Below are 57,671 nucleotides of genomic sequence, written 5' to 3' on the forward strand. Positions count from 1 at the left end.
AGTCAATCTACAAAGGGAGCCTGCCCTACCAACTCATACCGAGGATGAACCAGGATTGGGTTAGATCCCAGTTTGGTTCGCCATTGGAATCAGGCGCACCTTATAGAATCCCGGTACTAGGCATGACAGGCGGCTGGGATGTTTATCGTCTCCCCGGAGTTCCGAAAAGTACTCAAGTAGCTTTTAAGTACAACGTTGAAATGGACGTGGAGATGGTGGTGTTCGAGTTGAACGAAAAATCACACGCTTAAACCTACTGGAACAGAACGGCTATCGATATGAAGGCAGCCATGATTGATAACCTGGTTAAAAATCTCGGGCGCACTTATCCCGAGTTGGTGGAACTACAAGCCAAGGAGAAGCTGGCATGACGATAAAGAAAGCCTGTCCGGTAGTGCTACGGAGCAGTGAAACCCTGGAAATCCTGGCGTTTGAGCATCCTCTGGCAGGTCTGCAACTGGTCAAGGGTAGCGTGGAACCCGGAGAGTCGACCGAGACGGCCGCTGCCCGAGAGCTGTTCGAAGAAGCCGGGATTCAAGGCAAGGTGGTCCGAGATCTGGGGGTGTGGCGCTCGCCTATAACCGGACAGATGTGGGCATTCCATGAGTGTCATGTCGCGCAGGACCTCCCTGATACCTGGGTTCATCACACTGAGGATGACGGCGGGCGTGAGTTCAGGTTTTTCTGGCATCCATTAATGAGTGACCCCTCTGAAGCCTGGCATCAGATTTACAAAGATGCTTTGGGGTTTATAAGACGTAGTCTCGCAAAAGCACCCATGGAGAATTGACAGCCAATCGCCTCTTTACGGCACGTCCATTTATGCGGCAACAATCCGGCAATCTCGCTCACCCGCCCCCTCCCCTCAATCCCCGCGAATATAGTGCTCCAACTGCCGAATCAGATCCGCCTGCTCGACAATCGCTTCCTTCACCAGGTCGCCAATCGACAGCAAGCCAATCAGTTGCTCGCCTTCCAGCACCGGCAGGTGGCGCAGGTGGCTGTCGGTCATCACGGCCATGCAGCGTTCGATGCTGTGCTGGCTGTCGGCGGTAACCACCGGGGCGCTCATGATGGCGCGGACCGGGGTGCCTACCGATGAGCGGCCTTGCAGCACCACCTTGCGTGCGTAGTCGCGTTCGCTGATGACGCCGACCACCTGGCCGTCTTCTATCACCGGCAGTGCGCCGACATTTTTCTGCGCCATCATTTGCAGTGCTTCGAGCACCATCTGGTCCGGGCCGATGCTGTGCACCTGGCGGTTTTCCACGGCCTTCAACTTGAGCAACTGAGCAGCGGTTTTCATGGGCGTCTCCGATACCTTGAGCAACAGGGGTTCCGGCCCCGCGCCGAAAGGCGCGGAGTCAGGCATGGATCTGGATTGGCTAAGGCGTGCGGCTTAGCGCACGCCGATTTCCACCACGTCGCCGCGCAGCCGCGCCGGCCATGTGCGCAGGCGTTGCTCCGGGTATTCCAGGCAGGTGCCGTCGGCCAGGCGGAAGTGCTGCTTGTACAAAGGCGAAGCAATCACCAACTCGTCCTTGATGCAGCCCACCAGGCCACGGCCGATCACGTTGGCGCCGGACTGCGGGTCATGGTTGTCGATGGCGTAGAGGGTCTGCTGCGCGGCGTCCGGCAGGTAGATCAGCGCCACCTGGGCGCCCTCGTGCCAGACCACCACGCCGCTGTGGCTGACCAGGTCCTGGCGGCTGCACACCGCCTGCCACTGCACGCCGGGCTGCTCGGCGAATCCGCTTTCGATAGGTTGCAGGCTTGGCGACAGGTTCATCAGAGCACCTCCTCGGTGACAGGGATCAGGTTGAGTTCGGCGGCCATGATCGGCCGGCGCTGGCCGCGTTCCTGGACAAAGTGAATGTCCGGGTCGGGGCGCTGGTCGTTGACGAAGGTGCGGAAGCGCTTGAGTTTTTCCGGGTCCTTGAGGGCGTTGGCCCATTCGCATTCGTAGCGGTCCACCACCAGCTGCATCTGCGCTTCCAGCTCGGCGCCCAGCCCCAGGCTGTCGTCGATCACCACCGCCTTGAGGTAATCCAGGCCGCCCTCCAGGCTCTCGCGCCACACCGAGGTGCGTTGCAGGCGGTCGGCGGTGCGGATGTAGAACATCAGGAAGCGGTCGATGTAGCGAATCAGGGTCTGGTCGTCGAGGTCGGTGGCGAACAGTTCGGCGTGGCGCGGACGCATGCCGCCGTTGCCGCAGACGTACAGGTTCCAGCCCTTCTCGGTGGCGATCACGCCGACGTCCTTGCTCTGCGCCTCGGCGCATTCGCGGGTGCAGCCGGACACCGCGAACTTCAGCTTGTGCGGCGAACGCAGGCCCTTGTAGCGGTCCTCGATCTCCAGGGCCATGCGCACGCTGTCCTGCACGCCGTAGCGGCACCAGGTACTGCCGACGCAGGACTTCACGGTGCGGGTCGACTTGCCGTAGGCATGCCCGGTCTCGAAACCGGCGGCGATCAGCTCGGCCCAAATATCCGGCAACTGGTGCAGCTGGGCGCCGAACAGGTCGATGCGCTGGCCGCCGGTGATCTTGGTGTAGAGGTCGTATTTCTTCGCCACCTGGCCAATCACGATCAGCTTGTCGGCGGTGATTTCACCCCCGGCGATCCGTGGCACCACCGAGTAGGTGCCGTTCTTCTGCATGTTGGCCATGAAGGTGTCATTGGTGTCCTGCAGCGGCACCAGGGAGCGCTCCATGATCGGCTGGTTCCAGCATGAGGCGAGGATCGAGCCGATTGCCGGCTTGCAGATATCGCAGCCGACGTGGCCACGGCCATGCTTGGCGAGCATCTCGTCGAAACTGAGGATACCCTCGACCCGCACCAGCGCGTACAGCTCCTGGCGGGTGTAGGCAAAGTGCTCGCACAGGCTTTTGTCGACGCTGACGCCGCGTGCGATCAGTTCGTGCTCGAACACCTGCTTGAGCAGGCCGGCGCAACCGCCGCAACCGGTGCAGGCCTTGGTTTGCGCCTTGAGCTGGCCGAGCTCGGAACAGCCGCTGTCGATGGCCGAGCAGATCGCGCCCTTGGTCACGTTATGGCAGGAGCAGACCGTGGCCGACTCGGGCAAGGCGCCCGGGCCGAGGGTCGGCGCGCCGGCGCTGGACGGCAGGATCAGGCCGGCCGGTTCGGCGGGCAAGGCGATGCCGTTCTGCATGTATTGCAGCAAGGTGTCGTAGTAGCTGTTGTCGCCCACCAGCACCGCACCGAGCACCTGCTTGCCGCTGGCATCCACCACCAGGCGCCGGTAGCTGGCCGTGGCTTCGTCGATGAACTGGTAGCTGCGCGCGCCCGGGGTCAGGCCCTGGGCGTCGCCGATGGAACCGACATCGACCCCCAGCAGCTTGAGCTTGGTCGACATGTCCGCGCCCATGAAAGGCTCGCCAGGCTCGCCGCACAGTTGGGCGGCGACGCTGCGGGCCATCTGGTAACCCGGGGCCACCAGGCCGAAGATGCTGCCGTTCCAGCTGGCGCACTCGCCGATCGCGTAGATATGCGGGTCGCCGCTCAGGCACTGGTTATCCACCACCACGCCGCCGCGCGGGCCGATCTCCAGGGCGCAATCGCGGGCCAGGGCGTCCTGGGCGCGAATGCCCGCGGAGAACACGATCAGGTCGGTTTCGAGGAAGTCGTCGCCAGCGAAGTTCATCCGGTAGCGGTACTGCTCGCCGGCGCTGATCGACTGGGTGCCCTTGCCCAGATGCACGCCGACGCCCAGGGCTTCGATCCGCGCCTTCAACGCGCGACCGCCCTGCTCGTCCAGCTGCACCGGCATCAGCCGCGGCGCGAACTCCACCACATGGGCTTCCAGGCCCAGGCTCTTCAAGGCGTTGGCCGCCTCCAGGCCGAGCAGCCCGCCGCCCACCACCACGCCGCGCCGGGCATTGGCAGCCGCGGCGCGGATGCCGTCGAGGTCTTCCAGAGTGCGATAGACCAGGCGCGAGTCGCCCTCGGCGCCCTCGATCGGCGGCACGAAAGGATAGGAACCGGTAGCCAGCACCAGCTTGTCGTAGTGCACCGGGCCGGCGGCGGTGAGTACCTGGCGATTGGCGCGGTCGATGCGCAGCACCGCCACCCCCAGGTGCAGGGTCAGGCCCGGGGTCTGGTACAGCGCAGCGTCGCCCAGGGCCAGGGATTCGGCGTCGCGACCGGTGAAATACTCGGACAGGTGCACCCGGTCGTAGGCGCGCATCGGCTCTTCGCTGAAGACATGCAGGCGGTACTGCTCGAGGGCGCCGCGCGCCACCAGCTGTTCGACGCAATGATGCCCGACCATGCCGTTGCCGATCACGATCAGGGTTTTGTGTGTGTTCAAAGGGGCAACAATGGCATTCATAAATAGCACCCGACCCAAGCCAATCACGGTTTTTTAAAGCAAAAAAAAGCGCCTGAAACCTCACGGTTTCAGGCGCCTTTGCCTGTTATTTGCGGTGTGCGATCGGGCTGCTGTGCCTGATTCACCGAGTGCCCATGGCCTGTTGGCCGATCGATCCGCGTTGACCGATGGGGCGGCCCGCCCGCGACATGCGCGGTGGGGCGTTATCGGCTGTCTTGCAGCCTTTGTGCCAGGCTGCGCCGCACGCCTTGAAACGCCGCGCTGGCGGGCTTGCGCGGCCATTCTGCAAGGTTCCCGGAGAGCCTGCCCTGGGCCAGGAATCGCCTTAGCCTGGTGCAAGGCCGGGTCGGCGACGCCTTATAAAAGTGCAAACCCGACCGGTTCACCGACGTGTCAGCGGGTGGAAGCCAGGCGCTGCAAAAACGCCGCGCGCCGCTCGCGATCCAGCGCCTCCTTGGCCAGCAGCTCTGGCAACAACGCCTCGGCCCGTTGCCCGTCGAGAATGAACACCCCGTCGTCGTCGCCGATGGCGATATCCCCCGGGTTGACCCGCACCCCGGCCACCTCGATGGGCAGGTTGACCTCCCCTTGCTGGCCGATCCCCCGGGTGGTGTAGGCGCTGACGCCACGGCTGAACACCGGCAGGCGATGCTCGCGCAAGGCGGCAACATCGGTGACCGCGCCCTCCACTACCACCCCGGAAAGGCCCTTGATCAATCCAGCCAGGGTCCGCAGTTCGCCCCAGCAGGCGCACTCCTGGTCGCCCACGCACTGGATCACCAGCACATCCCCCGGCTCGCTGAGCAGCAGCGCGTCGCGCAGGATGGCGCCATCCGGGGCGAAGACCTTGACCGTGACCACATTGCCGAGCATGCGCAGGCCGTCGAACAGCGGGCGGATACCGCGCAGGTAACCCTCGTCGCCAAAGTGGCCGAGGGTCGAAGGCGCGATGCCGCGGTAATGCTCGAGCAAGGCAGCGCTGGCGGGTGGTTGGCGCGGAGCGATCATCGGCATTTCCTCGGGCGCAGCAGCGGGCAGGTGGAGCAGTATTCGGCGGGCTCGGTGGCCTCGTAATAGAAGCAGCAGGTGCGGCGAAAGCGGATGCTCTTGCCCTCCTCCAGCGGCGTCGGCGGGCGGCGGAAGTGCCGTAGCGGGTTGTAGTCCAGGCCGAACAGCGGCGGTGCGGCCTCGTGCAGCAGCCAGTCGAAGTCGGCTTCATGGCGCAGACGGATCAGCGGGTCCTCGACCTTGCTCATGCGTTTTTCGTACAGCGAATAGACCCGCACCGCGGTGTTTTCCCAGAGGATGCGCCGGGAAATGCCGCTGACCCGGTTGAAGGTCTGCCACAGCGGCGCCAGCACTCCGGCGAACAACGACTCGACAATGGACGCGCGCCAGGCGTCGCGCTCACCCGCGGCATACGCCTGGGGAGCCCGGTCCGGCAGCGGCATCGACGAAGTCCAGAGGCCGTCGTCGTGGCCGTACTCGATCACGCAATCGTCCAGGGACAGCAGCAGGCCCTGGTCGCACACCGACATGGCGTACAGGCAGGCGCCGGTGGCGAGGAAGGAAAAACGCTTGGCCAGCAGCGAGGCGGTGATCCCTCGGGTCGGCGAACCGATCACCGGCCCCAACTGGTCGAGCAGCGCGATACAGGTTTCATCGTCGAGCAAGGCTCGGGCACTGAGGGAGCGCTGCCGGTCGCGTTGCGCCATGGGTTTCAGCCGCAGCGCTCCGCTCAGCACGCTCCAGTCTTGCGGGTTGAAGGCGGCTTGCAGGCTCATTGCGGCAGTTCCCGGCCAAAGGGAATGCACAGCGGCGTGCCGAAAAACGGATCGGGGATGATCCGGCAATTGAGGTCGAACACCTGCTTGACCAGTTCCTCGGTCAGAATCTCTGCCGGCCGGCCCTGGGCGAACGCGGTGCGCTGGTGCACCGCCACCATATGGTCGGCGTAGCGGCAGGCCAGGTTGAGGTCGTGCAGGACCATGACGATGGTCTTGTTCTCCTGGCGATTGAGCTCGCGCAACAGATCCAGCACCTCGATCTGGTGCGCCAGGTCGAGAAAGGTGGTGGGCTCGTCGAGCAGCACGATCTCGGTGTCCTGGGCCAGGGTCATGGCGATCCACACCCGCTGGCGCTGGCCGCCGGACAAGGCGTCCACCGGCCGCTCCGCCAGGGCCTGCACGCCGGTCTGCAACAGGGCGCGCTCGACCATGGCTTCATCCTGGGCCGACCATTGCTGCATCCAGTTCTGGTAGGGATAACGCCCCAGGGCCACCAGCTGGCGCACGGTGATGCCTTCGGGGGCGCTGGGCATCTGCGGCAGGATCGCCAGTTCCCGCGCCACCGCCGCGGTGGATTTGCGCTGGATATCCTCGCCATTGAGGATCACCGAGCCCTGCTGCGGCTTGAGCAGCCGCGCCAGGGATTTGAGCAGGGTGCTCTTGCCGCAGCCGTTGCTGCCGATCAGCACCGACACCTGGCCCGCCGGCAGTTGCAGGTCCAGCCCGTCGATAATCACCTGGCGCTGATAGCCCAGGGTCAGTTGCTGGGTTGCCATCGAGGACATCGGGAATTCCTTAGTGCCGCTGGTTGATCAAAAGATAAAGAAAGAACGGCGTGCCCAGCACCGCGACGAAGATCCCCGCCGGCAGATCCAGGGGCAGGAACAGGGTGCGCCCGATCAGGTCGGCGAGCATCACCAGGTTGGCGCCGACCAGCGCCGCCATCACCGCCTGCCCGGCGAAACCCGGGGCCACCAGGCGCTTGGCGATATGCGGCGCAATCAGCCCGACAAAGGCAATCGCCCCGCCCCAGGCCACCGCCGCCCCGGCCAGGGCCACGCTCACCAAGAGCAGGCCGGCGCGCAGCCACTGTACCCGCACGCCGATGCCCTGGGCCAAGGCGTCGTCCAGTTGTTGCACCCGCACCTGGCGCGCCAGCCACACCAGCAACGGCAGGATCGCCAGCAGCCAGCCGCCCAGGGCCCGCGGCTCCGGCCAGCTGGCGCCGTAGACGCTGCCGGTCAGCCAGACATAGGCCGACAAGGTGGTGGTCAGCGGGCTGAACACCAGGACAAAGGTGGTCACCGCCGCCAGCAGCGCCGACACGCCGACGCCGATCAGCACCAGGCGCAGCGGCGAGGTGCCCTGCTTCCAGGCCAGCAGGTAAATGGCCAGGGCCGCCAGCCCGGCGCCGAGCATCGCCGCCAATGGCAAGAACTGCGGGCCCAGCAGCAGGGAAAAGAACGACAGGTACAGCACCGCCGCGGCACTGGCGCCGCTGGTGATGCCCAGCAGATCGGGGGACGCCAGCGGGTTGCGGATGATGCTCTGCAAAATCAGGCCGGACACCGCCAGCGCCGCGCCGACCAGGGCCGCCAGCAGCAGGCGCGGCAGGCGCAGTTGCTCGACGATGAACAGCAGGCGCTCGTCGCCGCCGTGCCACAGCAGCTCCAGCACGGTCAGCGGCGACAGCTTGAGTTTGCCCAGGGACAAGGCGCCGAGCATCACCAGCGCCGTCGCCAGCAGCGCCAGCGACAGCCGCCACAGGGTCGCCAGGTCGATGCGCCGCGAGAAACCGGCGGTGCGCAGGGTCAGGGTCTTACTCATAACGACCTCCACGGCGCGCCAGGAAAATAAAGAACGGTGCGCCGAACAACGCGGTCATCACCCCCACCGGCACCTCCTGCGGCAGGATCACCAGGCGCCCCAGGGTGTCGGCCAGCAGCAGGAGGATCGCTCCCAGCACCGCGCACCCCGGCAGCAACCAGCGGTGGTCGATGGACAGGCCCTTGCGCACCATGTGCGGCACCAGCAGGCCGATGAAACCGATGCTGCCCGCCAGCGCCACCGCACTGCCCGCCAGGCCGATGATCAGCACGCTCATCAGCCAGCGGATCAAGCCGGTGCGCTGCCCGAGGCCAATGGCAATGGCTTCGCCGGCGTTGAGCACATTGACCTGCCCGGCCAGCAGCAACGATCCCAGCAGGGTCAGCAAGACGCCCAGCAGCAGCGGCGCGGCCAGCGCCAGGTCACGCTCGGACAACGACCCGGCGAGCCAGAACAGCACGGTGTCCAGCCCCTCCTCGTTGACCACCAGCAACGCCTGGCTGAAGGCGGAAAACAACGCGGTGATCGCTGCCCCCGCCAGGACGATGCGCAGCGGATTGAGGCTGCCCTGCCCGCGATTGCCGATCAGCCACACCAGGCTGCCGGCCAGCGCGGCGCCGATAAAGGCGCACCACAACCACTGGCTCATGGACGACAAGGCAAACAGCGACGAGCAGAGGATGATCGCAAAGGTCGCCCCGGCATTCACCCCGAACAGCCCCGGCGACGCCAGCGGGTTGCGGGTCAGCGCCTGCATCAGCGCCCCCGCCACCGCCAGGCTCGCGCCCACGGCGACGGCCATCAGGGTGCGCGCCAAGCGACTGCTGAAGATCAACTGCTGGCCGGCGCTCAGGCTGTCCGGTTGCAGCAGGCCCTTGAGCAGTTGCGACGGCTCGATCCAGGTCGCCCCGGCCGCCAGGCTCAGGCCGGCGCACAGCAGCAGGACGACACACGCCAGGCCGAGTTTCAGGCCACGGCTCATGAAGACGCCACCAGGCGGGCAATGTCGTCGAGCATCAGGTTGGCGCCGAGGATTCCGCCGGAGAAACTCCAGGCGATGCCATCGACCCGCCATACCTGCTGCTGTTGTACGGCGCGCAACTGTTGCCAGAACGGGTAATGCACCAGCCGTTCATAGTTGTGTTGCACCGCCTGGCTGTCTCGCTGGAATACAAAAAACAGGTCGGCATCGACCACGGGCAAGTTCTCTTTGCTGGTGAGTTTGATATAGGTGCCGCGGGACTCGCGGGCGACCGGGTTCCAGGCGAAGCCCAGCTCAGTGAGCACCGAGCCGGCGAAACTGCTCGGCAGGTAACTGCGGATATGGTCTTCGCGCACATCCAGCACCGACACCGTAGGCGGCCAGCGCCCGGCGAAATTTGCCTGCAACTGCTCGCGCAAGCGCGCCACCCGCTGCTGCCATTGCCCCAGCAGGCTGCTGGCCTGCTGTTGCCGGTTCAGGGCCGCGCCCATCAGCGCCAGGGTGCGCTTGAACTCGAAGACTTCCTCGAGCATCAGCACCGTGCCCATGCGCTCGAGCAGCGGCGCGATGCGCTGGTGGCGAAAGCGCGAGGCGACGATCACGTCCGGCTCCAGCAGCACGATGTCCTCCAGGCTGGGCTGGGTTTCCAGGCCGACATGAGGAACATTCGCCAGCGCCGGGCGCAGGTAGCGGAAGGTCGGTTTCTCGCTCGACGACTCCACCACGCCGCAAGGCGTCACGCCCAACGCCACGGCGCTGTCGGTGGCGCCCTGGAACAGGGTGACCAGGCGCAACGGTTCGGCACGGGCGATCCGGGGCAATGCCAGCAGCCCCAGGGACAGGCGCAACAGCGTGCGCCTGCAAGGATGGAGCAGCGGATCAGGCATCGGCGGCCAGCCGCTGGAACGGGTTGACCACTTCGCCCTTGCCGAACGGCATGCTGCCCGGGCCGCCGGCGCGTTCGATCATCGGCGTCAGCAGCAGCTTCTGCGGCCAGCGCGGCGCTTCGAACAGCTGGTGCCTGATCATCGCCCGCGCCTCGTCGTCGAAGTCGATGCTCTGCAGCAGCCCGTCCAGTACCTGGCGCAAGGCGCTCCACAATGCAGTCGCCGGCAAGGCGTAGACCTGGGCCAGGGTGTCGATGATCGCCCGCACGTTGACCTGGATCGCCAGGGTCTGCAGCCAGAACAGCAGGTCCTCGGGACGCTGGTGGTACAGGGTGTTGGCGTGGCCTTTCTTGATCCGGTACTCCGGGTCGGCCATGCCGTTGCGCTCCAGCCACGGCACGAAGATGCGCAGCGAATCGTGGTCGCGCAGCAGCAGGCCCTGGGCCTGGCCGGCCTTCCACACCAGTACCGCGTTCTGCCCGTGCACCTCGCCGAGCATGCCGAGGCGGAACATCCGCAGGTTGACGTCGAAGAAGCGCTGGCACAGCTCGCTGAACAGGGTCAGCACCGAAGCCTGGGTCGCCGGCAGTTCGCGGTACTGCAGCCACTCATCGAAGAAGTGCCGGTTGCTGCCGGGCAATGGCGTGCCCAGGGCGGCCATCGGCAGCAGGCGGCAGTCCGGGTCGTCGAGCAAGGCTTGCGGGTAACCGCGGACCATCGCCGACAGGTGCCGCGGCGCCTCGTCGAACAGGGTTGCCTGCGGCGGCATGAAGGCCCACCACTTGCTCTCGTCGCACAGGTGCAGGCTCTGCTCCAGCACCGGGTCGAGGCGCCGTACCTGATGCAGCAGCGCCTCGCTGAGGCCGCCATTGATCATCTTCACCGCCGGCAGGTAACGCGAGGCGCCCAGGGAGTAGATGGCCATGGGCAGCTTCAGGTAGTCGGCGCTGGCGAAACAAGGGGTCATCGAGCGCAGCGACGAAGTAGCGAACACCGTGGCTTCGCTGAAGTCCAGGCGCTGGCAGTCGCCACGGGCAAAGGCATCGCCCAGCTGCGCCTGCAACACATGCTCGAACTGCCACGGGTGCACCGGCAAGGCTACGTGGCTGTCACCGATGCCGCGCTCGCGCAGCTCCTCGGCCAGGCTTGCCTGCAAGGCTTCGGGCAACAGGTAGCGCGCCGGGTAGACCTGCTCCAGGTCCGCCACGCCCTCGCCGCCTTGCAGCAGGTCCTTGCGCACCGCCACCCAGTTCAGCGCCACCGGCTGGGCGAACTCGGCCTGGTACTGCTGGTATTCGGCCTGCAGCAAACCCTGCTTGGCCTTGGCCAGCGGGTGGTACGGACGATCGCGCAGCGAAGCCCACTGCTCCATGGTGCGGAAAAAGGTAGCGCCGTCCTGGGCCATCAGGCCCTGGTGGTCGACCCGGTGCTCCAGGGACAAGGCGGTCTGCCAGACGCTGATATGCAGCACTTCGAGGAACAGCGTCAGGCCTTTTTCATTGTCCTGGAAACGCGGGCCCATGCCGGTGAATACCCGGCGCATGAAGTCCACCGGACCCAAGGCGGTCCAGCGCTGCTCCTGGCGGGCCAGCACCTGCGTGCCCGGGACCTTTTCCCACTGCTGGGTGATGCCCGGGCGCAGGGCGATGCTGATAAAGCGCTGCTCCTGGGCGTCGCAGCACCATTCCCAGATTCGCTGCCGGGCATCAGTGCCTTCAAGGGTTGGGACTTCAAGGGCTGGCGCTTCAAGGTGGGCCTGGCGCCATTGGCTGGCTGTCAGCAGCGGCAAGGGTTCGCGGCCAAAGAAGTCTTCGGCCAGCAGGCAATCGATCAGGTCCTGCATCACCAGTTCGGCGGCCATGGTTGTGAAGTTCATCGGATCAGTTTCCTTCTAGAGAAAGGGTGGCCAACCTGGCCTGGAGAGCACGAAAGGCAATGCCGCGTTCGTCGCCGAGGACAAAGGCCCGGACCCCGCGCTCGCGCCAGCGGCCCAGGTCGCCCTGCTGTCGGGGAATCGCGCAGTACGGCACGCCGGCATGGTCCGCCGCCTGCCAGGCATCGAGCAGGGCCTGCTGGACCTGCGGCTGGTCGATCTGCCAGGGCATGCCGAGGGATTGCGACAGGTCGGCCGCGCCTTCGAGAATCATGTCCAGGCCCGGCACCGCGGCGATCTGCGCGGCGTTGCGCACGCCGGCGGCGCTTTCGATCATCGCCACCAGCATGATCTGTTCGTTAGCCTCGGCCACGTACTGCGCCAGGCTGTGCTTGCCGAAGCTGCCGGGGCGCCCGGCGTTGAGGCTGCGCTGGCCCAGCGGGTGGTATTTGCAGGCGGCAATCGCCGCCTGCAACTGCTCGGCGGATTCGATCATCGGCAGCACGATGCCCTGGGCGCCGCCGTCGAGCAGGCGCAGCAGGGTCTTGGGATTGAGGTCGGCGACCCGCACCAGCGGCGTCAGCTCGTAGGCCTCTGCCGTGCGGATCATGTGCTCGACGGTTTCCGGATTGATCAGCACGTGCTCCATGTCGATGATCACGAAGTCGAACCCGGCCTCGGCGATCAGCTCGATGGCCGCCGGCGCCGGGATCGAGCTGATCAGCCCGTACACCGCCTGCCCGGCCGCCAGTTTGCGTTTCAGCTGGTTGCTTCTCAGCATGCTTGCGGCCTGTAGGCGTGGAGTGGATTGGGCACCGACTTGAAGCGCCGCTCGGCGTCGCCCAGCAGGCGGCGCTTGGTCAGCTCTTCCACCTCGTAGCTCGGCGCGAACACGTCGAACAGGCCGAAACGGTCGCGGTGCTGCGGATGGGCGTTCTGGTAGTCGAGAATCACCTCGGCGGTCATCTGCCAGAACTGGCCTTCGTCCAGCGGGTAGTGCTGGCGCAGGAAGATCGCCATCTCCGCCAGGCAGATGAAGAAGAAGCAGTCGCAGGAGAAATCGCGCACCGCGTTGACGTCGTCGGTGAGGATGAAGGAGTTGCGGTTGAGCTTGGCGTGGCTGGCCGGCAGCGGCACCAGCTCCGGGCACAGCTCGGGACGCGCCAGGTGCGCCGACGAGTAACGCACGCCGTCGTGGAAGTCCTTGAGGGCGATGCGCTGCGGCCAGCCCTGCTTGACGATCAGCACGATGTTCTGGCCGTGGGATTCCATGCCGATGCCTTCGGCGTAGAGCATGTGGATGATCGGCGGCACCGTCACCTGCAGCAGCTGGCGGGTCCAGGCCTGCAAGCCGTACTGGCGGATCCAGGCATCGATGAACGGCTGCTGCGGCCCCGTGCCGTAGCGGTTCTCCACATGGCTCAGGCCGTTGAACGGCACGGCCTGCTCGTCGGCCTTCAGGTACTGATGGATGCTTTCGCGCCAGATCGCCCCCAGGGTGCCGTAGGCCTGGGGCCCGCGGGACTCAGGGAGGTGCTGGTAGTCGAAGCTGACCCCGGCCACTTCGCCGAGGATCACGAAATCCAGCTGGCGCGCGGTGCTGTCGCTGGCGATCAGCTGTTGCAGCCAGTCGGTGATGATCGGCCCGTTCAGCACCGTGTGCCGGGCCAGGATGCGTGTGCTGGAGGTGTTGGTCATGCTCATGGCCAACTTGACGTAGGGCCGCTGCTTGGCCGTGGCGTTGGCCAGGGTGCGGATCGACTGCTGGGCCTTGTACTGGTCGTCCGAGGTGCCGAGGTAGATCAGCTCGCCGCTGAGCAGTTCCGGGTAGAAGGTCGAGACAATCAGGTTTTCCCACTGCCACGGGTGCACCGGCAGCAGTTGGTAGTCGTCCAGCGCCCGGCCCTGGCTGGCCAGTTGCTGTTCAACCTGTTGCCAGCGCTCGGCGCCCAGCTCCTGGCGGATAAAGGCCGGGAAATCGAGTTTTTGCGAATGGTTGAGCGAGGCGCGGTTGCGCGCCACCGCCAGCCACACCACGGCGATCGGCGTGGCGAACTCCGGGCCGTAGGCCTGGTTGTCCGCCAGGGAGAAACCGATGCGCGACTTGTAGCACGGGTGGTAGCTGTGGGCGTCCATGAAGTGCTGCTCCAGGGCGTCCACGTCCAGCTGGTGGGCCGGCTTTTCGGCCTGGTAACCCTGGCTGCGGGCTTGCAGGTCCTTGAGCTGGGTCTGCTCCAGTTCCTGGATGAAGCGCCCCAGGTGCGGGCTGTCCTGGTAGTCGCCGAGCAGCTCGGCCAGGGCCTGGTGCAGGTCCGGCACGCTGCGCTGGCCGCGGCTGTCGAGGCGCTCCAGGCTGGCGGAATCGAGGCGGATCAAATCGAAGCTGGCGCTGAGCAGGCCGTTGCAGTGGTATTCCACCCGCTCCTGGCGGCCATCGACGCCGAGCACCACGAAACGCCGCTGGCCGCCGTCCAGCGGCTGGCTGTCGAACGGCAGCACGCCTTCGTACAGCAGGGTCTGCAACAGCTGGCCGACCACCCGCTGCTGCACTTTTTCGTCGATACGCCCATCCACCCTGGCCAGCCAGGCGCCGGGGCCGGAGTGCGGGCTTGAGGTTGTCGAGATTGCAGTCGCCATGTTCATACCTTGTGCAAAGAAGGGTTAACGGTGTTCGAGCGCGCCGGGCACTGCCTCGGCGGTCTCGTCGGAAAGGGGGAAACGCCAGGCACAGGGCAGTGCCAGCAGGATCAGCAGGCCGGTGACCACGAACACTTCGCTGATGGCGCCTGACATGCCTGCCTGGGCCTGCGAACCACCGTCAACCAGACGGAATTCCAGCCACAGCGAGGCGATGACGATGGCCAGGGACGACACCAGGCGCCGCGAGATGTTGTTCATCGCCGCGCCCTGGGTGACCATCGGCTCGGGCAAGGCATTCAGCCCGGCGGTGGTCACCGGCATATAGGACAGGCCCAGGCCGGCGCCGCGCAGCATCATCAGCACGAACACCAGGCCGATCGCCGCATCGGCCCGGAGCAGGCCCAGGGCCAGGGTCGACAGGCCGGTCAGCAGCAAGCCAATGGATACCACCAGCCGCGGCCCGTGGCGATCCAGGGCGCTGCCGCCCATGCGCCCGAACAGGCTGGCGAACACCGCGGTGCACAGCAGCGCCAGGCCGGTCCAAAGGGCGCTGTAGCCGAGCACCGTCTGCACCAGCAACGGCAGCAGCACCAGGCACTCGAACATGCCCACCGATTGCACCACGGCGATGATCACGCTCAGGCGATAACCGCGCAGGGCGAAGATCCGCAGGTTGAGCAACGGCGCCTCGCGGCGCAGCTCCAGGCGGACAAAGGCCACCAGGCACAGCAGCGCCACCAGCAGCATCCCCAGGTTTATAGGGTCAACCAGCCCGGCGGCATGGTGCAGGCGGCTGATGGCGATCATCAGCAGGCCGATGCCCGAGGCGATCAGCAGGTAGCCGGCCAGGTCGAACGGCTTGCGTTCGGCCGGTTCGGCAGCCGGCAGGACCGCAAGGCCCATCAGCAGCGCGACGACACCGATCGGCACGTTCATCAAGAACAGCGAGCGCCAGCTGAACCACTCCAGCAGCAGGCTGCCGCACAGCGGGCCCACCGCCGGCGCGAGCATCACCGCCGCGCCCCACAGGCCGGTGACCCGGCCGCGCTCGTCCTTGGCGTACACCGAGAAGATGATCGCCAGGGACAGCGGGATCATCAGGCCGCTGGCGATCCCCTGCACCACCCGCGCGGTGATCACCAGGGCAATCGAATCGGCCAATGCACCGAGCAGCGAACCGCCGATGAACAGCGCCACGCCCCACAGGTACAGGCGCCGGCGGCCCAGGCGCTGGCTGAGGAAACTGGTGAGCGGCATGGTCATGCCCATGCTGGTCATGAAGGCCGCGACTATCCAGGTGGCCATCAGCGGGCCGATGGCGAAGGCTTCCATGAACGCCGGCAGCGCCGGGTTCAACGAGCTGTTGTTGAGGCTGACGGTCAGGGTGCCGAGCAGCACGTTGACCACCACCCAGCTACGCGGTGCGTTGAAGCTCACAGCGCGGCTCCTTCGAGCAATTCACCCTGGCGCAGGAAGTGCTGCGCCGGCCGTGGATGGCAGAGGAAATCGGCGTGGGAAATGTTGTAGCCATAGGCCCCGGCCATCGGCAGCACCAGCAGGTCACCGACGCTGACGCCCCTGAGCGGCTGGGCCCGGCTCAGCACATCCTTGGGCGTGCACAGCTGGCCGACCACGGTCCAGGCCTGCTCCGCGGTGTGCGCCGGCTGCGGCGTGCGCGGCAGGTGAATCAACGGGTGGTTGTGGCTCTGCGCCGCGGGCAGGCGGAATTGGTGGGTGCCGCCGCGGCACACCAGGAAGTGCTCGCCATGGCTGGTCTTGGTGTCCAGCACCTCGATCACGTAGTAACCGCAGAAGGCACTGATAAAGCGCCCCGGCTCGAAGCGCAAGATCGGTGCCTGATCGCCCTGCTCCCCTAGCCGGCGTTCCAGGTAGCGGCACAGGCGCTGCCAGTCGAATTGCTGGCCACTGAGGTAATCGACGCCGATGCCGCCGCCGACATTCAGGTGGGTCAGTTGCTCGGGGTGCGCCGCCAGGGCCCTCCACAGCGGCCAGCGTTGCAGATAGAAATCCAGCAACTGCTCATGGCGCTCCACCGACTGCTGGTGGGACATGGCGTGCACATGGAAACCCTTGAGGCGCAGATGGCTGGCCCGCTCAACTCTTTGCACGGCCTCGGCCAGTTCCGCCTCGTCGATGCCGAACGGCGTGGCGGTGCCGGCCATGGCCAGCCGGCTCGACTGGTTCTGCGGCAACTGCGGGTTGATGCGGATGAATACCGGCTGCACCCGCCCCGCTTCCACGGCCAGGCGTTGCAGGCGCTCGATCTCGTTGAGGCTTTCCAGGTGCACCGCTTCCACCTGATGGGCCAGGGCCGCGCGCAGGTCGGAATCGAGCTTGCCGGGGCCGGAAAACACATAGGGCTTGCGGGTCGGACAGGCCACCACCCGCTCGATCTCGCCGCCCGAGGAAATCTCGAAACCGCTGACCAGCGGGGCCAGCGCCGCCAGCACCGGCGCCTCGCTGTTGGCCTTGATCGCGTAATACAGCTCGACCCCGGCCGGCAACGCCGCCATCACCTGGCGCACATGGGCCTGCAAGGCATCCAGATCGTAGATAAAGGCCGCCAGCGGATCGGCACTGCCGGCCCGGGCCTGGTCGATGGCGTTCAGGACTGCCTGGGACAACTCAGCCATAACGGGCCTCCTCGCTCCACGGCGAGCTCAGGTTGACGTAGCCGGCCTGGCGGTCGGCCTTGGCGGCCAGGCGCACCTTGAGGTTGGTCTTGCAGGCGATTGGCTGGCCGGCGATCAGCGCGTCCAGCTCCGGTGCCGGGCGTACCAGCTCGTCACGGATGCGCCGCAGTTGCTGCTCGACCCGCTGCCACATCAGCGGCGCCAGGTGCGGGCGTTCCCAGCTCAGGGCCAGCACCGCTTCCGACAGGTTGTTGATCAGCAGGCAGTAAGTAATGCGGCTCCAGCCCTGCTCGCGGGAATACAGCAGCGACTGGCGTACCCGCGGGTGCAGGCCGATCTCGATCTGCGCCATGCCCAGCTCATCGGTGAGCTTGACCCCCTCGAAATCCCGCAACAGCAGCTGTTGCGGCTGGCCCTGGTCGTGGATCAGCACGCTGTTCTGCAGGTGCGGCTCCATCACCACGCCGTGGTTGAAGAACAGCGCCAGCACCGGCCGCAGCAGCAGCGCCTGGTACTGGTCGAACCAGTCCACCAGTTGTTCGTCCGCCAGCTCGCGGGCATTGAAGCCTTGCAGGAAGTCATGCACCAGCGGCCGCGAATGGATGTCGCGGGCAAACAGGGTGCCGGCCATCACGCTGCGCTCGGCGCCGGCGCGGCGGCAGAAGTTCTCCCGCAGGATCGCCCCGGTCTGTTCGCGGAACCAGTGGGCATCGGCCTCGCTGGCGTGCAGCGGCGCCCAGCTCATGGAACCCGGCTCGGCCACCGCCGACAGCCCGCCCAAGGTCTCGGCCTGGGTCCGCTGCAGGCGCTGGAACAGCTGGTCGATGATCAGTGTGCTTTCCAGCTCGTACCAGGCGTTCTTGCGCACGCAATTGGTGATGCGCACGTTCAGCGAGCCCTTGATGAAAAAGTCGTGGTCCTCGATGTACCAGGTGCGCATCGACGCCGTCGGGCTGGCGAGCGGCCCAGTCGGCCCGTGGTCGACCACCTCGCCCAGTTCCAGCAGGCGCTGCACCCGGCGGTCCTGCATGAACAGCTCGGCCTGCACCGGGTGCATGCAGATCATCGCGTGCCCCGGGCGCGCCCGGCCCTGGTCGGCGAAACCGGCCATCACCTGCTCCTCGCTGAGGCCGCTGGCGGTCACCCGCAAACCCTGGCGCGGCACCTCGAACAGGTGCAGCGCGGTCTCGGCCTGGAATTCCGGGGCGTAGGTTTCCTGGGCCAGGTGCGCCGGCCACAGCCGCGCCTTGGGCGCCGGGTGGTTGGGGTGGCCGAACCACAGGCCCTGCTCGCTGGCCAGGTAGCCACTGAGTGGCGCCGGGCCCTGGCCGTCCATGTTGTGGGCGACGATGGCGGCGGTCAGCAGCTGGCTTTGCAGGACCTGGTCCAGCAGCTCGTCGTTGCTGGCCCGGGTCATGTGTTCGCAGGCGCCGAGCAGTTGCTCGACGAACTCGGCAAAGGCCAGGCAACGCCAGGTCTCGCCCTCGCGCCGGGCGTACACGTCCGACAGGTAACGATGGCTGCCCAGGTGGTCGCGGCGATCGACCATAACGAAGAACTGCTGCTGGTTGGGCAGGTCAATGGTCAGCGGGATGCCCTTCCATTCCAGGCCGTCCAGGTAACTGCCGGGGGCAATGCCCTGCATCTGCGTCGGCCAGCTGTAACTGAGGCAATTTTCCGGCAAGGCGAACTCTTTGATCAGGCAATTGAGCAAGGCGCGTGTGGTCGCCAGTTCACTGACCATCTTCGACAAAACATGCTTTGATAAAACATCGCGATCTGAATAATTCATAGGTGCTCCACAGTAGCCCGTGCGGTCACTGGCTGCGTAATGTCGCGGCAAATGGTTAGTTGCTCTTCGGCCACACTGAAAAGCCGACAGATACCCGTCGGACGAAATCGTCCGCTTACACTTTCAAATAAAACTTTTCATCTGACAGTTTTCTGCCAGGAACTTAAAGTGTGAAAAACGACACACTTTTATCGACTTCGGTTAATCCCCGAAACAGCCCTTCAAGAACGGGTTTGCAATAAAGCGTCCGCCACCGCGCGGGTAAACCGCTGGATAACCTGCTGGCACTGTTCGTCGTCGATGACCAGCGGCGGCAACAGGCGAATCACGTTGCCCCGGCGTCCGCCGCGCTCCAGCAGCAGGCCCTGTTTGAAGCAGTGCTGCTGGATGGCCACGGCCAGGCTCGGGTCCGACGGGAAATGCCCGTGACGGTCGGCCGGCTGGCGCTCGTCGACGATCTCGATGCCCAGCATCAGGCCGCGCCCGCGCACCTGGCCCAGGGCCGGATAGTTCTGTTGCAAGGCCATCAATTGCTCCTTGAGCCACTGCCCGCGGCGCTCGGCCAGGGCCGCGATGTTCTGCTCGCGCAGCACCTGCAGGGTCGCCAGGCCCGCGGCCATGGCCATCTGGTTGCCGCGGAAGGTGCCGGCGTGGTTGCCCGGCTCCCAGGCATCGAACTCGCGCTTGATGCCCAGCACCGCCATCGGCAGGCCGCCGCCCACCGCCTTGGACATGACGATCATGTCCGGCTCGATGCCGGCGTGCTCGAAGGCGAACATCTTGCCGGTGCGGGCAAAACCGGCCTGCACTTCGTCGAGGATCAGCACGATGCCGTGCTTGCGGGTCACTTCGCGGATCGCCCGCAGCCAGCTGGCCGGCGCGCAGTTGACCCCGCCCTCGCCCTGCACGGCCTCGAGAATCACCGCCGCCGGCAAGGACACGCCGCTTTCCACGTCCTCGATGAACTGGCTGAAGTAATGGGTCAGCGCCTCGACCCCGGCTTCGCCGCCGATGCCCAGGGGGCAACGGTATTCGTGGGGGTACGGCATGAACTGCACCCCCGGCATCAGGCCGGCGATGGCGTTCTTCGGCGCGGTATTGCCGGTCAGCGCCAGGGCGCCGTGGGTCATGCCGTGGTAGGCCCCGGAGAAACTGATGACGTTGTGCCGCCCAGTGTGGGTCTTGGCCAGTTTCAGCGCCGCTTCCACCGCGTCCGCCCCCGACGGCCCGCAGAATTGCAGGCAGTAGTCGCGCCCCTGGCCCGGCAGCAGGCTGAGCAGGGTTTCGCTGAAGGCGTCCTTGACCGCGGTGGTCAGGTCCAGGGTGTGCATGGGCAGGCCCGAGGCCAGGAAGCTGTCGAGGCTGGCCATGATCGCCGGGTGGTTGTGCCCCAGGGCCAGGGTGCCGGCGCCGGCCAGGCAATCCAGGTAGGTCTTGCCTTCGACGTCGGTGACCCAGACCCCGTGTGCCTTGGCGATGGCCAGCGGCAACTTGCGCGGATAACTGCGCACATTGGATTCGAACTTGCCTTGCCGGGCCAGATAGTCGGCATTGGTTTTTTGCAGAGGACTAGTGCGCAATATGCCATCATTCAACATCTGTTCACCCTCGTTAAATTCGACATGCAAATTATTATCATTAATAAAAAGGTGCAACTGCTTATTCGAACTTATTTGGAAATTTACATAGCACTTCCAGGCATAAGTTAAATAGCGCGCACACGCCAACAACCAAGTTGATAAACCTGGGAAAAGTCATTAACGATGCCATGAGTTAGCCATGTTATTGCCATCTTCCTGACAACTTCGTTAGTTGCCATTAAATGGCCAATACCTCATTCAAGAGGCCGGCAAGTTCATCATGTAATAACGGGCATACATCCTTCCTCGACCGGGGAACCGGTCATGGCCGATCGATACGGCGGCGCGCCCTTCCCTGTGGCGCTTGTCCGCATCGCTTCTCAGAAACCTACGGTTGCCGAGAGCAACAGGGTCCGTGGCGTCGCCAGGGTCAAGCCCGGCTCGCTGTCGTCCGAGGCCCCCGCCGAACTCCAGTAACGCTTGTCCAGCACGTTCTCGACATTGGCGCGCAAGGTGATGTCCTTGTCGTCGAGCTTGAATGCGTAGCGCGCACCCAGGTCGAAGCGCTCCCAGGAATCGATTTCCTTGCTGTTGGCCTGGTCCAGGTACTGCGAGCTGGAATAGATGCCGCGAGCGGTCAGGGTCAGGCCCTGGACCTTCGGCACATCCCACTCGGCGCCCAGGTTGACGTTGTACTTCGGCGTGGCCGGCGCGCGGTTGCCGTCGAAGGTGCCGTTGGTGGTGTCCTTCAGTTCGCTGTCGATGTACATCACCCCGCCCAGCAGGCGGAAGCCCTTGAGCGGCTCGCCGAACACGCTCAACTCGACGCCGTCGTTCTGGCGCTTGCCGTTCGGGCCGAAGACCCGGGTGGTGGCGTTGGTCTCGTAGGCCGGCTGCTTGATGCGGAACACCGCGGCGGTCAGGGCGAACGCCCCGGCGTCGTACTTGGCGCCGGCCTCGACCTGGCGGCTGATGAACGGCGGGAAGATTTCGTCTTCGTTGATCGAGGTCGACGGCGCGATCTTGCCCTGGCTCAGGCCTTCCATGTAGTTGACGTACAGCGACAACTGGTCGGTGGCCTTGAACAGCAGGCCGCCCGAAGGCGAGACCTTTTCCTCGTCGTAGGCGGTGTCGCCTTTGACGCCGTCGCTCCAGTCGTCGACCTTGACCCGCTGCCAGCGCGCGCCGAGGGTCAGCAGCAGGCGGTCATCGAAGAAGCCCAGGGTGTCGGACAGCGCCACGCCGCTGAAGCGGTTCTCGGTGTAGACCTTGGGGTCCAAACGCGTCGGCCGCGACGGGGTCGGCGTCGGCCGCGGGTTGTAGAGGTTGCTGGGGGACGCGGCATAGCGCGCGCCGCCGTTTTCGAAATCCATGTAGAAGTAGCTGGCCGCCAGGTTGACCTCATGGCTTACCGGGCCGGTATGGAACCAGCTGCGCACGCCCGCCGTGGTGGTGCGCACGTTTTCGTCGCGGGTGAAGTCGCGGGGCTGGACGCTGAAGTCGCCAGCGTCGTTGGTGATCGACACCGCATGACGGAGGAAGTCGTGGTTGCTTTTGCGCGCGCCGACGCCGCCGTACAGCATGATCGAATCATTGACGTCGTATTCGGCGTTGACCGTGCCAAAGGTGTCCTTGGTCCGCGCCTTGCTCCAGGACTGCGCATAGTTGTGTCGCACATCGTCGGCGTCCGGCACCTTGGCGTTGGCGCCGATCTGCACCCGCTCCTGGGGCGCGTCGGTATCGCGCTCGGTGTGGCCGATGTCCGTCGACAGGCGCAGGCGTTCGCCACGGAAGTCCAGGCCCAGCACCGCCATCTCGCGGTCGACGCTCTGGTGATCCCACTGGGTGTCGCCGGACTGCTTGACCGCGTTCAGGCGCACGCCGAACTTGTTGTCCTCGCCGAAGCGCCGGCCGATGTCCACCGCGCCGCCGACCTGGCTGTCGGAGGCGTAGCTGCCGGTGAGTTCGGTGATCGGCTTGTCGGTGGCGCGCTTGGGCACCACGTTGATCCCGCCGCCGACGCTGCCCCGCGGCGAGATGCCGTTGATCAGCTGGGTCGGGCCCTTGAGGATGTCCACCCGGTCGGCCATTTCCATGTCGATGGTGTAGGTCGGCAGCACGCCGTACAGGCCGTTGTAGGCGACATCGCTGTTGAACAGGCTGAAGCCGCGGATGGTGAACTGCTCGTAGCGGCCGCCCGCCGGGTTGGTGGCACGCACCGAGGGGTCACTGGCGATCAGGTCGCCGAGGGTCCGCGCCTGCTGGTTCTTCACCACCTCGCTGGTGTAGGTGGTCATGCTGAACGGCGTTTCCATGAAGTCCTTCGAGCCCAGCAGGCCCTGGGAACCCCGGCGCGCCACCTGGCCGCCGGCGAAGACGTCGCTGTCGGTCGCGCCGCTGGCACCGAGAATCGAGGTCGGCGCCAGTTGCAGGCTGCCGCCTTGCGGCGCCGGGGTGAGGATATAAGCCTGCTCGCCCACCGGTTGCAGTTGCAGGCCGGAACCTTGCAGCAAACGGGCAAAGCCCTCTTCCACCCCGTACTCGCCGGACAGCCCGCTACTGTTGCGCCCGCTGACCAGCTGCGGGTCCACCGACAGGTTGACCCCCGCCAGGCCGGCGAAACGGGTCAGCGCGGCGCTCAGCGGGCCGGCCGGCACCTGATAGCTGCGCCGCGCGGCATCGTCGGCCCAGCTGGCCTGGATGAAGAACGGACTGGAACTGAGGGACAGCATGAGGCCCAAGTGCAACAACGGGCGCAGGCCGGGGGCAACCGGGCGCAAACGGTAAGGCAATACTGCGGGCATGGGAGGAAGCTCTCGTTTTTTGTTCACTTACCTGGAATGACCGGCGAGGCGAAAAAAAGGGACAGGCTTCAGCCAATATTTTTTGGCGGGGTGTTTTTCGGCTGGCTTTTCTGCGGGATCAGCGTCACCCAGTAGCGGGTGCGCGAATGCACTTGCAGCGGCAGGCTGGCGGCCAGCAGCGACAGCACGCGGTCGGTGTTGTCGAGACGGAAGCTGCCGGTGACGCGCAGGGCTTCCAGTTCCGGTTCCCAGCGCAGCAGGCCCGGACGATAGCGGCTCAGCTCGCGCAGGAAGTCCCCCAGCGGCTGGTTCTGCGCCATCAGCACACCGTCGCGCCAGCTTGGCAGTTGCGCGTCGAAGGCATCGATCTGGCCGACGCCCTCCGCGCGCAGCCGGACCCACTGGCCTTCGCGCAACACCAGTTGCGGCCCGAACAAGGGTTGCAGCTGAACCGAGCCGCTGACCACCGACACCCGGCAATCGTGCTCGTTGAGGCGCACGCAGACTTCGCTGCGGCTGACGATGATGCGCCCGTAACGCGCCTGGATGGTCAGCGGCGCGCTGCCCGCCACCTTGAGCGCCATCTCGCCGCGCACCAGGGTCACTTGCCGCGCACCCAGGTCGACGTTGACTGCGCTGGCGGTGTTCAACTGCAAGGAGCTGCCATCGGCCAGGGGCACTGTGCGGTGTTCACCGGTGCCGGTCTGCAGGTCGGCGCGCCATACGTCCAGCGATAGCTGGCGGGTCAGCAGCCAGGCGGTCGGCACCAGTGCGGCGACGCCGAGGGCGCGCTTGAGTACCGCGCGCCGCGACGGCTCGGGACGATCCAGGGTGGCCAGCGCCAGGGCCGACGGCAGCGCGGAGAAACGCTGGCGCAGCTGCTGCGCCTTCTGCCAGGCGCTTTCGTGACGGCTGTTGCTGTTGCGCCAGTGCTGCAAGCGGGCGTGATCGTCGGCGTTGGCCGCGCCGGATTCCAGCAGCGCCAGCCACTGGGCCGCGGCGCGGGCCACTTCGCGGGTTTCGCTGGACGGCGCCGAGCGCATCACAGTTCCACCAGCAGGCAGTGTTCGTAGGCCTGGGCCATGTAGCGCTTGACGGTGCGTTCCGAGACGTCGAGGCGTTCGGCGATCTCGCGGTAGCCCAGCCCTTCCAGCTGGCTCCAGAGAAATGCCCGGCGCACCAGGGGCGGCAGGCCATCGAGCAGTTCGTCGAGGGCTTGCAGGGTTTCCAGCAGCACCCAGCGCTGTTCCGGGGACGGCACGCTGTCTTCGGGCAGGCTGGCCAGCGCGTCCAGGTAGGCCTGTTCGAGTTTGCGCCGGGTATAGAAGTTGCTCAGCAGGCGCTTGCCGACGGTCACCAGGTAGGCCCGCGGCTCGCGCAGGTCGACCAGTTGCTGGGAGCTGGTGAGCACGCGCAGGAAGGTGTCCTGGCTCAGGTCCGCCGCATCCCAGGCGTTGCCCATGCGCTGGCGCAACCAACTCTCGAGCCAGCTTCGATGGTCGCGGTACAGGGCATGTAGGCTTTGCTCCGGTGGCGTCGCTGCTTCAATCATGTCAAGAGCCCTGCGCGAAGGATTATTCAAATGAGACTGATTCTAATTAATATTCATAAGGCAAACCAAGTCCTTTCGTGTGATACGCGTCTAGTTTTCATCTGACGGGGAAAATCGGCGGGCGCCCTGGGACCATGGTCCCAGGGGCATGCAGCGTTCCAGGCGCAGGGCCTGGTCGGGGGCTGGAACAGCGCCCGGCCCCTTGCGGGCCGGGCACGGGTGCGTGGGTTACACGCCCATCAACGGGTCGCTGATGCTGTGGGCACCGGTTTCCAGGCGCCCGGCCAGGCGGCGCAGCCAGCCGCCCTCGGCACGCACGGTCAGGTCGTACCAGCCGCCGCTGGCCTGGCAGGCGAACATCTGGTGGATCTCGCTGCGCCCGGGCACGTCGAAGCGCCATGGCCCCTGATGGGTGTAGGGGCAACGGTCGATGGTAATCGACACCGGCTCCTTGCCCGGGTTGCTCAGGGTCAGCTGCAGGTTGTTGCCGCGGCTGAACATCGACACCTCGGGCTGACGCTCCAGCAGGTTGCCGTGGAAGCTGCGGTGGAAACCGTTGGGCCCCAGCAGCCACAGCTTGTAGTGCCCGGCGGTCTGCCAGCTGTCCTTGAGCTGCTTGCCCGCCTCCACCGTATAACGACGGGGAATGTCCAGCAGGTGCAGGCGATCGTAGACATGGAACACCGCGCCCTGCTCCCCGCTGTTCTGCAGGCTCAGGGTCAGGCTCAACGCCTTGCGCTTGGCCTTGGCCTCGACATTCAGCCGATACGGCAAGGCTCGTGACGGCCGGGCCACGCGCTGCTGCTGCGGCAGTTGCTGGCGGCTGGCGTCCGGCAGCGGCACCTGGGCCAGTTGTTCCTGGCGCTGGCGCAGCAGGTCCGCGGCCTGGCGGGTGGTGGTGTGCAGCGGCGGGAGGACTTCACTGTTGGGATTGACGAAGTTGAAGGCCGAGGTCAGGTCGCCGCACACCGCGCGGCGCCAGGCACTGATGTTCGGCTCGCGCACGCCGAAGCGCTTCTCGAGAAATTGCAGGACCGAGGTGTGGTCGAACGCCTGGGAGTTGACCCAGCCGCCACGGCTCCACGGCGACAGCACCAGCATCGGCACCCTAGGGCCCGGGCCGTAGATACCGCCGTCCGGGCGCGGTTGCTGGGTGGTCCCCGGTGGCGCCGGGTGGGTGAACACCTCGCTGTCGAAATCCACCGTCGACTTGCCGGCGAAGCTGCCGTCCAGGCGGCGTGAAGGCGCCGAGGGCGAAGGCACATGGTCGAAGAAACCGTCGTTCTCGTCGTAGTTGACCAGCAGCACGGTCTTGCTCCAGACCTCGGGGTTGTCGGTCAGCGCCTTGAGGATTTCCTGGGTGAACCAGCCGCCCTGCACCGGGCTCGACGGCCCCGGGTGCTCGGAATAGGTGGCCGGCGCGACGATCCAGCTGACCTTGGGCAGCTTGCCCTGCTGCACATCGTTGCGAAACCCCGCGATCATGCCCTCCAGGTCGCTGCCGCTGCGGGCCGGCAAGGTGTTGCCATTGCCCTTGTACAGCGGCACCCGGGCATTCAGCGCGTCGCTGTAAGGCACGAAGGCGGTGAAGTCTTCCGGCGGCTGCGCCGGGTTGCCGGCCGCCACGCTGGCGCGGCGGTACTGGCGGAAACCGGCCAGCGGGTTGTCGCCGAAGTTGTCCGGCAGGTACTGGTAGATCTTCCAGCTGACGCCCCGCTCTTCCAGGCGCTCGGGGTAGGTTTTCCAGGTGTAGCCGACGTCCACCGCGCCCGGGCCGTCCCATTCGTTGACCACCGCGGCCACGTTGGCCCCGGTCGGACCATTGGTGCCGGTCCAGTGGAACAGGCGGTTGGGGTTGGTCCCGGCGTGCACCGAACAGTGGTAGGCATCGCACAGGGTGAAGGTGTTGGCCAGGGCGAACTGGAACGGCAGCTCCTGTTCGCGGTAGTAGCCCATGGAGGTGTTGGTCTTGAAGGTCGGCCAGGCGCTCATGCGCCCGCTGCCCCAGGCCGCGTGCTCGTCGATCCACGAATGCGGCGTGCCGTTGACCCGCTGCGCGTTGCCCCGCGAGCTGTCCAGGTGATACGGCAGCACCACGCGCCCGACGCCCTGCTGCTCCCACACCGAACGCTTGCCGGGCAGCGGGATGGTGAAGCGATCGCTGAAACCGCGGACCCCGGGCAAGGTGCCGAAGTAATGGTCGAAGGAGCGGTTTTCCTGCATCAGGATCACCACGTGCTCGACGTCGCGAATGGTGCCGGTGCGGTTGTTGGCGGGGATCGCCAGGGCCTGGCGGATGGAGTCTGGCAGTAAGGTAAAGGCCGATCCGATGGCGGCGGCCTGCATGAGCTTCCTGCGAGTGAGAGTAGGCATACGCGGTTGAATTCCTTGAAGTTACAGGGCGGGAAATAGCGACCCACGCAAAGTAGTGACCTCAAGTAACAAGCAAGTTACACGGCGGTTGCAGGCCGGGGTCAAGGCATTCATTGATCCTGATACAGCCGCATTAACCCTCTAAGCCTATGATTTTTAATTACATTTCTAAATAAAGAATATTTCGTGAACTTCATCCAGAGTTGCTCCTTGTATTCGGAAAAATCTGACGGCGTTCTGCTTTAATCCTATATGCACAATGCCACTATTTGATTTGCAAGGAGCAATCATGGACTCGACCCAGCACTACGAGGGGGAAAGGAAGCGCATCGAGAACCGCCGTGCCGCATTGGGTCTCAAATACCTTCCCGCGCCGGACGGCCAGCCCCTCAAGACCTGGGGCCTGGCGCTGTCCGGCGGCGGCATCCGCAGCGCCACCTTTTGCCTGGGAGTGCTGCAGGCGATGGCCCGGGCCAACGCGCCGGAACAGGCCAACCCACGCAAGTCGAGAACAGCGCAAGACAACCTCACCACCACCCTGCTGCCGCGTTTCGACTACCTCTCCACGGTCAGCGGCGGCGGTTATATCGGCAGTTTCTTCTCCAGCCTGTTCATCCCCAATCGCCTGCGCCGCGAGCAGGCCCAGGAGCGCGCCGAAGCCTCACACCTGTCGCCCGCCCAGCAAGCGGCCAGGACCGCCGCGATCAACGCCTATGAGGTGCTGCACTACGAGCCGCCGGGACGCATCAGCACCGCCATCGACTTTTCCAGCGAAAAAGACATCGGCAAGGGCCCCACCGCCTGGCTCCGGGAGAACGGCCGCTACCTGACCCCGACCGGTTCGGGGGACGCGCTCTACGCCCTGGCGATCACCTGGCGCAACTGGCTGTCGCTGCACTTCGTCATCGGCATGCCGATCGTCCTGCTGCTGTCGTTGCTGATGCTGTTGCAGGTGGAGTACCTGCCCAATCTGTTCCTGCTGCCCGGCGCGCTGTTCATCCTCGGCTTGCTGCCCTGCTGCCTGGCCTACTGGCTGGTGCTGCCGAAAAACAGCCTGAGCAATCCGCCGGCCCTGAGCAACCTGGCGGCCGCGGCCTGCACGGTGATGGCGCTGCTCTTCGTCGGTATCTGGGCGCTGCTGCAACAACCGGACGACAGGCCGAACGTGCGCTACCTGTTCCTCGGGTTCGCCGCCATCGCGCTGCTGGGCATCGTCTACGCCTGGCTGCTGATCTGGCACCTGAAGTACCGGACCCGCAAGGCCAACGACGAAGACGGGATCTTTACCGTGCGCAACTACCGGGTCGAGGTCACCCGGGTGCTGTCGCAGGTCATCATGGCCCTCGGCGCGCTGCTGTTCACCGCGTTCCTGGTGTCGCTGTCCGAAGCGATCTACCTGCACCTGCAGAGCCTGACCCAGGGCACCGTCGGCATCCTTGCGCTGCTGATCTGGCTGGTGCGCCGCCTGGCGCTGTTGCGCGACGAGAAGAGCCTGCCGGACTGGCTGCGCCTGCTGCCCCTGGAGGTCATGAGCCTGATCGGCGGCCTGCTGTTGCTGGCGGCGGTCTGCCTGGTGTGGATGCTGTTCGTTCTGTGGGTCACCGCCGATGGCGGTATCCGCCTGCAGGAAGACGGCTATGTGCTGCGGCTGGCCGTGCTGGCGGGTGTCGCGGCGGCCCTGACCTGGGTCAGCAGCCGCTTCGTCGGCTTCCTCAATACCTCGTCCTTGCAGTCCTACTACAGCGCCCGCCTGGTTCGCGCCTACATGGGCGCCACCAACGGCAAGCGCTTCGACGGCACGCCCGAGCAACGGCGCAAGCACATGAGCGTGGCCGAGCCGCTGAGCAACGACGACATCAGCGTCGAGCACTACTACGGCACGCCCAGCGCCGGCCCGCTGCACCTGATCAACGTGACCATGAACCTCACGGTCGACCCGGCCGAACAACTGGTGCAGCGCGATCGCAAAGGCAAGCCGCTGTGCCTGGCGCCGGGCAGCGTCAAGGGCGAAGGGAGCTTCATCCTCGACGGCAAGGTCTATCAGCGCGACGTGGACAACATCCCCGCTTCGGAAATCGCCTACCCGCTGACCATCGGCCAATGGATAGGCGTTTCCGGCGCGGCCTTCACCACCGGCCTGGGACGCGCCACCAGCCTCGGCATGTCGCTGCTGCTGGGCCTGGCCAACGTGCGCCTGGGCAACTGGTGGCCCAGCGGCTTTATCGAGGACAGGCCGGAAAAACCCAAGCAGTCCCTGGGCCTGAAGCTGTCGCACTGGCTACCGACCCAGACCTACCTGTTCTACGAATTGACCGCGCACTTCCATGGCCATCGGCGCGACTATCAGTACCTCTCCGACGGCGGCCACTTCGAGAACACCGCGGCCTACGAACTGCTGCGCGAGGCACGCCAGGTCGAGCTGATCGTGATGTGCGACTGTGGCTGCGACCCCGATTACCAGTTCGACGACCTGAGCAACCTCATCCGCCTGGCGCGCATCGACCATGGCCTGGAGATCAGGGAAGACACGCAGATCGCCGATGACGAGATGCTGGGCAAGGTGTTCGCGCGCATGGAGTACTTCAAGACCGCGCCTTCGCCGGCGGACCTGCATTGCGCGCTGCTGCTCAACGTCTACGCCTGCACCAAGCCAGACACCCTGATCAGCCGCATCCTGGTGCTCAAGCCACGGCTGATCGCCTCGGTATCGCCGGACGTGCAGAACTACGCGCTGATCAACCAGTCCTTCCCCAACCAGCCCACCGTCGACCAGTTCTTCGACGAAGCGCAGTTCGAGAGCTATCGCAAGCTCGGCTTGAGCATTGGCCAGGAAGTCTTCGGCAATGGGCTCAACGGCAATACCATCGCCCAGGCGCTGTGGCGCTACCTGCGCGAGCACCCTGAGGGAAGCGCGCACGAGGATGACCAGGCCAGGCCGCCGCGGCCGAGCCGCAACGGCCAGCGCCGCCCTTCGGCCGACCGCGATCCCCGCGCATGAGGCACGAAATGGCGACCAGCCTGCGGGCCCACGGTCAGCCAAGCCTCAACGCTGGCCGCGACGCAGGGTCTCGCTCGGCAGTTCCTTGAACAGCGCGCGGTAGCTGCTGGAAAACCGCCCGAGGTGCCAGAACGACCAGCGCATGGCCACCTCGGCCACGGTGGTTTCGTCCGGGCCGCGGCTGAGCAGTTCGCGGTGCGCGCTGTTCAGCCGGCGCAGGCGCAGCCACTGGGTCGGCGCCATGCCGGCGAAGGCCCTGAACGCGCCTTGCAACTGGCGCAGGGACACCCCGGCCACCTGCGATAGCTCCAGCAGGTTGAGGCTGTCTTCCGGGCCGTCCGCCGCCCACTCCGCGACCCGCTGCATGATCGCCCGCTCCTCGGCGCGCCGGCGCAGGCCGCCGCCGTCCAGGCGCACGCAGGCGTTGTCGAGGATAAACAGGCAGTCGTCGAGCAACTGCTGGGTCAGGGCTTCGCGACTCGGTGGGTCGAGGGTCTGTGACAGGCGCGTCAGGGTCGCGCTGAGCCAGCGGCTGAACAAGGCGTTCTGCCCGCAGTTGAGCGGCGCCAGGAACAGGCCGTCGAGGCGTTGTGCGTCGAGGCCATGGCCGCGGACGAACTCCGGGCCGAACACCACGGCGATTTCCTGGTAGTTCTCCGGGGTGATCCAGATATTGCGGCTCTCGCCATTGAGCAGGTACAGGGCGTTGTCGCTGCGATCGAAACAGAACGCCAGGGAGTCCTCGGGCGCGCTGAAATTCTGCTCGACCCGGGTGTTCATGCACTCCTCGTAGATCTGCACCCCTTGCAGGTCCAGGTAACGCACCTGCCCGGCGAAATGCCCGGGCGACATCTGCTGGTAATGCTGCACCCAACCCGGGGTGGCACGGATCTGATCGGCCACATCGAAGGTGTTGAAGGCCTGGACCTGGAGAGCTGTCGACGCTGTCATGAAGGGACCTTGCGCACTCTTTTGGTGCGCTTTGGTGCTGCTTAAAGTGGATAGATGGAACCGCAAGGCTTGCCCAAGATAGTCGCCAACGCGCCACAGGGGAAGCCTTGCCGGGCCACCCCAAGCACTGGCGCGTCACCGACAATCATTGACGAGGTCCTTATGAATGCCCCTTTCGATCAGCTGTCTGCCTGGCTGAAAGAACACAAGATTACCGAAGTGGAATGCGTGGTCAGCGACCTGACCGGCATCGCCCGCGGCAAGATAGCGCCCACCAACAAGTTCCTGCATGAGCGAGGCATGCGCCTGCCGGAAAGTGTGCTGTTGCAAACGGTAACCGGGGACTTCGTCGACGACGATATCTACTACGACCTGCTGGACCCGGCCGACATCGACATGGTCTGCCGCCCCGACGCCTCGGGCATTTACCTGGTGCCCTGGGCCATCGAGCCGACCGCCATCGTCATCCACGACACCTTCGACAAGTTCGGCAACCCTATCGAGCTGTCGCCGCGCAACGTGCTGAAGAAAGTCCTGCAGCTGTACGCCGACAAGGGCTGGCAGCCGATCGTCGCGCCGGAAATGGAGTTCTACCTGACCCAGCGCTGCGAAGACCCGGACCTGCCGCTGAAGGCGCCGCTGGGCCGCTCCGGCCGGGCCGAGAGCGGCCGCCAGTCGTTCTCCATCGACGCCGCCAACGAATTCGATCCGCTGTTCGAGGACGTCTACGACTGGTGCGAAGCCCAGGGCCTGGACCTCGACACGCTGATCCACGAAGACGGCCCGGCGCAGATGGAAATCAACTTCCGCCACGGCGACGCCCTCGACCTGGCCGACCAGATCACCGTGTTCAAGCGCACCCTGCGCGAGGCCGCGCTCAAGCACAACGTCACCGCCACCTTCATGGCCAAGCCGGTGGCCGACGAACCTGGCAGCGCCATGCACCTGCACCAGAGCGTGGTCGACAGCGCCACCGGCAAGCCGATCTTCGCCGACGCCGAGGGCCGCATGAGCGAGCTGTTCCGTCATCACATCGGCGGCCTGCAGAAATACATCCCCCAGGTGCTGCCGATGTTCGCGCCCAACGTCAATTCGTTCCGCCGCTTCCTGCCGGACACCTCGGCGCCGGTCAACGTCGAATGGGGCGAAGAGAACCGCACCGTTGGCCTGCGGGTGCCGACCTCCAGCCCGGAAGCCATGCGCGTGGAAAACCGCCTGCCCGGCGCCGATGCCAACCCCTACCTGGCCATCGCCGCCAGCCTGCTGTGCGGTTACCTGGGCATGGTCGAGGGCATCGAGCCGAGCGCCGCGGTGGAAGGCCGGGCCTACGAGCGGCGCAACCTGCGCCTGCCGATCACCATCGAAGACGCCCTGACCCGCATGGAAGAGTGCCCGACCCTCGAGCGCTACCTGGGCAGCAAGTTCGTGCGCGGCTACGTGGCGGTGAAACGCGCCGAGCACGAGAACTTCAAGCGCGTGATCAGCTCCTGGGAACGCGAGTTCCTGTTGCTCAGCGTCTGAGGCTTGCGCGCGCTGCTGCGCACACCGTTGTAGCCGCTGCGGAGCGCCAGCGAGGCTGCGCTCGATGGCGCAGCCATCGCCAGACCGTCGCACGCGGTGTACCTGATGCAACGCGGTTGCCGGGTTTGCGTCGGCTGCGCCGCCGATCGCAGCCTCGCTGGCGCTCGGCAGCGGCTACAGGGGACGGGGCTACAGGGCTTCATGAATTTGGCAAACCAATAACAACCGCAAAAAGGGGTATCGCTATGCGTCTATGGAAATCGGTGGTTCCGCTGGCCCTGTCGGTGCTGTTTGGCGCCACGGCCCAGGCTGAATCGAAAGTCAGCGTGTACAACTGGACCGACTATATCGGCGAGACCACCCTCGCCGACTTCCAGGCAAAAACCGGGACCCGGGTGATCTACGACGTCTTCGACTCCAACGAAACCCTGGAAGGCAAGCTGCTGGCCGGCCGCACCGGCTATGACGTGGTGGTGCCGTCCAACCACTTCCTGGCGCGGCAGGTCAAGGCCGGGGCCTTTCTCAAGCTGGACCGCGCGCAGTTGCCGAACTGGCAGAACCTCGACCCGAAACTGCTGGCCCTGCTGGAGCAGAACGACCCCGGCAACCAGTACTCGGTGCCTTACCTGTGGGGCACCAACGGCATCGGCTACAACGTCGACAAGGTCAAGCAGGTGCTGGGCGTCGACAGGATCGATTCCTGGGCGGTGTTCTTCGAACCGGAGAACCTGAAGAAGCTCAGCCAGTGCGGCGTGTCGATGATGGACTCGCCGGACGAAGTGTTCCCGGCGATGCTCAACTACCTGGGCCTGGACCCGCGCAGCGAAAACCCCGCGGACTACAAGAAAGCCGAAGCCAAGCTGCTGGCGATCCGTCCCTACATCACCTACTTCCACTCCTCCAAGTACGTCTCGGACCTGGCCAACGGCAATATCTGCCTGGCCTTCAGTTATTCCGGCGACGTGTTCCAGGCCGCCAATCGCGCCAAGGAAGCCAAGAACGGGGTGAAGATCGCCTATTCGATTCCCAAGGAAGGCAGCAACCTGTGGTTCGACCTGCTGGCGATCCCGGCGGACGCGAGCAACCCCAAGGAGGCCCATGCCTTCATCAACTACCTGCTGGACCCGCAGGTGATCGCCAAGGTCAGCGCCTACGTCGGCTACGCCAACCCCAACCCGGCGTCCCAGCAATTCATGGACCCTGAGCTGGTGAACAACCCCGAGGTCTACCCACCCCAGGCGGTGCTCGACAAGCTGTATATCTCCAGCACCCAGAGCCCGCAGACCATGCGCCTGATGACTCGCGCCTGGAGCAAAGTGAAGTCCAACAAATGAACCAGCACAGCCACGCGCAACACACCCGCTCCTACTACGCCGCCTCGGCCAACGCGCTGCCGGACTACCCGCCCCTGAACACTGACCTAAATGCAGAGCTGAGCGCCGATGTCTGCGTGATCGGCGGCGGTTTCACCGGGGTCAACACCGCCATCGAACTGGCGCAGCGCGGCCTGTCGGTGATCCTCCTGGAAGCCCGACGCATCGGCTGGGGTGCCAGCGGGCGCAACGGCGGGCAACTGATCCGCGGTATCGGCCACGACGTCAGCGGTTTTGCCCGCTACGTCGGCGCCGAGGGCGTGCGCTACCTGGAGCAGGCCGGCATCGACTCGGTGGCGCTGGTCGGCCAGCGCGTGCGCGAACACGGCATCGACTGCGACCTGCGCTGGGGCTTCTGCGAGCTGGCCAATACCCCGGCGCAGTTCGCGGCGTTCCAGGCCGAGCAGGAGCATCTGGCGGCGCTGGGCTACGTGCATGAAACCCGCCTGGTGGCCCCGCAGGACATGGCCCAGGTGGTGGCCTCGTCGTGCTATGCCGGGGGCCTGGTGGACATGGGGTCCGGGCACCTGCACCCGCTCAACCTGGTGCTCGGCGAGGCCGCCCTGGCCCGGTCGCTGGGGGTGCGGATCTTCGAGCAGAGCCCGGTGCTGGAACTGATCCACGGCGACAGCGTGCAGGTGCGCTGCGCCAACGGCACGGTGCGCGCCGGCAGCCTGGTGCTGGCCTGCAACGCCCACCTGGATGACCTGGAGCCACGGCTGAGCGGCAAGGTGCTGCCGGCGGGCAGCTACATCGTCGCCACCGAGCCCCTGGCGCCGGCCCTGGCCGCCGAACTGATCCCGCAGAACCTGGCGCTCTGTGACCAGAAGGTCGGCCTCGACTACTACCGGCTCTCGGCGGACCGGCGCCTGCTGTTCGGCGGCGCCTGCCACTACTCCGGGCGCGACCCGGCGGACATCGGCACCTATATGCGGCCCAAGCTGCTCAAAGTGTTCCCACAGTTGGCGCATGTGGGCATCGACTACCAATGGGGCGGCAAGATCGGCATCACCGCCAACCGCTTCCCCCAGGTCGGGCGCCTGCGCCAGTACCCCAACGTGTATTACGCCCAGGGTTACTCCGGGCACGGGGTCAACGTCACCCACTGGACCGCGCGCCTGCTGGCCGAAGCCATCCACGCCGGCCACAGCCGGGGCCTGGATATCTTCAGCGCAGTGCCGCACATGACCTTCCCCGGCGGCCCGGCCCTGCGCGCGCCGCTGCTGGCGCTGGGCATGCTGTGGCATCGGTTGCGCGAGGTGCTGGGCTAAGGCAGTAACTGCGCAAGCGAATGGACCACCGCTATCGCGAGCAAGCTTCGCTCCTACAGAAGCGAGCGCCAGACGCGGACTACCCGGCGCTCCACAAACCTGTAGGAGCCAGCGGGCGGCGATCCGGCTTGCCGGCGATGGCGTCATCGAATGCGCCGCCATCATCCCTGGCAGCTCGCTGCGATCATTGCCACACAGGCTGGCCTGAAACCTCGAGCGGTGCGAAGATGCGCGCCGCAAACCGGCTTGCTAAGGAATGGCATCATCAAAGCGCTCACTGCTCTCGTCCTGCTTGGGACACTCGCCCTCTCGGGCTGCGGCACCCTGATGGCCCGTGCCAGCAATCAGTACATCTCCTACGACTTCTACAAAGGCACCCAGCAGAATATCCAGCTGCTGACCATGCGTGACGCCCGCGGCTACGACGGCTACGCCACGATCTACTGCTGGATGAGCATCGTCTGCCCGCTGGTGGCGGTGGTGAGCCTGCCGGTGGATGCGGCGGTCGATACCGTGCTGCTGCCCTACGACGCCAAGGGCGTTTATTACTGAAGCCGCGTTTGGTCGATAGCGGCATGGGTGAATGGACCACCGCTATCGCGAGCAAGCTTCGCTCCTACAGAAGCAAGTGCCAGATACGGACTACCGGGCGCTCCACAAACCTGTAGGAGCCAGCGGGCGGCGATCCGGCTTGCCAGCGATGGCGATCTCAAATGCGCCGCTGTCATCCCTGGCAAGCATCGGCAAACCGTCACCACTCAGCCCGCCACCACAGGCTCGGCCACCACCCCACGCAACCGGCACGGCGCGCCCAGACGGTCGAGCCGCGGGCGGCCGAACAGGTAGCCCTGGCCCCACTCGCCGCCGCAGGCGGTGGCGAGGGCGCGGTCGGCTTCGCTCTCGATGCCTTCGATGATCACGCAGGGCGCCAGGGTCTTGCACAGCTGCACCAGGTGTTTCAGGGTCTGCACGCTGTTGGGTTCGCTGCGGGCGCGTTGCAGGTAACCCTGGTCGATCTTGACCATGTCGGGGCGGGTCTGGCGGATGAACTCCAGGGTGCCCAGGCCTGCGCCGAAGTCGTCCACCGCCACCCGGCAGCCCAGCTCGCGCAGGCACAGGACAAACTCGATGGCCGCCTCGGGGCTCGGCGGCGTGGCGCTTTCGGTGATTTCGATCACCAGGCGCGCAGCCACCGAAGGCGCGTCGCGCAACTGCGCGAGGGTGGCGGACCAGAACGGATCGATGATCGCGCTCTGCGCCGAGATATTGCAGCCCAGGCGCAGGTGCTCGTCCTCCAGCAGGCGCTCGATCACGCACCCCACCACGCTGCGGTCCAGCTCGCGCATCACCTGATGGCGCTCGAGCATGGCGAACGGGTAGACACCCTTGCCCGGCTGCTCGACATGGCGCAGCAAACCTTCCTGGTACAGCACCCGGTTGGCGTCGGGCAGCCACACCACCGGCTGGAAGGCCAGCGCCAGTCGCCCCTGCGCCAGTTCCCGATAAAAGTCTTTGACGCTTTGCATGACAGATCCGTAGTCGAAGCGGCGACAGCGCGCCGGGTGGGTTGGCCAGGATGCGTCGGCGCGCCCGACGAGATAATGGCTCATTGCCACTTATGATCCCCCCTGCCCGAGCGGCTCGAAAGTGTTCCCGGATACCTTTCGTTTGTCCTTGGAAACACCGCACCGCCCTTTCTCGACTGTGGCCCAGGGTTTATTGCGATCATGCGCCGGCGCCAATGACATCAATTAGCCACCAGTCCAGGAAGTACTATGCACAGAATGACCGGCACCAGTTTCCGGGTGCTTGCCGATGTCCTGACCGATGCAGGCGTCAAGGTCGAGGCCTTGCTCAAGCGCCACGGCAGCAGCCACCAGGAGGCCTGTGAAAACCCCACGGGCGTCAGGCTGGAGCTGGTCTACGCGGTGCTGCAGGACGCCGTGCACCTCTGCGGCAACCCGGACCTCGGCCTGCTGGCGTACACCAAGGCCCACCCGGCCAACCTGGAAGTGCTCGGCTATGCGCTGATGTCCGGCGCCACCCTGGACACCGCGCTGCAACGCCTGGTGGACTATCACTCGCTGGTCAGCAACGGCTTCTACCTGTGCCTGGAGCGCAGCCCCCAGGCCGTCACCCTGATCGGCTTCGACCTCGCCCTCGAACCGGGCCTGGTACCACGGGCGTTCATCGATGCCGGCGCCGCGCAGACCCTGGGCCTGGTGCACTGGCTGCTGCCCGGGCGCAAGCCGCAACCGCTGGCGGCGAGCTTCACCTACCCGCGGCCGGCGGACACCCGTGCCCTGGAGCGCCTGCTGGGGCCCAACCTGCAGTTCGACGCGCCCTACAACAGCCTGAGCTTCAGCCCGCGCGATTGCGCGACCGCCCTGCCCAGCGCCGACCCGGCCCTGGACGTGCTGCACATGGAATACGCGCGCAGCCGCCTCAAGCTGCTGCTCGACGGCTCGATGACCGCGCGGGTAAGGCGGGTACTGTCCGAGCGCCTGGCCCAGGGCGGGCCCAGCGACCTGCGGCATATCGCGCAGTTGGTGGGGGTCAGCAGCCGCAGCCTGCAACGGCGCCTGGGCAGCGAGGACATGCACTTCTCGGCCCTGCTCGACGAGGCGCGGCTGATGCTCGCCCACAGTTTCCTGCGCAACTCGGCGCGCAGCGTCAAGTACATCGGCGCCCTGCTCGGCTTTCGCGACCAGAGCAGCTTTCACAAGGCCTGCCGCCGCTGGTTCGGCATGACCCCGGGGCGTTATCGCCAGGAAGGCTGAACACAAACGACCAAACAAAAACTGTAGGAGCGAGCTTGCTCGCGATGGACGTTAACGATTGCGCGTACCGACTGGATGAACGCGGCGCTCTTGAGTCCATCGCGAGCAAGCTCGCTCCTACAGGGGGGGCAGGATTCAGCGATGGCTGGCCTGCAATGGCGGCTGCGCCTGGGGCATGGCCGAAGAGTGGTGGTTGAGGATCTTCCACTGGCCGTCGATGCGCTCGTAGAGGAAGGTGTAGCGCGCCTGGACCTGGCGGGTCGCGCCACCGGCTTCGTGCAGGGTGAAGGTGTAGACGCCGCTGTCCATGGCCGCGTCCGGACCCAGGTGGCGGATTTCCCGGTAGTTGATCTGGCCCACCGGCTTGCCCGCGAGGAAATGCTCGAAGTAATCCTGGATCTGCGCCGGGGTGGTGCGCACCTGGTTCGACACGGTCGGCTGGAGGATCGCGTCGGCGGCGTAAAGACTGGTTACGTTTTTTGCGCTGCCGCTTTGCAGGGCTGCGTTCCAGCGATCGAACAGGCCGGCGATCTCCCGGTCGCCCTGGCTCTGCGGCTGCGCGGCGACGGTGCGGTACACATAAGGCGTGGCGTCCAGGGCCTGGGCCAGGGGCGCGGTCAGGGCCAGCAACAGGGCAATGGCGGTGGTTGGCAGTTTCATCGGAAGGCTCCAGTGGGTTTCAATGCGCCCACTTTGCCCACCCGGCGCAGCCTCGCCATCGGCCAACCGGTGCCGGCGGCCTATGCCATTCGGCAGATAGGCCCACAGCCGGCAAGCGGGTCTAATGCCTGCTCGCGAGCGCACGCCCTTCACGCTGGAGCCTGTTTTTCATGCAAAGCCCGACTCACGACCCCGGCAGCGCCCTGGCCATTCGCAGCCAGTATCGCCAGTCGCAAAGCCGCGCGGCGCGCCTGCGCCTGTTGGTGGACACCGGCCAGGAACTGACCCAGTTGCCGCCCGCGGCCATGCGCCAGCGCGCCCTGCAACGGGCCTGTGCCTTTATGGCGATGGACCACGGCCTGCTGCTGGAATGGCACGCCACCCAGCCGCCCCGGGCCACCGCCCAGCATGGCAGCAGCGAACGCCTGGCTGCCCTGCACCCGTTGGCCAAGTCTGCGACCCTGCACCCCGAATGGCTGCCGCAGACCGATGCCGCCCTGCCCCAGGTGCTGCGCATTCCCCTGCCCGGCGCCGACGGCCAGGCCTTCGGCGCGCTGCTGCTGGCCAACAGCGTGGCCCTGGCCGCGCCCGACAGCGAGGACCTGGAATCCCTGCAACTGCTGGCCACCCTGTTGGCCGCGCACCTGGAAAACCAGCGCTTGCTCCAAGCCCTGCAAGCCCGGGAACGGACCATGTCGGAGCTGGTGCACCGGCTGTTCAGCGCCCAGGAAGACGAGCGCAAGCGCGTGGCCTACGACCTGCACGACGGCCTCGCGCAAACCCTGGCCGGGCTGCACCAGCGCCTGCAAGGTTTTGCCGGACGCTGTCCGACATTGCCGCAAGAACTGCACAGCGAACTGCAAACCATCCTGACCCTGGCCCAGGGTTGCGTCGGCGAGGGCCGGCAGTTGATCGGCGGCCTGCGCCCCAACGTGCTGGACGATTTTGGCCTGTACAAGGCCATCGACAAGGAAGCCGACCGCCTGCGCGACGCTGGCATCGAGGTGCACTGGCAGCAACAGTCCGGCGCGCGCCTGCCGGGTGCCAGCGAGATCGCCCTGTTCCGCATCGCCCAGGAAGGCATCAACAACATCCTCAAGCATGCCCGGGCCAGCCGCGCCGAGTTGAGCCTGCAACTGGCCGATGGCCAGGCCCGGCTGACGCTGGCAGACAACGGCGCCGGCTTTGCCCTGGACAGCCCGCTGTCCAGCTGCGGCGGCCAGCACCTGGGGCTGGCGGCGATGCAGGAGCGCGCCAGCCTGCTGGGCGGCGAGCTGTCCTGGCACAGCACCCCTGGCGATGGCACCCGCCTGCAAGCCCGGGTGCCGCTGCCCACAGTTGGAGAACACCCATGAGCCCTGCCCTGCGCCTGGTGCTGGCGGACGACCATGAAGTCACCCGCACCGGCTTTGTCGCCCTGCTCGCCGGCCACCCGGAATTCGAGGTGGTCGGCCAGGCCCGGGATGGCCAGGAAGCCCTCGAGCTGTGCGAACGCCTGCAACCGGACATCGCCATCCTCGATATCCGCATGCCGCTGCTCAACGGCCTGGGCGCGGCACGTCTGCTGCACCAGCGGCAACCGGCGATCAAGGTGGTGATCTTCACCATGGACGACAGCCCCGATCACCTGGAAGCGGCGATTGCCGCCGGCGCGGTCGGCTACCTGCTCAAGGACGCCAGCCGCAGCGAAGTGCTCGGCGCCCTGCAACGGGTGGCCCAGGGCGAGGAAGCCCTCAACAGCACAGTCAGCGCCCGGCTGCTGCGGCGCATGGCCGAACGCAACGTCGGCGGCAGCGGCCAAGCTGTCGCCCTGACCGCCCGCGAACGCCAGGTGCTGGGGCTGGTGGCCGGCGGTTTCAGCAACCGCGAGATCGGCGAAAAGCTCGGCATCACCACCGGCACCGCCAAGGCCCATGTGGAGCGGGTGATCGGCAAGCTCGGCGCGGCGGACCGCACCCAGGCCGCGGTGCGCGGCATCGCCCTGGGGCTGGTGGCGCAGCCCGCAGGAGACTGGCCATGAGGCTGCTGGCGAGCCGGCACTGGCTCGACCTGCCCCTGCGCAGCAAGGCGCTGGTGGTGATCTCCCTGCCGCTGGTGATCCTGCTGCTGTCGCTGGTGCTGATCTACATCACCGAACGCCAGACCGCCCGCGCCGAGGAAGACGTGCGCCGGGTGCTGCTGGTGCAGGGCGATATCCAGACCGTGCACACCCTGCTGGCCGAAGCGGCGGCCAGCGTGCGCGGCTACCTGCTGACCCGCCGCGAAGACTTCCTGCCCAGCTACGAGCGCGCCCAGCCGCTGATCCAGGCCGCGCTGCAACGGCTGGACAGCAACATTCGCGATGCGCGCATGCGCGATCACCTCAAGGCCATCACCCCGCTGATCGGCCACAAGCTCGACGGCCTGGTGGCCCTGCGCAACGGCCGGCCCGACGACAGCGCCAGCATCACGGCGATCCTGATCGAGAACAAACAGGTGCTGGACGTGCTGCGCGAGCAGATCAGCGCCATGCGCATCCGCGAAGACGGCTTGCTCGCCGAGCGCAGCGCCGCGGCCTCGGCGACCCGCATGCGCCTGCTGATGGCCACGCTGCTGGCGGCGCTCTGCGGCCTGTTCGGGGCGATTGTCGCGGTGCTGTTCTTGTCCAAGGGCATCGTCGCCCGGGTGCAGCAGGTGCAAGGCAACGCCCAGCGCCTGGCCCTCGGCCAACCGCTGCGCCCGCAGGCCCCGGAACAGGACGAGATCGGCCAGCTCGGCACCCGCCTGGTGGAGGCCGGGCAACTGCTGGCCGAGCGCGAGCGGGCCCTGCGCGACAACGAAGAGCGCCTGCGGCTGATCATCGACGGGGTCAAGGACTACGGGATCTTCGCCCTCGACACCCAGGGCCGGGTCACCACCTGGAACGCCGGCGCCGAGCGGATCAAGGGCTACCGCGAGCAGGAAATCCTCGGCCGGCACTTCTCGCTGTTCTACCTGCCGGAAGAATGCCCCGCGCACCCGGACATGGCCCTGCGCGAAGCCACCCGCGACGGCCATTACATGGAAGAGGCCTGGCGCTGCCGCAAGGACGGCAGCCGCTTCTGGGCCAGCGTGGTGATCACCGCGCAGTACGATGCCAGCGGCGCGCTGCGCGGCTTCTCGAAGATCACCCGCGACATCACCGACCGCCGCGCCGCGGAAATCGCCCTGCGCACCGCCCGCGAAGAAGCCGAAAGCGCCAGCCGCGCCAAGAGCGAATTCCTCTCGCGCATGAGCCACGAACTGCGCACCCCGCTCAACGCCATCCTCGGTTTCGCCCAGTTGCTGGACATGGACTCGCCCAGCGGCCAGCGGCCCCAGGTCGGGCATATCCTGCGCGCCGGCCAGCACCTGCTGACCCTGATCAACGAGGTGCTGGACATCGCCCGCATCGAGGCCGGGCACCTGCCGCTGACTGTCGAGCCGATCGCCCTGGCCTCGGCACTGCACGAAGCCCTGACCCTGGTCTCGCCAATGGCCACCGACGCTGGCATCCAGCTCGCTGCCCTGCCCGCGCTGAGCGAACACTGCGCAGTGATCGCCGACCGCCAGCGGCTGATCCAGGTGCTGCTCAACCTGCTGTCCAACGCCATCAAGTACAACCGGCCCCAGGGCCAGGTGCGAATCGCGGTCAAGGTCCTGGGCCCGCGGGTCGAGGTAGCGGTCAGCGACACCGGCGCCGGCATTCCCCTGGAGCGCCTGGACCAGTTGTTCCGGCCTTTCGAGCGCCTGGGCGCCGACCCGCGGGTGGAAGGCACCGGCCTGGGCCTGGCCCTGAGCAAGAGCCTGCTGGAAATGATGGACGGCAGCCTGCGGGTCCACAGCACGCCGGGCCAGGGTTGCTGCTTTACCTTGCAACTGCCGTTTGTCCAGGTGGCCGCGGCCGGCGCGCACCGCCCCCTGGAACAGCAGGCCCTGGAGCAGCAGGCGCTGGAGCAATCGGTGTCGGTGCTGCCGGCCCGGGTCGAGACCGTGGAATACCGTGGCCAGGTGCTGTGCATCGAAGACAACCTGTCGAGCCTGGCGCTGATCGAAACCCTGCTGCAACGCCGCCCCGGCATTCGCCTGCTGTCGAGCATGCAGGGCCAGATGGGCCTGGACCTCGCGCGCCAACATGCGCCGCAACTGATCCTGCTGGACGTCAGCCTGCCGGACCTTGCGGGCCTGGAGGTGCTGCGCCGGCTGCGGGAGTCGCCGAGCACCGCCAGCACCCCGGTGCTGATGATCACCGCCGACGCCAGCGCCCTGACCCACCGCGCCCTGCTGCAGGCCGGGGCCACGGCGATCCTGACCAAGCCCATTCATATCCCGGCGTTTCTCGCCCACCTTGAGCAACATCTACCGGAGCCCGCATGAACCACGATTTGCGCATCCTGATCATCGACGACCAGCGCCCCAACCTCGACCTGATGGAACAGCTGCTGGCCCGCGAAGGCCTGCACAACGTGCTGAGCAGTACCCAGCCGCTGCGCACCCTGGACCTGTTCAACAGCTTCGAGCCGGACCTGGTGATCCTCGACTTGCACATGCCCGAGTTCGACGGCTTCGCCGTGCTCGAACAGCTCAACCGGCGGATCCCGGCCGACGATTACCTGCCGATCCTGGTGCTGACCGCCGACGCCACCCGCGACACCCGCCTGCGGGCCCTGGCCCTGGGCGCCCGCGACTTCATCAGCAAGCCGCTGGACGCCCTGGAAACCCTGCTGCGGATCTGGAACCTGCTGGAAACCCGCGCCCTGTACAAAGCCCTGCGCCAGCAGGTGCCGGCGCAGCAGATCGAGCTGCTGCGCCGGCATCGCCAGTGAGTGGGTTGGCAGCCTTAGAGGTTGTACTCATCCAGCCTCGGCGAGTCGCCCACCTGCTCGATCGACTCGGAATCGATGTCCGGCAGGTTTTGCGGCTGGTAGCTCAGTTGGCTGCCCCACGGCTGGTCGCTGTTCAGCGGCCCCTTCAGCCGAGCGGCCACTGAGGCATGGACCCGGATTTTCTGTCCGTTTTCAGGGGTGGGAATCTCCCGCAACCGGGCTTTGCCGAACGGCGGCATCGAACCGTACTCAAGGGTTCGCTTGTGGGTCCTCGGGTTCCAGACCAGGCGCGGCACCCACTCGGCGATCAGCCAGTTGCGGGTCAGGGAATTGTGGGCCTGGGCCAGCGGATCCCGTAGCACCGAGGATGCTGGATAGAGTTCGGCGCGACAGGCTTCGGCATCGATGCTCAACCCAGCCTCCAGGCACTCGCCGATCATCCAGCGCAAGGCAATCAGCGCCAGCTGCGACTCGCCGACCGGGTAACCGCCGCCCACATCCGAATGCACGCCGGCGAACCAGACCTGTTTCAGGTTCACCCCCTTGCCTTCTGCCCAGAGGTTCTGCCGGAAAAAGCTGCGGCGTTCGTCCAGGGACACCGCATGGCGGATGATCTTCACCTCCTTGTTCCTGCGGGTGTAGGGAACGATCAGCGGGTCATACACCCAGCCCACCGAACTCACGGTGTCGAACAGCCCGAGAAAGTGAATGCTCACCTTCCGGGCAAAGCTGCCCTTGAACGCCTCCATCAAGTCGAAGTCCGGCTTTTTATCCGCGCTCATGCGCCACCAGGTGTAACTCATGGCCCGTTGGCGATTCGGTTTGGAATTATCAGCGGATCGCTGGCGAGTGGTCAGCAGTGACCAGGCAAAGTCCATCAACTGGGCCTGATGGGCCGGCAACAGGCCGATGGTATACAGCAGCGCCGCCAGCACCCGCACCGCGTAGGAGCCGCGGGAGAAACCGAAAAGGAAAATCTGGTCGCCGTCCCTGTAGTTCTCCATCAGGAAGCGATAGGCATTGAGCACGTTGCGCTTGATACCCCAGCCGAACATCAGCCCGGCGATGCGCGACGGCACCTTCTGCCATTCGAACAGGGTTTCGCTGAGCCCGAAGGTGCCCACGCCCTGGTCGTAATAGGCCAGCAGCGTTTCGCTGTCCTTGGGCAGCGAGCGAAACAGCCGGACCACGTTGGTCGGCTCGTCACTGAAACGGTTGTTGGTGCCGTCGATGCAAACAATCAGCTGGCGCGCCTTGATCCTTGTGTTGTCCACGACCTGGTTCCCTCGAGAGTCGTCAAGTGAGGTTCCCGCGCGGCCAGTCGGCCAGGCGAGGACCGGTGTCACCCTACGTCCGTGTCATGACAACTGCTGCGGTAAAGCCTGAAGGGCTATCCAAGGCATAGCAGCATTAACGGCACCCGGCCATAAAAACCCCTCCACCGGGAGGGGCTGGTCACCGACAAGCCTTGCCTGGGCCCTAGAACCTGCCGCCCAACGGATACTCGATCGCCAGCCGCAGCTGGTCGGCATCCAGTTCGGCCTGGGCCTTGTTGCCACGGTGCACGGCGTGGCGCAGGGTGACGGCGAGGTTTTTCGCCGGCCCGGACTGCACCACGTACTTGGCCTGCAGGTCGCGTTCCCAGTGCTTGCCGCCTTCGCCGTAGCCCAGCCAGGCGTAGCCGCCGCGCGGGTCCATGTGGCTGCCGTCGATGCCGCTGCCGCGCACATACAGGGCACTGAAAGTCAGGCCGGGAACCTGGTAGCCGGCCATGTTGAGGTCGTAGCGGGCCTGCCAGGAGGCTTCTTCAGGGGCGTTGAAGTCCGACAGGGCCACGGCGTTGCTGAGCAGGATCGCGCCGCGGGTGACGTAGTCGTAAGGCGTGTCGCCGTCGACCTTCTGGTAGCCCAGGCCAAAGCTGTGGGCGCCGCTCCTGTAGGTCGACATCAGGCTCCAGGTGGTGTTGTCGATGCGCCCGGACAGGGCCTTGCCGGTGTCCTGGGTGCGGTACAGGTTGAAATCGAACGTCAGGTCCTGGCCCTGGCTCAGCGGCAGGTTGTAGAGCGCGCCAAGGTACTGCTGGCGCCAGGTGTCTTCGTACAAGGCGCTGAACAGGCTGGCGTTGAGGCCCTTGATCGAGGTGTTGCGCACGCCGATCAGGTCGAAGCTGTCGCCCTGCTTGCCGTTGGAATAATTGACCACGAAACCCTGGTCGTGGCTGCTGGCGTTACGGTCGGTGCTTTCGTTGAAGTGGCCGCCGTACAGCGTGGTATTGCTCAGTTCGCGGCTGGTGAGGAACCAGCCGGTGGCGGTCTCGGGCAGCAGGCGGCTGTCGGAGGAACCGAACACCGGGGTCTTGACCCGCTGCTCGCCGTAGCGCAGTTCGGTGGAGGAAAAACGCAGCTTGGCCACCGCGCCGCCGCGGCTGAATTGGTCCTTGGGATGGCCGTCGTTGTCCACTCCCAGCAGCCGCGCCTTGCCGGCCCGGCCACCGCCGCTGTCGAGTTTCCAGCCGGAATAGACGTGGGCGTCCAGGCCGAAGCCGAGCGTGCCCTGGGTGAAACCGGAGCTGTAGTCGGCCATCAGGCCGTAGGCCCACTCCTGCGCCAGGTCGCTGCGTTCGGCGCGGGGTTTGTAGGCATTGCGCGCGCCGTTGCTCAAGGAACCGTGCTCATAGTCGCGACGGTCGTAGAGGCTGCGGTTGAACAGGCTCCACTGGCTGTCTTCGATAAAGCCCTTGGCATTGTCCTGCTCCGCGGCCAGCGCGAGCAGGCTCTGGCCTCCCAATGCCAACAGCAGGGTGTGTCGGGTCAAGGTCTTCACTGTCGAACTCCCGAAAATCGATAAATGGCGGGCGATATCAGGCAGTGCGCCGCTGTACGGGCGCACCACCGGGACCCCACTCAGAGGTATTTGAGGATCGCGATATCGCGGCGGCGCTGCTTGAGGCCTGCGAACCAGCGTGTCGGGAAGAACAGCAGCACGCCGAGGATCAGGCTCCACAGCCAGACCCCGGACAGGTTGTCGAAGCCGTAGTAAGTGCCCTGGTTGGCGCCCCAGATGGCCACGGCCACCAGGTACATGGCCTTGAGCACGTACAGGTGCAGCAGGTAGAAGAACATCGGCGCGCCGCCGTAGATCGCCAGTTGCGCAGTCGACCAGCGTTCCTGGACCTTCTCGAAGTACGCCAGGAGGATCAGCCCCAGGCCCAGGGTCGGCATCAGGAACATCAGCGATGGCGGGTATTTCTTGGCGCTCATGAAGCTCATGAAGGTGCGCAGCGCATCGCCGGTCTGGACCCAGGGCTTCTCGCCGTAGACGTTCAGGTAACGAATGAACACGAACGCCACCAGCAGGCCGACGCCGACCTTGAGCAATCGCGAAATCCGCGCCGCCGGTTGCACGTCCTTGCCGAACCACGGGCCGATGGCCCAGCCCAGCAGGATCACCCCGATCCACGGCAGCACCGGGTACGTGGTGCGGGCCCGGGTGAACTCGGTGATGTCGATGAACACCCGCTGGTGCAGGATCGACCAGGGCACGAAGAACGGCGACTCGGGGCCCACCACCACGTCATCCAGCAGGTTGTGCCCGGCGACTATGGCCACCCCCAGCACGATCAGCCAGCCGCGTTTGAAGTGCAGCAGGCCGGCCAGCACGATCATGCAGATGCCGATGCACCAGATCACCTGCAGCCACAGGGTCTTGGGCGGGAACTCGGCGTTCCAGGCAAAACACACGAAGGTCAGTTCGAGGAACACCAGGAACAGGCCGCGCTTGAGCAGGAACACCGAGGTTTCCCCGAGGCTGTGTTTCTGGCTGTAGAGCCAGGCCGACAGGCCGGTGAGGAAGATGAACACCGGCGCGCAGATCTCGCTGAGCAGGCGGGTGAAATACAGGTCCGGGGTCACGCTCAGGGCGTCGATCGGGTCGGTGACCTGGCGATGCAGGAGGAAGGTCTCGCGCACGTGGTCCACCAGCATGCACAGCATGACGAAGCCGCGCAGGGCATCGATCGCCAGCATCCGCGTATTGGCCTTGGCCACGCTGCCCGCCAGCGCAGGGGACGCAACGCCCGCCTGCCCTGCCAATCCAGTAGAAAGGGTCATATCAGTCACTCATGTTGAAGGTCGTTAAGCCTGGGCAACCCCCTGTCGCCGACACGGCACAGGGGTCGGGGCAGCGGGTCAGGATTGCTTTTTCAAGCGCGCGACTTCCGAGGCCGGCAGCGTTGCAGGCGCCCGTGGCAACGGCGGCTTGCCCTGTGGCTGGTGGAACGACAGCGTGGAACTGAAGCTCTTGAGGTCGTAGGCCTCGGCCTGGCTGTCCGGGCCCTGGCGAGTGCCCGGGGTGCGGTCCTTGTATTCGGCGGCCACCACATAGGTGCCCTGCCACGGCAGCGCGAAGCTGACCTTGCCGTCCTGGTCGCTGGTCTGGGTGAAGACCTCGCCGGAGCCGGTTTCCAGGATCACTTCCTGGGCGGCCAGCGGCTTGAGTTCATAGAACACCTGGAACTGCGCCTTGCCCGCGGCGGCCACGCCGGTGGGGACGATGTCCAGCGCCAGTTCCGGCTGGCGCGCGCGCAGGTCGCCGACCCAGCGGGTGGCGGGCGTCCAATGAGTCTTGAGGGTCTTGCCGCCTTCATGCAGGTCGAAGAGCGGATACTGCGAGTCCTGCGCCAGCAGGCTTTCATCGGCCCTGGGCTGATGAGCAACGCTGAACGACTGGCGTTGCAGGCCCAGACTCAGACCCAATGCCGGGGCCGGCAGCGGATTCGCCGCCGACCAGCCCTTGAGCTGGCGGAAGCGATCGAGGCCACCGGGGGTCACTTCCAGCATGTTCTTGTCGTACTCGCCGTAATACAGCGTCAGGGGCTGCCCCGGCGTGTGTTCGTACCAGATCTGGTGAGCCTGGGTACCGCTGGCCAGCATCAGCGCGCCCAGCCCTATCAAGGTATTTGCCGTACTCATTCGCATCGTGTTGCGCTCCTTTGTGCTCTCATTCAACGAATCGCCGCCCCCGCTCTGATGGCGTTGAACTTCCCGGGGAGACGATGCGCACCTACCACTGGCTGGCATTACAGCGCAGGCCGTTCTGTGCTTTGTTCCGATTTGCCGCGGCACAAGCCCGTTGCCTGCTGTTTTCTCAAGGCAAACAGCGATTTATGCGGTGTGCGCCAGGCTGAAGCATCCAGGGGTAAGCGGTGCGTGGATTGTCCGATCGGGGTGCACGCGAGGCCTGCATGGCCGGTGTCGCTTGCTTGCGCGCAACCCGCTGTTCACTCACCGGCCAGGCAAAATGGCCGGCCCAGACGCAAGCGCGCCCGGTGAGAGGCGCGCGCATGAGTGATTGATCAGACGGCAAAATGTTATCAGATAACATTTCATTTTGAGAGAAGAACGAGTCAGTGGCGCAATAATTTACGCAGGGGCACGCCGTCTTTGAGGACCGGCGACTTGATGACGATGTAGCTGAAGTACTTCGAGATACCGATGTTCTTGTCCAGCAGGCTTTCCACCACCTCCTGATAATGCTGGATGCTGCGGGTCATGAACCGCACCAGATAGTCGTAGCCGCCACTGATCAGATGACACTCCAGCACCTCGTCCACCAGGCGGATATTGGACTCGAACTTGGCGAAGTCCTCGCGCTTGTGGTCGCTCAGGGTGATCTCGGTGAACACCGTGACCGAGTCGGTGATCTTGGCCAGGTTCAGGTGCGCCTTGTAGCTGGAAATGTAGCCGGCCGATTCCAGGCGCTTGACCCGCTGCAGACACGGACTGGCCGACAACCCCACGGCGTCGGCGAGGCTGACATTGGTCATGCGTCCGTCTTTTTGCAGCTCAACCAAGATGTTGATATCAATACGGTCCAGTTTGACTAAACCTTCCATCGTTTACCTCTTGATTGCTGTGGGATGCAATCGACAAGCAAGATCAGCGCCGTAACGACGCCTGATGCTGGGCCACCAGGTCGGCCATGCTGTTGATGCAGTAGTCGGCGGCGCAGGGTTGCGGGTTGCGGCTGCCGGCACGGCAGATCAGGCACAGGCCCGCCGTCGCTTGCGCCGCGGCGGCCGGCGGCCGGGTCACCTGGAGAATGTCCTGGGCCCGCAGGTCGTTGTCCGCCAGCCACTGGCGATCCTGCAACGGCTGGCTGGCCAGGGAGATGAAATCGTCCTGGGCGATCCCCAGCCGCTCGCACAACAGCGCGCGATCCTCGGCATCGCGATCGCCCTGCACCAGCAGCCGATAGAACTTGCGCAGGTACAGCATCGCCCCCGGCGCATCCTCGAACAGAGACCAGCCCGCCACCGAACGGGCGAAGCTCATGCCCTCCTCCCAGGACGCCTTCAGGCCCCAGCGTTCGGCCAGCTGGCGATGGGCGAAACACAGCAGGCCGCTGAACCCCAGCTCGGCGAAACGCGGGTACAGGCCCCGCACCGTCTCGGCGAACTCGCCCAGCACCTGCTCCTTGTCCGGTTGCCCGCGGCGACTGTCGAGCAAGGGTTGCAAGGCCGCCCAGACCCCCGAGTCACGGTCCACCAGGACCGCGTCGCAGTCGATCAGCAACGCACGATAATCAGTCAGCCCCATGGCGTGTACAGCCTCCTATGATGCGTTCCATCGATCCATGCTCCAAAAATGCCCATCGGTGGCGCCCGGCAGCCCGGCGCCGACCGGGGCATCAGCTCAGTTCAAGACTCGTGCCAGCGCGGCATCGAGAATCGCCAGGGCTTCGTCGATCTGCTCGGGAGTTGTTACCAGCGGTGCCAGGAAGCGCAGGACGTTACGGTGCACCCCGCACTTGATCACCAGCAACCCACCCAGGCGCGCCTGGTCGATCAGCCGTTGCGTCAACTCGGCATCGGGGCTGCGCGCCGCATCGTTCTTGACCAGTTCCAGCGCCAGCATGAAACCGCTGCCACGCACATCGCCGATGCACGGGTACAGCCTCTGCAGGCTCAGCAACCCTTCGCGCAGGCGCAAGCCCAGCGCCACGCCACGGGCCAGCAACTGTTCCTCTTCGTAGGCATCCAGCACCGCCAGCGCCGCGGCGCAGGCCAGGGCGTTGCCGCCGTAGGTGCCACCGAGGCCGCCGGGCAGCGGCGCGTCCATGATCTGCGCCTTGCCCACCACGCCGGACAACGGCAAGCCACCGGCCAGGCTCTTGGCCACGGTGACCAGGTCCGGCTGGATATCGGCGTGCTGGAAGCCGAACCAGCTGCCGGTGCGGCCGAAGCCGGTCTGGATTTCATCGAGGATCAGCACAATGCCGTGTTGCGTCGCCAGGGCGCGCAAGGCCTGGAGGAATTCCGCCGGAGCGGCGAGGAAACCGCCGTCGCCCTGCACCGGTTCGATGATGATCGCCGCCACGCGCTCGGGTGCGACCTGGGTGGCGAACAGCTCCTGCAACGCCTGCAGGGCCATCTCGCTGCTGACCCCGCGATAGGCGTTCGGGTACGGCGTATGGAACACCTCGGGGGCGGTGCCGAAGTTCTGCTTGTACGGCTGGCTCATGCCGGTCAGCGTACTGCCGAGCAAGGTGCGGCCATGGAAACCGCCACGAAAGGCGATCACCGCCGAACGCTGGGTATGGGCGCGGGCGATCTTCACCGCGTTCTCCACGGCCTCGGCGCCAGAGGTGAAGAATGCCGCCTTGTAGGGCTCGGCGCCGCCGATCATCTGGCTCAGGCGCCGGGCCAGGTCCAGGTACGGTTTGTAGGCCACCACCTGGAAGCAGGCGTGGGAGACTTTCTGCAACTGCGCCTGCACCGCCGCCACCACCCGCGGGTGGTTGTGGCCGATGTTCAACACGCCGATCCCGCCGACGAAATCCAGATAGCGCTCGCCGTCCACGTCCCACACCTGGGAGCCCTCGGCGCGGTCGATGACCAGCGGATGGGCAGTGACCACGCCCCGCGGCACGAACTGATCGCGCTGCTGGAGCAAATGAGGTGTTTCGTCGACCTTGCTATTCATGGCGTTCCTCATACTGAGCCAGGCAACCGGGAAGCGGTTGCGATGGCTTCAGATTAAGGCTTCGGCGGAACCGACTTAGCCGAACTTGGCCCCTGAGAAATCCGGATCCACTGTTTTCACCCCGGCAAACGGCAGATTCCTTCAGCCCCGCCGAATCTGCCGGCCAGGGCCTCGAAGCGCGCGGCACAAGGCTTTCGCACGCGGCCTTTCGACAGATCCTGCTTTGCCGTTGCGGCATCATGAAACCCATCCCTCCATCGATCAGGAACCGCCCATGGCCCTCCTCTATAAAGCTGACCCCGTGCGTGGCGAACACTGGCGAGCGCTGTTCGCCGAACAGGCCCCGGACATTCAATGGCGTGCCTGGCCGGACCTCGGCAACCCCGAGGACATCCGCTACCTGGCGGCCTGGCAGGCGCCGGACGACCTGAGCCTTTTACCTAACCTCGAGGTGCTGTTCGCCCTCTCGGCCGGGGTCGATCAGCTGGACCTCGCGCGCCTGCCGCCGGACTTGCCGGTGGTGCGCCTGCTGGACCCGGGCATCACCCGGGGCATGTGCGAATACGCCAGCTTCGCCGTGCTCAGCCTGCACCGCGACATGCTGCGCTACCGGCAGCAACAGTTCGCCCGCTGCTGGCAGGCGCACCTGCTGCAACCGGCGGCGCAACGCCGGGTCGGGGTCATGGGCCTGGGCCAACAGGCGCAGCAGATCCTCGCCACCCTGCGACCGCTGGGGTTCGCCCTGTCCGGCTGGGCCCGCAGCGCCCATCGCATCGACGGCGTGCAGTGTTTCGCCGGCAACCAGCAGCTGCCGGCCTTTCTCAGCCAGTGCGACATCCTGCTGTGCGTGCTGCCCCTGACCGAACAGACCCAGGGCATCCTCGACCGCGAGCTGTTCCGCCAACTGCCCCGCGGCGCGGCGCTGATCAACATGGGCCGTGGCGGCCACCTGGTGGAGCAGGACCTGCTCGACGCCCTGGCCAGCGGCCAGCTCAGCGGCGCGGTGCTCGACGTCCTGCAACAGGAGCCGGCCCCGGCCGAACACCCGTTCTGGGATCACCCGCAGATCCTCCTGACCCCGCACATCGCCGCCATGACCCAGCCGGAAAGCGCCTTCGCCGTGCTGCTGGACAATATCCGCCGCCACCAGCGCGGCGAACCGATGCTCGGGCAGATCGACCGCAGCCAGGGTTATTGAAAGCCCCCGCGATCGTGTAGCCGCTGGCGCAGCTGTCGTAAAACCAGTGACAGCGGTGCGTCAGGGCTATCCAGCGTGCAGGTTTTGCGGGCTGGCGCCCGATCGCAGCCTTCGCCAGCGGCTACAGGGTTCGGCGTTTGGCAAAGCACGCAGGAACCCCGCAATCGCTGTAGCCGCTGGCGCAGCCTGCGATCGACGGCGCAGCCGTCGCAAGACCGCTGACCGCGGTGTATCAGGCTGATCCGGGATACGGTTTAGGCGGGCGCCAGGTCAGAGCGCCGCCCGCCCCCGCAGCTACAAGACGGGGCTCAGAGCCTCTCGGCAATCGCCACGCCCACCTCCTGGGTCGAGGCCTGGCCACCCAGGTCCGGGGTGATCGGGCCCTGGGCGATCACTTGTTCGATGGCCTCGAGAATCCCGTCGTGGGCGGCGCGATAACGCTGGTCGCCGTTGCCGAGGAAATCCAGCATCAGCGCGCCAGACCAGATCATCGCGATCGGGTTGGCGATATTGCGCCCGTAGATGTCCGGCGCCGAGCCGTGCACCGGCTCGAACAGCGACGGGAAGCGCCGCTGCGGATCGAGGTTGGCCGAGGGCGCGATGCCGATGGTGCCGGCACAGGCCGGGCCGAGGTCGGAGAGAATGTCGCCGAACAGGTTGGAGGCCACCACCACGTCGAAACGCTCCGGTTGCAGGACAAAACGCGCGCAGAGAATGTCGATGTGCTGCTTGTCCCAGCTCACCTGCGGGTACTGCTCGGCCATCAGCGCCGTGCGCTCGTCCCAGTACGGCATGCTGATGGAAATCCCGTTGGACTTGGTCGCCGCGGTCAGGCGCTTGCGCGGCCGGGTCTGGGCCAGGTCGAAGGCGTACTTGAGAATGCGGTCCACGCCACGCCGGGTGAACACCGACTCCTGCAGCACGAACTCATGCTCGGTACCCTCGAACATCTTGCCGCCCACCGAGGAATACTCGCCCTCGGTGTTCTCGCGGACCACCACGAAATCGATGTCCCCCGGCTCGCGCCCGGCCAGCGGGCACGGCACCCCGGGGAACAGCCGCACCGGGCGGATGTTCACGTACTGGTCGAAGTCGCGGCGGAACTTGAGCAGCGAACCCCACAGGGAAATATGGTCCGGCACCTTGTCCGGCCAGCCCACGGCGCCGAAGTAGATGGCGTCGAAATCCTTGAGCCGCTCGAACCAGTCCTCGGGCATCATCCGCCCGTGCTCCAGGTAGTAATCGCAGTGCGCCCAGTCCAGCACCTCGATCTGCAGGTCCAGCTGCCACTTGCGCGCCGCCTGCCGCAGCACCCGCAATCCTTCTGGCAATACTTCCTTGCCGATTCCGTCACCGGCGATGGCGGCGATCCTGAATGCCTTGCTCATGTCGCATGTCTCCTCGAAGTCGGTGCGGGCCGGTCACAGGCCGCCGATGTGGAAAGCCTTGATTTCCAGGTATTCGTCCAGGCCGTACTTGCTGCCTTCGCGGCCCAGGCCCGATTGCTTGATGCCGCCGAACGGCGCCACTTCCATGGAGATGATCCCGGTGTTGAGGCCGACCATGCCGAACTCCAGCGCTTCGCCGAAACGCCAGGAGCGGCGCAGGTCCTGGGTGAAGTAGTAGGCGCCCAGCCCGTAGGGCGTGGCGTTGGCGATGGCCAGCGCCTCGGCCTCGTCGTGGAAGCGCATCAGCGGCGCCACCGGGCCGAAGGTTTCCTCGTGGGCCAGGAGCATCTCGGGGCTGGCTTCGCCCAGCACCGTGGGCTGCACGAACTGGCTTTCGCCCTGGGGAACCCCGCCGCACAGCAGGGTCGCGCCCTTGCCCAGGGCATCGTCGATATGCCGGGCGACCTTGCTCACCGCCGCGGCATTGATCAGCGGGCCGATGCTCACGCCCGGCTCCAGGCCGTTGCCGACCTTGAGCTTGGCCACCTCTTCCACCAGGCGCTGGGCAAAACGCTGGTAGATGCCGTCCTGGACCAGGATGCGGTTGGCGCAGACGCAGGTCTGCCCGGCGTTACGGAACTTGCTCTGCATGATCCCGGCGATCGCCTGTTCCAGGTCGGCGTCGTCGAACACCACGAACGGCGCGTTACCGCCCAGCTCCAGGCTCAGGCGCTTGATGTGCTCGGCACTCTGGCGCATCAACAGGCGGCCGACCGCGGTGGAGCCGGTAAAGGAAATCTTGCGCACCGCCGGGTTGCCGGTCAGCTCTTCGCCGATGCCGGTCGGCATGCCCGTAAGCACGCTGAACACCCCCGCCGGAATCCCCACCCGCTCGGCCAGCACCGCCAGGGCCAGGGCCGACAGCGGCGTGAGGTCCGAAGGCTTGACGATGATCGGGCAGCCGGCGGCCAGGGCCGGCGCGCATTTGCGGGTGATCATCGCGTTGGGGAAGTTCCACGGGGTGATGGCCGCGCAGACCCCCACGGGCTGCTTGAGGGTCAGCAGGCGCCGGTCGCCAGCGGGCGCCGGCAGGGTGTCACCGCAGATGCGCCGCGCCTCCTCGGCGAACCATTTGACGAAACCGGCGCCGTAGCGGATTTCGCCCTGGGCTTCGGCGAAAGGCTTGCCCTGTTCGGCGGTCATGATCAGGGCCAGATCGTCGAGGTTGTCGAGCATGGCCTGGTACCAGCGCTCCAGCAGCTGTGCCCGCTCCGCCGCCGGGCGCGCGCGCCAGGCCGGCCAGGCGCGTTCGGCGGCGGCGATGGCCAGGCGAGTCTGCGCGCCCTGCAGGGCCGGCACCCGGGCCAGGCATTCGCCGCTGGCCGGGTCGAGCACCGCCAGGGTCGCGCCATCGTCGGCGGCCACCCACTGCCCGTCGATATAGGCCAGTTCCACCAAGAGGCTTGGGTCTTTCAAACGATTCTTGAGCATGGTCGAGTCCTGTTCCGAGACAGCCTCCAGTCTAAGCAGGCGCCACAGCCCAGGATGCTGAAAGCGCCGGGCCGACAGCGTCGGATGCTGAAAAACGCGGCGGCGCAGCAGGCTCTACCGAGCACATGAACAGCGCCCTGTAGCCACTGGCGCAGCCGTCGCAAAACAGATAACCACGGTGCGTCAGATCGATCCGGGATACAGGCTTGGCGGGCTAGCGCCCGATCGCAGCCTCCGGCAGCGGCTACAGGTGACCGCTCAACGTTTCAGGGAACCCAGCAGGCCTTCGAGAAAACGCTGGCCGGCATCCATCTGGCTGACCTCGATGAACTCGTCGGGCTTGTGCGCCTGCTCGATGGAGCCCGGGCCGCAGACCACCACCGGGATGTCCAGACGCTGGCTGAACAGGCCGCCTTCGGTGCCGAAGCCAACCTTGGCATAGCCGGTGCCCCGCGCGGCGAAGGCGTGGAGCAAACGCACTGCCTCGACGCTCGGATGGGTTTCCAGCCCCGGGTAGACATTGAGGGTTTCGATCTCGATGGCCGCCACCTCGGAGACCTTGCGGGCCTCGCGAACGATCAGCTCGGCGCGTTCGCGCATCTGTTCGAGGAACTGCTCGAGATCGTCCGCCGGCAGGTTGCGCACCTCGAAATCCAGGGTGCACAGGTTCGGCACTATATTCAGCGCCTTGCCGCCGCCGATCTGCCCGACGTGCACGGTGCTGTAGGGAATGTCGTAGTCGGCATCGCGCGCGCCCTGCTCGCGCAGACGCTGCTGGCTGTCGCGCAAACCGGCGATGAAATCGCAGGCCAGGTGAATCGCGTTGGCCGCCAGCGGCGCCAGGGAGGAATGCGCTTCCTGGCCACGGCAATAGGCGCGGTACGACCCCTTGCCCTTGTGCCCGAGCACGAACTGCATGCGCGTGGGTTCGCCGATCAGGCACAGGAACGGCCGCACCGGCGCCAGGTGCAGCACGTCCAGCAGGCGGCGCACGCCGACGCAACCGATTTCCTCGTCATGGGACAGCGCCAGTTGCAGCGGCCGGCTCAAGGTGCTGTCGGCGGCATCGAGCATGGCGTCTATGGCCAGGGCGATAAACCCCTTCATGTCGCAGCTGCCGCGCCCGTAGAGGCGCCCGCCTTGCTCGGTGACCTGGAACGCCGGCAGGGTCCAGGCCTGGCCGGCGACGGGCACCACGTCGGTATGCCCGGACAGCAGGATCCCCGGCAGCTCCCGCGGCCCGGTGCTGGCGAACAGGTTGGCCTTGCGCCCGCTTTCGTCCTTGACGATCAGCGACTCGATGCCCTTGCCCAGCAGCAGCTCGCGCACGTATTCGATCAGCGCCAGGTTCGACTCCGAGGACACGGTGTCGAAGGCGATCAGGCGCTTGAGGATCTCCAGTACCCGGGGTTTCATGAGGCCTTGCTCCGTTGTGCGGTTGTGCCGGCGAAGCGGCGAATCGAAAAGGGCTCGATCGGGGTGCTGGTGCTGCCAGTGGCGATCAGCTCGGCCATCACGTCGCCGACGCCCGGGCCGAGCTGGAAGCCGTGGCCGCAGAAGCCGAAGGCGTAGTACAGGCCGTCGACCTGGCCACTGGGACCCATGATCGGCAGCGAGTCGGGCAGATAACCTTCGATGCCGCTCCAGACGCGGATGATGTTGAGGTTGCCGACGCCCGGCAGCAGCCGGCGCATCTGCTGGATCTGGTTGAGGATGCTGCGCGGTTCGACCTGGGCGCGCCGTGTGAGCATGTCCGGTTTGCTGCGGTAGCCGCCGCCGATGATGATGTTGCCGCGGGGAATCTGGCGGAAGTAGATCACCTCCTCGGGGATCTTGGTGTAGACCCCGATCACCGTCGGCAAGGCGTAAGGCACCGGCTCGGTGACCGCCATCTGCGGGCCGTTGGTGTCCAGCGGCACCGGCTCGCCGAACTGCTCGGAGAGTTTCTGGCCCCAGGCGCCGGCGGTGATCAGCAGACGCTCGGCGCTGAACTGGCGGCCGTCGGTGGTGCCGACCCGGAACCCGCCGCCGACCTTCTGCACCTCGGCCACTTCGGTGCGCTCTTCGATCCGCGCGCCGGCGCGCACCGCCGCCCGGGCAAAGGCCGGGGCCGCCAGGCGCGGGTTGGCATGGC

Annotated in this window: 47 protein-coding genes (1 of these 47 cut by a window edge); 13 read left to right on the plus strand and 34 right to left on the minus strand. The window is 66.0% G+C overall.

All coding sequences use genetic code 11. The annotated features are described in order from the left end of the window. A partial coding sequence (locus DK261_RS33425; RefSeq protein WP_256597608.1) for a DUF6392 family protein occupies positions 1 to 251 on the plus strand: 251 nt, incomplete at its 5' end. Positions 252 to 367: 116 nt separating this feature from the next. Further along, on the plus strand, positions 368 to 790 hold the full coding sequence (locus DK261_RS26255) for an NUDIX domain-containing protein (protein ID WP_110176841.1): 423 nt from the start codon (positions 368 to 370) through the stop codon (positions 788 to 790). A 75-nt stretch (positions 791 to 865) separates the two neighbouring features. Here the strand turns inward: DK261_RS26255 and DK261_RS26260 are convergent, their stop codons facing one another. The 20 genes from DK261_RS26260 to DK261_RS26355 form a co-directional block, all read right to left on the minus strand. Continuing rightward, on the minus strand, positions 866 to 1,306 hold the full coding sequence (locus tag DK261_RS26260) for a CBS domain-containing protein (RefSeq protein ID WP_110176843.1): 441 nt from the start codon (positions 1,304 to 1,306) through the stop codon (positions 866 to 868). Between the two features lie 93 nt (positions 1,307 to 1,399). Continuing rightward, positions 1,400 to 1,789 (minus strand): nitrite reductase small subunit NirD, encoded by a 390-nt coding sequence (gene nirD, locus DK261_RS26265; RefSeq protein ID WP_110176845.1) that lies wholly within the window; start codon positions 1,787 to 1,789, stop codon positions 1,400 to 1,402. After that, positions 1,789 to 4,350: a nitrite reductase large subunit NirB gene (gene nirB / locus DK261_RS26270; RefSeq protein ID WP_110176846.1), complete on the minus strand. Its 2,562-nt coding sequence runs from the start codon at positions 4,348 to 4,350 to the stop codon at positions 1,789 to 1,791. The genes nirD and nirB overlap by 1 nt, the downstream gene beginning before the upstream one ends. Positions 4,351 to 4,743: 393 nt before the next feature. Further along, positions 4,744 to 5,358 carry an RraA family protein gene (locus DK261_RS26275; protein ID WP_110176848.1) on the minus strand — a complete coding sequence of 205 codons (615 nt, stop codon included), beginning with the start codon at positions 5,356 to 5,358 and terminating at the stop codon, positions 4,744 to 4,746. Next, positions 5,355 to 6,134 carry an IucA/IucC family C-terminal-domain containing protein gene (locus DK261_RS26280; protein WP_110176850.1) on the minus strand — a complete coding sequence of 260 codons (780 nt, stop codon included), beginning with the start codon at positions 6,132 to 6,134 and terminating at the stop codon, positions 5,355 to 5,357. The genes DK261_RS26275 and DK261_RS26280 overlap by 4 nt, the downstream gene beginning before the upstream one ends. After that, positions 6,131 to 6,922 (minus strand): ABC transporter ATP-binding protein, encoded by a 792-nt coding sequence (locus DK261_RS26285; protein ID WP_009043984.1) that lies wholly within the window; start codon positions 6,920 to 6,922, stop codon positions 6,131 to 6,133. Before DK261_RS26285 ends, DK261_RS26280 begins: the two co-directional genes overlap by 4 nt. A gap of 10 nt (positions 6,923 to 6,932) precedes the next feature. Next, complete coding sequence (locus DK261_RS26290) at positions 6,933 to 7,964, minus strand: iron chelate uptake ABC transporter family permease subunit (protein WP_053269117.1); 1,032 nt, start codon at positions 7,962 to 7,964, stop codon at positions 6,933 to 6,935. Next, a complete protein-coding gene (locus tag DK261_RS26295) occupies positions 7,957 to 8,946 on the minus strand; it encodes an iron ABC transporter permease (RefSeq protein ID WP_009049135.1) in 990 nt (329 codons plus the stop codon). The genes DK261_RS26290 and DK261_RS26295 overlap by 8 nt, the downstream gene beginning before the upstream one ends. Further along, positions 8,943 to 9,833, minus strand: coding sequence for an ABC transporter substrate-binding protein (locus tag DK261_RS26300; protein WP_038632592.1), 891 nt, complete (start codon positions 9,831 to 9,833; stop codon positions 8,943 to 8,945). The genes DK261_RS26295 and DK261_RS26300 overlap by 4 nt, the downstream gene beginning before the upstream one ends. Continuing rightward, on the minus strand, positions 9,826 to 11,709 hold the full coding sequence (locus DK261_RS26305; RefSeq protein WP_110176852.1) for an IucA/IucC family siderophore biosynthesis protein: 1,884 nt from the start codon (positions 11,707 to 11,709) through the stop codon (positions 9,826 to 9,828). Before DK261_RS26305 ends, DK261_RS26300 begins: the two co-directional genes overlap by 8 nt. A 4-nt stretch (positions 11,710 to 11,713) precedes the next feature. Continuing rightward, entirely contained in the window at positions 11,714 to 12,487 is a 774-nt protein-coding gene (locus tag DK261_RS26310) for an HpcH/HpaI aldolase/citrate lyase family protein (protein WP_053279261.1), read from the minus strand. Beyond that, positions 12,481 to 14,349, minus strand: coding sequence for an IucA/IucC family siderophore biosynthesis protein (locus tag DK261_RS26315; protein WP_177411732.1), 1,869 nt, complete (start codon positions 14,347 to 14,349; stop codon positions 12,481 to 12,483). The genes DK261_RS26310 and DK261_RS26315 overlap by 7 nt, the downstream gene beginning before the upstream one ends. Before the next feature lie 18 nt (positions 14,350 to 14,367). Then, positions 14,368 to 15,783 (minus strand): DHA2 family efflux MFS transporter permease subunit, encoded by a 1,416-nt coding sequence (locus tag DK261_RS26320; RefSeq protein ID WP_110176856.1) that lies wholly within the window; start codon positions 15,781 to 15,783, stop codon positions 14,368 to 14,370. Next, a complete protein-coding gene (locus tag DK261_RS26325; RefSeq protein ID WP_110176858.1) occupies positions 15,780 to 17,000 on the minus strand; it encodes a type III PLP-dependent enzyme in 1,221 nt (406 codons plus the stop codon). The genes DK261_RS26320 and DK261_RS26325 overlap by 4 nt, the downstream gene beginning before the upstream one ends. Beyond that, a complete protein-coding gene (locus tag DK261_RS26330; RefSeq protein ID WP_110176860.1) occupies positions 16,993 to 18,792 on the minus strand; it encodes an IucA/IucC family siderophore biosynthesis protein in 1,800 nt (599 codons plus the stop codon). Before DK261_RS26330 ends, DK261_RS26325 begins: the two co-directional genes overlap by 8 nt. A 221-nt stretch (positions 18,793 to 19,013) precedes the next feature. Then, entirely contained in the window at positions 19,014 to 20,390 is a 1,377-nt protein-coding gene (locus DK261_RS26335; RefSeq protein WP_101284144.1) for a diaminobutyrate--2-oxoglutarate transaminase, read from the minus strand. Between the two features lie 362 nt (positions 20,391 to 20,752). Next, positions 20,753 to 23,176, minus strand: coding sequence for a TonB-dependent receptor (locus DK261_RS26340; protein ID WP_110176862.1), 2,424 nt, complete (start codon positions 23,174 to 23,176; stop codon positions 20,753 to 20,755). Positions 23,177 to 23,244: 68 nt separating this feature from the next. Continuing rightward, complete coding sequence (locus tag DK261_RS26345; RefSeq protein WP_110176864.1) at positions 23,245 to 24,219, minus strand: FecR domain-containing protein; 975 nt, start codon at positions 24,217 to 24,219, stop codon at positions 23,245 to 23,247. Further along, positions 24,219 to 24,728, minus strand: a complete 510-nt coding sequence (locus DK261_RS26350; RefSeq protein WP_007925423.1) for a sigma-70 family RNA polymerase sigma factor — start codon at positions 24,726 to 24,728, stop codon at positions 24,219 to 24,221. Before DK261_RS26350 ends, DK261_RS26345 begins: the two co-directional genes overlap by 1 nt. 228 nt (positions 24,729 to 24,956) lie before the next feature. After that, complete coding sequence (locus DK261_RS26355; RefSeq protein WP_110176866.1) at positions 24,957 to 27,101, minus strand: phosphocholine-specific phospholipase C; 2,145 nt, start codon at positions 27,099 to 27,101, stop codon at positions 24,957 to 24,959. A gap of 289 nt (positions 27,102 to 27,390) precedes the next feature. On the opposite strand from DK261_RS26355, the gene DK261_RS26360 reads away from it, so the two are divergent. Then, a complete protein-coding gene (locus DK261_RS26360) occupies positions 27,391 to 30,099 on the plus strand; it encodes a hypothetical protein (RefSeq protein WP_110176869.1) in 2,709 nt (902 codons plus the stop codon). 45 nt (positions 30,100 to 30,144) lie between these two features. Here DK261_RS26360 and DK261_RS26365 read toward each other — a convergent pair whose 3' ends face one another. Beyond that, complete coding sequence (locus DK261_RS26365) at positions 30,145 to 31,050, minus strand: helix-turn-helix domain-containing protein (protein ID WP_009049148.1); 906 nt, start codon at positions 31,048 to 31,050, stop codon at positions 30,145 to 30,147. Positions 31,051 to 31,212: 162 nt separating this feature from the next. Here DK261_RS26365 and DK261_RS26370 point away from each other — a divergent pair, with 162 nt between their 5' ends. The 4 genes from DK261_RS26370 to DK261_RS26385 all read left to right on the plus strand — a co-directional run bounded on the left by DK261_RS26370 (position 31,213) and on the right by DK261_RS26385 (position 35,767). Continuing rightward, entirely contained in the window at positions 31,213 to 32,571 is a 1,359-nt protein-coding gene (locus DK261_RS26370) for a glutamine synthetase family protein (protein WP_009049149.1), read from the plus strand. Positions 32,572 to 32,816: 245 nt separating this feature from the next. Next, on the plus strand, positions 32,817 to 33,905 hold the full coding sequence (locus DK261_RS26375) for a polyamine ABC transporter substrate-binding protein (RefSeq protein WP_110176871.1): 1,089 nt from the start codon (positions 32,817 to 32,819) through the stop codon (positions 33,903 to 33,905). Continuing rightward, entirely contained in the window at positions 33,902 to 35,215 is a 1,314-nt protein-coding gene (locus DK261_RS26380; RefSeq protein WP_110176873.1) for an FAD-binding oxidoreductase, read from the plus strand. The genes DK261_RS26375 and DK261_RS26380 overlap by 4 nt, the downstream gene beginning before the upstream one ends. 246 nt (positions 35,216 to 35,461) lie before the next feature. Further along, on the plus strand, positions 35,462 to 35,767 hold the full coding sequence (locus DK261_RS26385; protein ID WP_028684074.1) for a YceK/YidQ family lipoprotein: 306 nt from the start codon (positions 35,462 to 35,464) through the stop codon (positions 35,765 to 35,767). A gap of 206 nt (positions 35,768 to 35,973) precedes the next feature. On the opposite strand, the gene DK261_RS26390 is transcribed toward DK261_RS26385, so the two are convergent. After that, the gene (locus DK261_RS26390) at positions 35,974 to 36,741 is read right to left on the minus strand and encodes an EAL domain-containing protein (RefSeq protein WP_016705171.1); all 768 of its coding nucleotides are present in this window, start codon (positions 36,739 to 36,741) and stop codon (positions 35,974 to 35,976) included. A gap of 249 nt (positions 36,742 to 36,990) precedes the next feature. Here DK261_RS26390 and DK261_RS26395 point away from each other — a divergent pair, with 249 nt between their 5' ends. Then, positions 36,991 to 37,995 carry an AraC family transcriptional regulator gene (locus DK261_RS26395; RefSeq protein ID WP_038632618.1) on the plus strand — a complete coding sequence of 335 codons (1,005 nt, stop codon included), beginning with the start codon at positions 36,991 to 36,993 and terminating at the stop codon, positions 37,993 to 37,995. A 135-nt stretch (positions 37,996 to 38,130) separates the two neighbouring features. Here the strand turns inward: DK261_RS26395 and DK261_RS26400 are convergent, their stop codons facing one another. Next, positions 38,131 to 38,655, minus strand: coding sequence for an SgcJ/EcaC family oxidoreductase (locus DK261_RS26400; protein ID WP_110176875.1), 525 nt, complete (start codon positions 38,653 to 38,655; stop codon positions 38,131 to 38,133). Positions 38,656 to 38,825: 170 nt separating this feature from the next. Here DK261_RS26400 and DK261_RS26405 point away from each other — a divergent pair, with 170 nt between their 5' ends. From DK261_RS26405 to DK261_RS26420, 4 genes are read left to right on the plus strand one after another with little or no spacing between them, the layout of a single operon-like run. Beyond that, entirely contained in the window at positions 38,826 to 40,010 is a 1,185-nt protein-coding gene (locus DK261_RS26405; RefSeq protein ID WP_110176877.1) for a sensor histidine kinase, read from the plus strand. Then, entirely contained in the window at positions 40,007 to 40,675 is a 669-nt protein-coding gene (locus tag DK261_RS26410; protein ID WP_110176879.1) for a response regulator transcription factor, read from the plus strand. Before DK261_RS26405 ends, DK261_RS26410 begins: the two co-directional genes overlap by 4 nt. Beyond that, a complete protein-coding gene (locus tag DK261_RS26415; protein WP_110176881.1) occupies positions 40,672 to 43,029 on the plus strand; it encodes an ATP-binding protein in 2,358 nt (785 codons plus the stop codon). Before DK261_RS26410 ends, DK261_RS26415 begins: the two co-directional genes overlap by 4 nt. After that, positions 43,026 to 43,478, plus strand: coding sequence for a response regulator (locus DK261_RS26420; RefSeq protein WP_009049159.1), 453 nt, complete (start codon positions 43,026 to 43,028; stop codon positions 43,476 to 43,478). The genes DK261_RS26415 and DK261_RS26420 overlap by 4 nt, the downstream gene beginning before the upstream one ends. Before the next feature lie 14 nt (positions 43,479 to 43,492). Here the strand turns inward: DK261_RS26420 and DK261_RS26425 are convergent, their stop codons facing one another. The 7 genes from DK261_RS26425 to gabT form a co-directional block, all read right to left on the minus strand. Next, the gene (locus DK261_RS26425) at positions 43,493 to 44,752 is read right to left on the minus strand and encodes a DUF2235 domain-containing protein (RefSeq protein WP_110176883.1); all 1,260 of its coding nucleotides are present in this window, start codon (positions 44,750 to 44,752) and stop codon (positions 43,493 to 43,495) included. Between the two features lie 205 nt (positions 44,753 to 44,957). Continuing rightward, complete coding sequence (locus DK261_RS26430) at positions 44,958 to 46,301, minus strand: OprD family porin (protein ID WP_110176885.1); 1,344 nt, start codon at positions 46,299 to 46,301, stop codon at positions 44,958 to 44,960. Between the two features lie 80 nt (positions 46,302 to 46,381). Next, positions 46,382 to 47,587, minus strand: a complete 1,206-nt coding sequence (locus tag DK261_RS26435) for a DUF1624 domain-containing protein (RefSeq protein WP_009049162.1) — start codon at positions 47,585 to 47,587, stop codon at positions 46,382 to 46,384. A gap of 78 nt (positions 47,588 to 47,665) precedes the next feature. Next, entirely contained in the window at positions 47,666 to 48,448 is a 783-nt protein-coding gene (locus DK261_RS26440) for a DUF4198 domain-containing protein (RefSeq protein ID WP_256587552.1), read from the minus strand. A 434-nt stretch (positions 48,449 to 48,882) separates the two neighbouring features. After that, entirely contained in the window at positions 48,883 to 49,371 is a 489-nt protein-coding gene (locus DK261_RS26445) for an Lrp/AsnC family transcriptional regulator (protein WP_009049164.1), read from the minus strand. Between the two features lie 43 nt (positions 49,372 to 49,414). Continuing rightward, positions 49,415 to 50,074, minus strand: a complete 660-nt coding sequence (locus tag DK261_RS26450; protein WP_009049165.1) for a hypothetical protein — start codon at positions 50,072 to 50,074, stop codon at positions 49,415 to 49,417. A gap of 96 nt (positions 50,075 to 50,170) precedes the next feature. After that, positions 50,171 to 51,460 (minus strand): 4-aminobutyrate--2-oxoglutarate transaminase, encoded by a 1,290-nt coding sequence (gene gabT, locus DK261_RS26455; RefSeq protein ID WP_016705161.1) that lies wholly within the window; start codon positions 51,458 to 51,460, stop codon positions 50,171 to 50,173. Between the two features lie 274 nt (positions 51,461 to 51,734). Here gabT and DK261_RS26460 point away from each other — a divergent pair, with 274 nt between their 5' ends. Further along, complete coding sequence (locus DK261_RS26460) at positions 51,735 to 52,658, plus strand: glyoxylate/hydroxypyruvate reductase A (RefSeq protein WP_009049167.1); 924 nt, start codon at positions 51,735 to 51,737, stop codon at positions 52,656 to 52,658. Positions 52,659 to 52,966: 308 nt separating this feature from the next. Here DK261_RS26460 and DK261_RS26465 read toward each other — a convergent pair whose 3' ends face one another. The 4 genes from DK261_RS26465 to DK261_RS26480 all read right to left on the minus strand — a co-directional run. Then, positions 52,967 to 54,046 (minus strand): tartrate dehydrogenase, encoded by a 1,080-nt coding sequence (locus tag DK261_RS26465; RefSeq protein ID WP_053269136.1) that lies wholly within the window; start codon positions 54,044 to 54,046, stop codon positions 52,967 to 52,969. A 33-nt stretch (positions 54,047 to 54,079) separates the two neighbouring features. Next, a complete protein-coding gene (locus DK261_RS26470; RefSeq protein ID WP_110176887.1) occupies positions 54,080 to 55,537 on the minus strand; it encodes an NAD-dependent succinate-semialdehyde dehydrogenase in 1,458 nt (485 codons plus the stop codon). A gap of 258 nt (positions 55,538 to 55,795) precedes the next feature. Continuing rightward, positions 55,796 to 56,953 (minus strand): acetylornithine deacetylase, encoded by a 1,158-nt coding sequence (gene argE / locus DK261_RS26475; protein ID WP_110176889.1) that lies wholly within the window; start codon positions 56,951 to 56,953, stop codon positions 55,796 to 55,798. Further along, a protein-coding gene (locus DK261_RS26480; RefSeq protein ID WP_009049171.1) for an FAD-binding oxidoreductase crosses the window boundary here: on the minus strand, positions 56,950 to 57,671 show its 3' portion. Its footprint extends 433 nt past the window's final position; 722 of the gene's 1,155 nt are visible here — the last part of the coding sequence; the start codon falls outside the window, past its right edge — the gene reads right to left on this strand; the stop codon is at positions 56,950 to 56,952. The genes argE and DK261_RS26480 overlap by 4 nt, the downstream gene beginning before the upstream one ends.

Origin of the sequence: Pseudomonas sp. RW409, assembly GCF_003184125.1 — a bacterium.
Lineage (GTDB): Bacteria > Pseudomonadota > Gammaproteobacteria > Pseudomonadales > Pseudomonadaceae > Aquipseudomonas > Aquipseudomonas chlororaphis_I.

Bases quoted from the DNA above. Each gene is read 5' to 3' on its own strand.
- DK261_RS26465 (WP_053269136.1), bottom strand. From the start codon at position 54,046: ATGAGCAAGGCATTCAGGATCGCCGCCATCGCCGGTGACGGAATCGGC.
- DK261_RS26335 (WP_101284144.1), bottom strand. From the start codon at position 20,390: ATGTTGAATGATGGCATATTGCGCACTAGTCCTCTGCAAAAAACCAAT.
- DK261_RS26280 (WP_110176850.1), bottom strand. From the start codon at position 6,134: ATGAGCCTGCAAGCCGCCTTCAACCCGCAAGACTGGAGCGTGCTGAGC.
- DK261_RS26330 (WP_110176860.1), bottom strand. From the start codon at position 18,792: ATGAATTATTCAGATCGCGATGTTTTATCAAAGCATGTTTTGTCGAAG.
- DK261_RS26370 (WP_009049149.1), top strand. From the start codon at position 31,213: ATGAATGCCCCTTTCGATCAGCTGTCTGCCTGGCTGAAAGAACACAAG.
- DK261_RS26290 (WP_053269117.1), bottom strand. From the start codon at position 7,964: ATGAGTAAGACCCTGACCCTGCGCACCGCCGGTTTCTCGCGGCGCATC.
- DK261_RS26390 (WP_016705171.1), bottom strand. From the start codon at position 36,741: ATGCAAAGCGTCAAAGACTTTTATCGGGAACTGGCGCAGGGGCGACTG.
- DK261_RS26410 (WP_110176879.1), top strand. From the start codon at position 40,007: ATGAGCCCTGCCCTGCGCCTGGTGCTGGCGGACGACCATGAAGTCACC.
- DK261_RS26395 (WP_038632618.1), top strand. From the start codon at position 36,991: ATGCACAGAATGACCGGCACCAGTTTCCGGGTGCTTGCCGATGTCCTG.
- DK261_RS26305 (WP_110176852.1), bottom strand. From the start codon at position 11,709: ATGAACTTCACAACCATGGCCGCCGAACTGGTGATGCAGGACCTGATC.
- DK261_RS26285 (WP_009043984.1), bottom strand. From the start codon at position 6,922: ATGTCCTCGATGGCAACCCAGCAACTGACCCTGGGCTATCAGCGCCAG.
- nirB (WP_110176846.1), bottom strand. From the start codon at position 4,350: ATGAATGCCATTGTTGCCCCTTTGAACACACACAAAACCCTGATCGTG.
- DK261_RS26340 (WP_110176862.1), bottom strand. From the start codon at position 23,176: ATGCCCGCAGTATTGCCTTACCGTTTGCGCCCGGTTGCCCCCGGCCTG.
- DK261_RS26295 (WP_009049135.1), bottom strand. From the start codon at position 8,946: ATGAGCCGTGGCCTGAAACTCGGCCTGGCGTGTGTCGTCCTGCTGCTG.
- DK261_RS26275 (WP_110176848.1), bottom strand. From the start codon at position 5,358: ATGATCGCTCCGCGCCAACCACCCGCCAGCGCTGCCTTGCTCGAGCAT.
- DK261_RS26315 (WP_177411732.1), bottom strand. From the start codon at position 14,349: ATGAACATGGCGACTGCAATCTCGACAACCTCAAGCCCGCACTCCGGC.
- DK261_RS26420 (WP_009049159.1), top strand. From the start codon at position 43,026: ATGAACCACGATTTGCGCATCCTGATCATCGACGACCAGCGCCCCAAC.
- DK261_RS26360 (WP_110176869.1), top strand. From the start codon at position 27,391: ATGGACTCGACCCAGCACTACGAGGGGGAAAGGAAGCGCATCGAGAAC.
- argE (WP_110176889.1), bottom strand. From the start codon at position 56,953: ATGAAACCCCGGGTACTGGAGATCCTCAAGCGCCTGATCGCCTTCGAC.
- nirD (WP_110176845.1), bottom strand. From the start codon at position 1,789: ATGAACCTGTCGCCAAGCCTGCAACCTATCGAAAGCGGATTCGCCGAG.
- DK261_RS26405 (WP_110176877.1), top strand. From the start codon at position 38,826: ATGCAAAGCCCGACTCACGACCCCGGCAGCGCCCTGGCCATTCGCAGC.
- DK261_RS26345 (WP_110176864.1), bottom strand. From the start codon at position 24,219: ATGCGCTCGGCGCCGTCCAGCGAAACCCGCGAAGTGGCCCGCGCCGCG.
- DK261_RS26460 (WP_009049167.1), top strand. From the start codon at position 51,735: ATGGCCCTCCTCTATAAAGCTGACCCCGTGCGTGGCGAACACTGGCGA.
- DK261_RS26400 (WP_110176875.1), bottom strand. From the start codon at position 38,655: ATGAAACTGCCAACCACCGCCATTGCCCTGTTGCTGGCCCTGACCGCG.
- DK261_RS26255 (WP_110176841.1), top strand. From the start codon at position 368: ATGACGATAAAGAAAGCCTGTCCGGTAGTGCTACGGAGCAGTGAAACC.
- DK261_RS26445 (WP_009049164.1), bottom strand. From the start codon at position 49,371: ATGGAAGGTTTAGTCAAACTGGACCGTATTGATATCAACATCTTGGTT.
- DK261_RS26355 (WP_110176866.1), bottom strand. From the start codon at position 27,101: ATGCCTACTCTCACTCGCAGGAAGCTCATGCAGGCCGCCGCCATCGGA.
- DK261_RS26415 (WP_110176881.1), top strand. From the start codon at position 40,672: ATGAGGCTGCTGGCGAGCCGGCACTGGCTCGACCTGCCCCTGCGCAGC.
- DK261_RS26435 (WP_009049162.1), bottom strand. From the start codon at position 47,587: ATGACCCTTTCTACTGGATTGGCAGGGCAGGCGGGCGTTGCGTCCCCT.
- gabT (WP_016705161.1), bottom strand. From the start codon at position 51,460: ATGAATAGCAAGGTCGACGAAACACCTCATTTGCTCCAGCAGCGCGAT.
- DK261_RS26310 (WP_053279261.1), bottom strand. From the start codon at position 12,487: ATGCTGAGAAGCAACCAGCTGAAACGCAAACTGGCGGCCGGGCAGGCG.
- DK261_RS26260 (WP_110176843.1), bottom strand. From the start codon at position 1,306: ATGAAAACCGCTGCTCAGTTGCTCAAGTTGAAGGCCGTGGAAAACCGC.
- DK261_RS26375 (WP_110176871.1), top strand. From the start codon at position 32,817: ATGCGTCTATGGAAATCGGTGGTTCCGCTGGCCCTGTCGGTGCTGTTT.
- DK261_RS26325 (WP_110176858.1), bottom strand. From the start codon at position 17,000: ATGGCTGAGTTGTCCCAGGCAGTCCTGAACGCCATCGACCAGGCCCGG.
- DK261_RS26300 (WP_038632592.1), bottom strand. From the start codon at position 9,833: ATGCCTGATCCGCTGCTCCATCCTTGCAGGCGCACGCTGTTGCGCCTG.
- DK261_RS26365 (WP_009049148.1), bottom strand. From the start codon at position 31,050: ATGACAGCGTCGACAGCTCTCCAGGTCCAGGCCTTCAACACCTTCGAT.
- DK261_RS26450 (WP_009049165.1), bottom strand. From the start codon at position 50,074: ATGGGGCTGACTGATTATCGTGCGTTGCTGATCGACTGCGACGCGGTC.
- DK261_RS26350 (WP_007925423.1), bottom strand. From the start codon at position 24,728: ATGATTGAAGCAGCGACGCCACCGGAGCAAAGCCTACATGCCCTGTAC.
- DK261_RS26380 (WP_110176873.1), top strand. From the start codon at position 33,902: ATGAACCAGCACAGCCACGCGCAACACACCCGCTCCTACTACGCCGCC.
- DK261_RS26470 (WP_110176887.1), bottom strand. From the start codon at position 55,537: ATGCTCAAGAATCGTTTGAAAGACCCAAGCCTCTTGGTGGAACTGGCC.
- DK261_RS26440 (WP_256587552.1), bottom strand. From the start codon at position 48,448: ATGAGTACGGCAAATACCTTGATAGGGCTGGGCGCGCTGATGCTGGCC.